Origin of the sequence: Candidatus Acidulodesulfobacterium acidiphilum, from assembly GCA_008534395.1 — a bacterium.
GTDB classification, from domain to species: domain Bacteria; phylum SZUA-79; class SZUA-79; order Acidulodesulfobacterales; family Acidulodesulfobacteraceae; genus Acidulodesulfobacterium_A; species Acidulodesulfobacterium_A acidiphilum.
The window spans coordinates 1-46675 of sequence record SHMQ01000017.1 but is presented as its reverse complement, the minus strand read 5'-3'; the positions used below and the strand labels follow the sequence as shown (position 1 = coordinate 46675).

Sequence of the window (46675 nt, the reverse complement as noted above, 5' to 3'; positions counted from 1 at the left end):
TGGTGGAAAGCGGTAATAGGCAACGCCGAAATGCATCTTGGACTGGATCTCCAGGGAGGCGTTTATCTAGTAGAAAAAGTAGAAACCGGAAAAGCCGTGAAAGAAAAATTATACAAAGATTATGCCGACATAAAATCTTTCGTCGAAGCAAAAAAGATTGAAAAAACATCCGATTTAACTTTCAAAAATAATTATATAGTATTAAGCGGCAGTATTCTTAAGAATAAATCCGGCTTATCCGCTCTTAAAAGATATATTAAAAATCACCATGTTTCGTTAAATTTATCTAACGATATAATCAGTTTTAAACCGTCGGCGCTTTCTTTGTATAAAAAAGAAGCGGTTAGCGGAGCCGTGGAAGTAATGAGAAACAGGATCGACCAGTTCGGACTCGTCGCTCCTAAAATAGCAAGGCAGGGAAAAAATTTAATAGTCGTGGAACTGCCCGGAGTTAAAAACGTCAAACAGGCTATTAAATTAATAGGAAAAACGGCAAGGCTTACTTTTAAATTAGTCGACGACAAACACAATATAGTAAAAGCATTGAACGGTAAAATACCCAAAGGCGACGAAATCTTATATCATATAAAATATAATAAGTACAGCCACAAAACTACAAAAATACCTTATCTTTTAAAGAAAACGGTACTTATGGACGGTTCAGCTATTTCAAGCGCAAACGTCCAGATGAATCAGTATAACCAGCCAGAAGTGGGAGTTTCTTTAAATTCTGCGGGAACGCAGCTTTTCGCCAAAATTACTACAAAATATACGGGAAAAAGGCTTGCGATTATATTAGACCGTAACGTTATTTCGGCACCGGTAATAGAAGAACCTATACTTGGAGGCAATGCTTCCATTTCGGGGCATTTTACTATAGCGCAGGCGGATAATCTTGCAATAGCTTTACGTTCCGGCGCACTTCCCGCTCCTGTAAAAATAATACAAAATAATACCGTCGGACCTACTCTTGGAGCAGACTCTATTCACGACGGAATACTTGCGGCTATAGTCGGTACCATACTTGTTATTCTGTTTATGGTATTTTATTATAAATTTTCAGGCTTAATTGCCGATTTCGCATTATTGGAAAACGTTCTTTTTCTTATGGCTGCCCTTTCGCTTTTCGGGGCGACGCTTACCCTGCCGGGTATTGCGGGTATTATACTTACCATCGGTATGTCTGTCGATTCAAACGTTCTTATATTCGAAAGAATAAGGGAAGAATTAAGAGAAGGTAAACCGGTCGTAATAGCTATAGAAAACGGATATAACAAAGCTTTTTTTACCATATTGGATTCTCACGTCACCGCTCTTATTACCGCCGCTGTTCTTTTCTATTTCGGTTCCGGTCCTGTAAAAGGTTTTGCGGTAACGCTTTCTTTGGGCATACTCATAAATCTTTTCACTTCATTAGTTGGTACGAAGGTTATATTCGATATAATTTCTAACAAAAAAGAACTTAAGAAATTAAGTATCTAACGATTATAAATAAAAACGGAAAGGAGTAAAAATTGGAATTTATAAAAAATACGCATTACAATTTTATAGGCAAAAGAAAATATTCTTTTGTTCTTTCGTCCATTCTGGTGATATTCGGCATTATTGAGATAATAAGCATGATAGCCGGCACCGCAAGGATAGGAATAGATTTCACCGGCGGTTTATCTATGCAGCTCGCATTTAAACATAAAATATCAATTTCGTCCGTGAGAAAAGTCTTGATTCCCGCAGGTTTTAAAGACGTTAAAATCGTTAAAATCAAAGGAAAGAATGATATTATAATACAGACTAAAGCTATGGCAAAAGATTTGAATGCATATACCGCAAAAATTAAAAAAGTGATAAAAAAATCTTTCAAGGAAAATCCTCCAAAAGTGGTCAGCAGCGAAATGATAGGTCCTTCCGTCGGTAAAAAACTTGCTAAAGACGCCGTTATTGCCGTTGTCATAGCTATTATTGCCATAATATTATATATAACTTGGCGTTTTGAATTCAGATTCGGTTTGGCTGCGGCTATAGGTCTTGCACACGACGTACTTGCTTTACTGGGAGTTATTTTTATCTTTCAGAAAGAGATAACTCTTCTCGTCATAACTGCGGTGCTTACGGTTGCAGGATATTCCCTTACCGACAAAGTGGTCGTATTCGACAGAATTAGGGAAAATCTAAAAATAGAAACCGAAAAGGCAAAACATATAGATTTAAAAGGTCTGGTTAATATAAGTATAAATCAAGTTTTGACCAGAACGGTGGTTACTTCTCTTACCGTGGTATTGGTCGTATTGTCCCTTTTTTTCCTCGGAGGCATAGTTCTTCACGATTTTGCCTTCACTTTGCTTCTTGGGGTTTTAATAGGAACTTATTCGTCGATATTTATAGCAAGCCCTATTATGGTTATTTTAAACGAGAAACATTATAAATAAAAGCGGCCGTATATAAAAATCATTAAATTAAAATATGGAAAAAGAATATGTATATAAATATTTAAAAGAACATTTGCCTTTATACTTGAGCAGTACCGCATCCTCGCTTATATCTAAAAGAATAATTTCCCAGTTAAATTCCGACCCGTTTTATAAAGTAGAAAACCTTGAAAACGTGGATTCCGGCGATATCTTAAAAATCAGTTTATCCTGCTTTATAGATAATTATCTTAACCCTTCTTTGAAATATCTTAACGACCCTTTTCTTATATCCGATATGGATAAAGCCGTTAAGCGCATTATAAAAGCGCTTTTGGAAGACGAATCGATTTGCATATACGGCGATTACGACGTGGACGGAATAACGGCTACTTCTTTTCTGGTTTCTTTTCTAAGGGAATTAAAAAAAATATTAAAAAAAAATGCGGATACCGATAATCGTTCTGTTTTTTATAAACTTCCGGACAGAATTAAAGACGGCTACGGTCTCGGTATAGACCCGATAGACGAAATATATTCCGAGATAAACGATAAGGGCGGCAAACCGCTGTCGCTGATTATAGCGGTCGACCTTGGAATAACGGGCGTTAAAGAGGTTGCGTATGCAAATTCCAAGAATATCGACGTAATAATATGCGACCACCATGAAGTGCCTTTAAACGGAGAAGAAGAAATCCTTCCGCCTGCATTCGCCGTATTAAACCCAAAACGAAAAGGAGATAAGTTTCCTTTTAAATTTTTACCGGGCGTCGGCATAGCCTTTAACCTTGGAATCGCAATAAGAAAAATTTTAGTAAAAGAAGAATTATTAGACAGTTATCCCAACCTCAAAGATTATCTAGATATAGTCTGCCTCGGCATAGTAGCGGATATAGTTCCTATGTATGGCGATAATAGAATTCTTACCCGTTACGGACTGCAGATATTAAATGAAAATCCCAGGTCCGGTATAAAAGAATTGAGACGTATATGCGGTCTGCATTTTGATAACGTAAACGAATCCGACATAGCATGGAAAATCGCGCCGAAAATTAATGCGGCAGGCAGAGTAGGCGACCCTGCCGTAGCAGTAGAACTTTTAACGCAAAACGACCAAAAAACCGCTTTTAATCTTGCACAGGAACTTGAATCTTTTAACAGAAAAAGGCAGCAGCTTGAAGACGCTTGCTTTACGGAAGCTATGAATTTAATAGAAGAAAAATCCAAAGTATCGGAAAAATCGCTTCCCATAATTATGCTAAAAGGCGAATCGTGGCACCCCGGAGTAATAGGTATTGTTTCATCCAAGATTTCCGATTATTTCAAAAAACCGGTTTTACTGCTCACAGGTTACAAAGAAAAAGTATATATAGGTTCCGCCAGGTCATGCGGAGATATAGATATATACGCTTTTTTAAAACAATACGAATCTTTTTTTATAAAATTCGGCGGACATAAAATGGCTTGCGGACTGACTTTGAAAAAAGGCTCCGATATCGAAAATTTTATAGACGCCGTAGTAAATAACGCTTCCGAATATAATAAGACGGCAAACGGCGATCTCAAAGCGGAAAAAACCGCATCGTCTTACTGCTATGACGAAGAAATTAATATAGAACTGCTTTCCGGCAGGGAACTGCCGGAAATAATAAAAATAATTTCCCCCTGCGGACCGTTAAACGAACAGCCTAAATTTTTATTGAGAGATATTAATTTATTAGATATTAACAGACGTGAATTCAAAAATAAAAATTCAAAAAACAAGGGTTATTTAAACTGCTATTTTACGCTTAATATTTCTGGAAATTCTCTCGATAAGGAAAAAGATGCGGCGAAACATAAGGCTATGGTATTCAACAGGCAAAAATCTATAAGGGATATTTTAAACAACTGCATAAACTGTACGGAGAATGCGATAAAGGTGGACGGCATAATATTTGAACTATTTAACGGCTATATAAAAATACTCGATTTTATCTAACAATATACAGGCGTTAGATTTTAGGCGGTTAAACCGTCCCGCTTTTTAAATCTCCATATAAAAGAAGATATAAGAATGCTGATTTCGTACATAGAGTAAAGAGGCACGGCTATAAAAAACATAGTTACTATATCGGCATGAAATGCCGCTATTATAAGACTTATAAGAAGCGCATATTTGCGGTATTTTTTTAAAAAATTAGGCTTCAATATGCCTGCAAGGGAAAACAGAGCGGAAATAAGCGGCAGTTCAAATATTAAACCGAATATAAGACCAAGCCTCAGAGCAAAATTAATATAATGGGTCAGGTTTATTAAGGGCGAAAGATTCGGACTCTGGTAACTTAACGAAAAATTAATAACTGCGGGCCATATATAAAAAACCATAAAAATTACGCCGGAAATAAAAAAAAGCGTACCGAAAAATAAAAAAGGTAAAAGATACATTCTTTCTTTTTTTAAAAGCCCCGGCTTTATAAACTGCCAGAACTCAAACAGAATAAAAGGAAATGCAATCATAAGCCCCAGAATAAGAGAAACCTTAACCTGCATAAAAAACGGCTCAAGCGGTTTTGAATAGTGCAGAATATGTTTTTGAAATTTTTTAGGAGTCTTATTTAATCCGAACGAATAATAAACGAAAGGTATTTTTTTCTTTATAATTTTTTTTGCATATCCGGCAAAATATGTTATATATGTCGGCTTTTCCAAAGGAGTTTCTATAATATTTATAGCCTTATAAGATAAATGCCATGAAAAACCCGTGCAGATTATTATCGCTATAAATACATAAATAATCCTCTTTCTTAGTTCGGAAAAATGTTCGACGAATGACATTCTTCCTGCTTCGTTAAGTTTGGAAGGTTCTTTATTTTTATTGTTTTTATTCGGCATCTATCTTCTATAACTATAACGTTTAGCAAAAAAAGCAAGTTTTAAAATAAGAGAAATAACAGGATAATCAATATTGTGACGGTACCGGAATTGAATTCCGGTACCATATTAAAAAGCGGATTGCAAAACCGCCTATAGGTATAAATCGTAAATTAAACTTTGATTTATATGCTCGGACTCCCAATTACGCTTTTAAATTGAAGCAATGCTTTATTAAAAGGCCGCTTTTTGGGGCTTAAAACGCATACTTAAGATTTCTGGACGTAAAATTTAAATTTTCCGCCTTCTTCCGAAGATTCCAACAGCTTATTTCCTGTCCTGTTGCACCAAGCCGCCATGTCGTTTTTTGAACCGGGATCGGTCGATATTACCTCAAGGACCTGTCCTGAAGACATGGTGTCGATTTCTTTTTTTGTTTTGACGATGGGAAGAGGGCATGATAACCCGCTTGCATCAAGTGTTTTGTTTGACGATACTGCCATAATGTAACCTCCTTAATAAATAATAATATTAAAATTATACATCTCTTGAATAAACAAATGCAACTGTATAATTCTTAGATTCTTTTAGCTTATTACTTAACGATAAAAAAGTCAATAAAGATTTTTATATCAATTTTTTTAAAACTCTGGTATAATTTACATATTATGAATTTCAGTATATTAATATTTATAGCCGTATTTTCCGTTGCAATAGTGGAACTTAGCGAAGTGTCGGCTATAGTTTTTATAGTGGGTGAAGACATAGGGCTTTCCAGCGCGTTAGCCGGCGCCCTGATAGGATTCGTCGGAACGCTGTTTATTCTTTTCTTAGGCGGAGTAACTATAATTAAAACGGTACCTATAACTACAGTCAAATTAATAATAGGCGGGATACTTTTAGCGGTCGGTTTATATTTTTCTTATAAACTGATAAGTTTTGTATTCTATTTAACTCCTTTTTCAAAAAAAATAGGAGAAAAACCGCTTTTTAAAAAAGCTGAAAGCGCTATGGTAAAACATCAAAAATGCTCTTTCAAATCCTTCATCGTTGCGCTAAATGCCGTAATAATAGAAGCATTCGAAGTAGCGGTTGTGGCAGTCCCTTTTGCCGTTACGGACAAACAGTGGCTTTCGGTAATATCGGCTCTTGCCTTAAGTTCAATCATAGTTATACTGCTTTCGGTTTATTATTTAAGAAAATATTTTAAGAAAATACCGTCTCACTGGATGAAAGGATTGGCATCCGTTCTGCTATTGAGTTTTGGAATTTACTGGGGTTTACAGGGATTTAATATAAATATAGAGGATGACTATCTTGCGCTTATTATATCGGCAATCGGAATAATATTACTGATGCTTTCTTTTATATTCGATAAAATAGGTTATGCCTCTAAAAGCAGGAAAAAGATATAATATTTCGGTCTTCTGCTACTTTTTCTTTTTAGGCGGGAAAAACAAAGTTACGACCTGCCCTTCTTTGCCGGGCTTTCCGATATCTTTGCCGTTATAATTCAATATAATACCGCCTGCGTTTCCTATTTTAATCCTTAATCTCTTATCTGCTTTCCAAGTCTTAGACTCTTCGGGATAAAGCATGGACGTTTTTGTATGCCTTTCGTCTATTTTGACCGCTACCCACGTTTTTTTTACTATTTTTCCTTTGAGCAGTATGCCGTATTTCTTAAGTTTTTTTTTAACAGGATTCACGGCGGCCGGAGAATTAAGCGGCATAGAGACTTTATGCGCCTCTGAGGCTCTTAATGTTTTTATGTAACCGTATAATTTTAACGAAACATAAGACAAAATAATAATTAAAATTCCGCCGAATAATATGAATAAAAATTTTCTACGGAAACTCTGTGATCTCTTTATTTCTTCTTTAAATTTTTCTCCGACTATATCTTCGACCGCTTTGCCGGTAAAATTGCTTTTTAATTCCGATTCAAATAAAGAAACGGCCTTTTTTTCATCGGCATTTACGGTTTTTGCAAGAAGTTTTATATATCCTTTTAATAGCTGAGGTGAAGAAAACAAAGAAAAATCGTCGTTTTCTATTGCTTCTATATAAGACGCATTTATTTTGGTTATATTTGAAACTTCCGCTATTCCAAGCCTTGAAGACTTCCTGCTCGTACTTAGATATTCTCCGACAGTTTCATAATAGGAATCTTCATTTTCCATAAATATGCACCCGCTTTATTTTAACAAGATAAGGATTTTCTTAATATATTTTAAAGATTCTACGCCGTATTTATCCGCTTTATCAGCACCATACACCGAATAAAATATATATTTTGCTTTATTATATCTTTTTTGTTTAAAATATATCAAGCCTTCGTAATATTTGGCAGGCATAAAAAACATATTTGCATCTAATGTTTTTTTAAAATAATACAGCCCTGCCGGCAGATTGTTTTCTAAAAGCATACATTTTCCAAGATAATAATAAGTTAAAAAATAATTTTTGTCGAGAAGCATGGACACGGTCAATATTTTTTTCGCTTTTTTAATTTTGTTTTCGGCTATATAAATTTTTGCAAGCTGCGTATAACTTTCGTAAGGTTTGTTATAAAAAGGGTTTTTTAATGCTTTTTTCAGATATATTTTTGCCTGCCTGTAATTTTTCTTTTTTATGTATATTAAACCTAAATTATAATATGCATCCGAAAATTGAGGATTTATTTTTACGGCTTTTTTAAAGTTTTTTACGGCTCTGTTCTCGCGGGCGGTTTTCATATATATTATACCTATGGCGTTATAATTTTTAGCGGAATACGAATAAAACATTTTAGCCCTTATAAATTCCTGCATTGCTTTTATATAATTGCCGTTATGATAAAAACCTACGCCGAGCCTATAATAAAGATTCGATTTAAGTTTGTTTTTTTTGGAAACCGCCGACATGCCGCAACCGGACAGCAAAGGAAAAATTACCGCAGCAATTAATAATAAGACTGCAAACTTTAAAAAGCTTTTTTTACCAATGTATTCCATAATAAATAAGATAAATAATAGAATATTATTAAAGGGTTAATTAAATAAAACTATAAATGCAAGAGGATTTATACGTTAAGCTCCTCAAAATAAGTCATTTCCCTGAATTTTTTAAATCTTTCTTTAATTTCGTCCATCCGTATAGTCAAAAATCTGCTTACGGAAAAACCTTCTACGGCAAACGAAGCCATAATATTTCCGAACACGAGCGCTTTTTTAAGATTTTCAAACGACATATCTCCAGTATTATCCATATAGCCGAGAAAACCGCCCGCAAAAGAATCGCCTGCTCCCGTGGGATCTACGACGTTTTCCAAAGGATACGCCGGAACCATAAAAAATTTATTTTCAAAAAACATCGTGGCGCCGTATGCTCCTCTTTTTAAAATCAATATCTTTGCGCCGTATTTAAAAATAGTTTCGGCGCAGTCGAAAATTGAAGATTTACCCGTTAAAAGCCTTGCCTCGGATTCGTTGATTATAAATATATCGGTTAATTTAAGAACATTTATAAGTTTTTCTTTTTTACCGTCTATCCAAAAATTCATAGTATCTAGAGCCGAAAGTTTAGGAGAACTCATCTGTTTAAGCGCATCAAACTGTATTTCCGGATCTATATTTGCAAGAAATATCATATCGTCTTTAGAATCATGAGGAACAACCGGTTTAAATGAAGAAAATACGCCGAGTTCAGTCATTATAGTTTCGGGGTCGGACATATCGTAGCCGTATCTGCCCTTCCACCTGAAAGTTTTGCCGTCCTCTGTCTTGATATTTTTAATATTTATAGATCTGTCTTTAAAAACGTTTAAATGTTTTTTGTCGAAATCTTTGCCGACCGTTCCTATAATTTTTACGTCGGTTAAAAACGATGCCGCCATAGAAAAATATGTCGCCGAACCCCCTAGAATATCTCCTGTTTTTTCGAAAGGAGTTTCAATTTCGTCTATTGCTATAGAACCTATAACTGTAATTGCCATAAAATTACTCCATTAAATTAATTAATAATATTAATAACGGGCGGCGGCGTACTTAATTTGATTAAGGCAATAATTGCAGTAAAAAACCGCCCCGTTAAATTTGCTTTTGTTACTTTTTTGTAACGGGAGACTGTACGCCGTACCCCTGCTTTGCCGCTAAATATCCGGTGGTCCCGGCAAGTCCGCCTACCACCAAAAGCGCGCATCCGCTTAAAAAATTTATCGCGACTAAAAGTATAAATGCAAGAAGCGCAATTTTTATTTTTTTCATTAAATATCTTCCTCCCGCTCTCAATAAAATTATTATTTATATTGAAATAAATAATTAAAATTAGTAGAATATAATAAATTTTTTCATATATTCTACTATATATAATATTTTAAAATCAAATTAATTTAAAAAAAGGTATTAAATTATTATGCAAAAAACTAAGTATGCCCTTATTTCCGTTTACGATAAGACACAAATAACGGAGCTGGCGACGCATTTGGAAATTGCCGGCTATACGGTAATAGCAACCGGAAATACTTATAAATTTTTAAAATCGGCCGGAATTAATAAATTAAAAAAAATTGAAGAAATAACCGGCTTTCCGGAAATTTTGGACGGAAGGGTTAAAACTCTGCATCCTGCAGTTTTCGGCGGCATACTATCAATAAGAAACAACGAAAATCACAGAGACGATATGATAAAAAACGGAATAACCCCCATAGATTTCGTAATAGTAAATCTTTATCCTTTTAAAGAAATGAAAGACAAAGATATAACTTTCGACGAAAAACTTGAATTTATAGACATAGGCGGCGTTTCCCTGTTAAGAGCGGCGGCAAAAAATTTTAAAGACGTGACGGTCGTAATTAATCCTTCATTTTACGAAGATATAATTACTTTCCTTAAAAATAAAGAAAAAATTCCGCTGGAACTCAGAAAGCTCTACGCATATGAAACATTTAAACTAACTTCGGAATACGATTCGGCTATAGCCGGTTTTTTAAATCAGGATGCAGAATCCCGATTTTCCTCCGTCAATGCAGATTTTTACAAAGAAAATACGGAAGAAATTAATATAAACATAAAAAAAAATTTCAATCTAAGATACGGCGAAAATCCTCATCAAAAAGCGGCTTTTTATTCAAAAGACCGTTCGATGCCTTTTGAAAAACTTTCCGGCAAAGAAATATCTTACAATAATTTGCTAGACATAGATTCGGCGCTCGGAATTATTAAAGATTTTGAAGGAAATAAGAAAAAAGAATTTTTTTCCGCTATCATTAAGCATACCAATCCATGCGGAGCCGCTTTAAGTTCCGTCTCCCAAAAAGACGCCTTTTTAAAAGCAAGACAAACCGACGAAGTTTCTTCTTACGGCGGCATAATAGTATTCAATAAAAAATTAGATAAAGATACCGCTCTCGAAATTAAACCTTTTTTCGTAGAAATAATACTGGCTCCGGATTACGACAAGGAAGCATTAAATATACTTGAAACAAAAAAAAATACTATAATAATACGTTACGACAAGAAAATTACGGAAAGTTTTAAAGGTTATCCGTCTCTGAGAACGGCTTCGGGAGGAATATTAATACAGGAAACGGACGATGCATCCGACGATACGTCTAATTTCAAAACGGTAACCGGCGTTAAAATGCCGGAATCGGTATTAAATGACCTTTTATTTGCCTGGAAAATTGCAAAACACGTTAAATCTAACGCGATAGTGTATGCGAAAAACGGCGCTACCGCCGGCATAGGCGCGGGACAGATGTCCAGAATCGACAGCGCGGTATTTGCTCATGAAAAAATGAAAAACGCATACGGCGAAATAAAAGGTTTCGTCATGGCATCGGACGGCTTTTTCCCGTTTAAAGATTCAGTCGAATATGCCGCAGAAATCGGCGTAAACGGGATAATACAACCGGGAGGCTCTATCAGGGACGAAGAAGTTATAGATGCGGCAAATAAATTTAATATACCAATGATTTTTACCGGCATACGGCATTTTAAGCATTAAATAAATCTGCTCTCTTTTTGAAAATGGAAAATAATAAAATGAAAATATTAATAATCGGTTCCGGCGGCAGGGAAAATGCCATAGCCTATGCCGTTAAAAAATCAAAAATAGAAACAGAAATTTACTGCGCACCCGGAAACGGCGGGACCGAAACCGTTGCGGTTAACGTTCCTATTAAACAGGACGATATAAAAGGGCTTCTTGATTTTGCTTTAAAAAATACAATAGACTTAACCGTAGTAGGTCCAGAAATACCTTTGTCTATGGGTATAGCCGATGAATTTACTTCTGCAGGGCTTAAAATATTCGGACCCGACAAAAAAGCCGCGCTTTTAGAGTCGTCTAAAAAATTTTCTAAAGATTTTCTTAAAAAATATAATATAAAAACGGCAGGATACAAATCTTTCGACGATTTAAGCGAAGCCGAAAATTACGTCAAAAATAAGCCGCATCCTTTAGTTATAAAAGCAAGCGGGCTTGCGGCAGGAAAAGGCGTTTTCATTTCAAAAAATGCCGGGGAATCCGATAAAATACTGAAATCCATATTTGTCGACAAAATATTCGGCAAAAGCGGAGAGACGGTCGTTATAGAAGATTATTTAGACGGGTTTGAACTTTCTTATATGATAGTTACTGACGGAATATCATATAAGCCGTTAATTACCAGCATGGATTACAAAAAAATCGGAGACGGAGATACAGGAGAAAATACCGGCGGCATGGGCGCCGTTACGCCGAACCCGTATGTTTCCGAAGACTTAATTAACAAAATAAACAAAAACGTCATAGAACCTACGCTGGAAGGATTAAAAAAAGAAGGAATAAAATATAAAGGAATACTGTACGCAGGACTAATTATAAAGGGCGAAGATATCTACGTCCTCGAATTTAACGTAAGATTCGGAGATCCTGAGACTCAGGCCATACTCATAAGGCTTGAATCCGATATAATAGAACTGTTTTTAAGCGTAATAAACGAAAATTTAAAAGATTATAACCTTGTTTTCGACGGTAACGAGTCCTTATGTCTCGTTATTGCTTCCGGCGGTTACCCTAAAGATTATAAAACGGGTTACGAAATAATTTTTGATAAAAATTTTAATAATAATGGACTTACCGATAAAAACGGCATAGAATACTATATTTTTCATGCAGGAACAAAAAAAAACGGCGGAAAATACTCAACCGACGGCGGCAGAGTTTTAAACATCTGCGCAAAAGGGAAAGGAAAAGATATAATAAAAGCTGTTTACGATATTGCTGAAAAGATAGATTTTAAAGATAAATATTACAGGAAAGATATAGGTAAAGCTTTAAATTAATTTTTTAAGCAACAACTAAGCGATATAATTTATGCATTTAATTAAATTCAAACCTCAGGTACTACTTAATATTTTAATAAGTATTTTAACCGGCGTTTTTGCGCAGTTATCTATGAAATACGGAATGATAAATATTAAAAACGCTGCCGGAAGTTTAAGCGGTAAAAGCCCGGCTTCGTCATTATCCGCGCAACCGTTAAAATACAAAAAATATGTTTTAATAATAAAAACCGTAAAAATACTGACTGTTATTTTTATGAATAAGTTTGTTATAGCGGGAATAATCCTGTATTTGATATCTATGTTTTTTTGGATAAAAACGCTTTCTAAAATCGACCTTTCGGTCGCATATCCTTTTGTCAGTATCGGCATCTTGTTGACTGTGATACTTGCCGCCATTACGCTTGACGAGCCGGTTCCTTTAATGAGATGGGTCGGGATTTTTATCACTCTTTGCGGCGTTTACGTCATAGTTTCGTCCCATGAAGACGTCGAAAACCATAAAAACGAAGAAAAATAATTAGAAACAAATAGAGATATAAATTTTTAAATAAAGCATATATTATAAAGAATAAAGTATGGTAAAAATTTATGAATTCAACGCATTGACTGATGAAGAATATGTTTTAATCAAAGAGCATCTTCGGAATTCCGGCATAATAATATATCCGACGGAAACATCTTACGCAATAGGCGGAAACGCTTTGAACGACAACGCGGTAAAAAAAATATACGCTTTTAAAGGCAGAGATTTTAAAAAACCGCTTCCGATATTGGTTAAAGATTTAAAAATGCTTGTAGATATTGCGGAATTAAAGAGGCCTGAAGAAGATTTAATATCTAAATTTTGGCCTGGACCTCTCACGATTATCTTTAAATTAAAAAAAAAGATACTTTTAAATAATTACTTATTTACCGGCGGTTTAGACTCTTGCGCCGCAAGAATTTCTCCTCATCCGTTTGCAGAAAAAATTTTTGATATGATTGATTTTCCTCTAATTTCTACGAGCGCAAATTCATCCGGTAAAGAAAGTTTTTCGGATTTTAACGAACTGAATAAAATGTTTTTATCCGGTATACCCGAAAAAGATTGCGCAAATGTTATAGCGATAAATGCCGGAGAGCTTACAGGCGGTTCTTCTACTATAATAAGATTACTTAAAAACGGTAAAAATATAGAAGTCGTCAGAGAAGGAGAAAACAATATCAAAAAAAGGCTTATGTGTTCTATTAAAAATAATTGATTTTTTTTTGATGAAAATAAACAAACCAAATAACAAAATGAAAGAGGTAAAAATATGAAAAACGTAGAAAATTCGGAAAACAAAACGGATATTCTTGGAATAATAGGCGGAAGCGGATTATATCAAATGGAAGGGCTGACTAACGTAAGGGAAGAATCGGTAGATACTCCTTTCGGAAGCCCGTCGGACAAGCTGGTATTCGGTGAAATAAAAGGTAAAAAATTAGTTTTTTTGCCGAGACACGGAAAAGGACATAGAATTTTGCCGTCAGAAATAAATTACGCCGCTAATATATATGCGTTAAAAGTTTCCGGAGTAAAAAAAGTTATTTCGGTCAGCGCCGTAGGCAGCCTTAAAAAAGAGATAAAACCGGGAGATATGGTTATAGTAGATCAATTTTTCGATTTTACCAAAAATAGAAAAAGTACTTTTTTCGGCGGGGGCATAGTAGCGCATGTTTCGATGGCGGAACCCGTCTGCCCTTATCTGCGCAAAATATTAATAGAATCCTGTAAGAATCTTAACGTCGCCTGCCATGAAGGAGGCACATATATATGCATTGAAGGACCTCAATTTTCCACGAAAGCGGAGTCTTATTTTTATAAAAATAACGGTTTTGACGTCATAGGCATGACTAACGCCACTGAAGCCAAGTTCGCCAAAGAAGCCGAATTATGTTACGCGACGATAGCTATGGCTACGGATTACGACTGCTGGCACGAAGAAGAAGAGAACGTTACCGCCGATATGATTATTAAAATTCTCCTCGAAAACGCTGAAAAAGCTAAGAAAATTATTAAAGAATCCGCCTCTAAAATAGACTTTACGAAAAGCGGCTTATGCTCCTGCAATTCGTCGTTGCGCCAAGCCGTAGTAACGGCAAAAAAAGACGTCCCCGACGAAACTTTAAAAAAATTGTCTATATTTAATTTATACGATTAATAATTAAAAACAAAAATAAAAGGGGGATTGACTTTATGGATGTTTTGATATTGACCGGTTCTAAAAACGATTTAGGCGATGTAGAAAACGCCGCGCAGACGCTTAAAAAATTCGGAATTTCTTACGAACTGCATGTATCGTCGGCGCACAGAACTTTAAAAAGAACGGTGGAATTAGTCGAATCTGCCGAAAAAAAGGGCGCAAAGGTCATAATAGCCGCGGCAGGAATGAGCGCACACCTCCCCGGCGTCGTCGCCGCAATGACTATCCTGCCGGTAATAGGCGTTCCGCTTAACGCCTCCGCCCTCAACGGATTAGACAGCCTGATGTCCATAGTCCAAATGCCGGGCGGTATACCCGTAGCGACCACCGCCATAGGCAAAAGCGGCTGCGTCAACGCCGCCCTTTTAGCAGTATCGATTCTTGCCTTATCGGATAACGCCCTGTCGGAAAAATTAAAACAGTACAGAAAAGATATGGCGGACTCGGTAATTAAAGCCGACGAAGAGATTAATAAATAAAACTAACAAAATAGCAGAAACAATGAATTATTTCTAAATTTTAAATTTATATTTGCCTTTAAATAGATTATAATATACAAATATAATATAATTTGTAAATTAAATGTAAAATTATCTAAATATGGCAAAAATTAAAGACCGGCCTAAATCCGACCGTCCAAGAGAAAAGTTCATAAAAAAAGGACCGGAAGCACTTTCTAAAGCCGACCTTTTAGCAATAATACTCGGAAATGGCATAAAAGGAAAAAATGTTCAGGAATTGGCATCGCAAATTATTAAAAAATACGGCAATAAATTCCTCAACGTTACAATAAACGAACTAAAAACAATCAGTGGAATCGGCCAGGCAAAAGCTTTGCAGATTGTTTCGGCAATTTCGTTATTTAAAAGGTTTTATGAAGAAGATGCGCAGAAAGAAATTATTATCCATGATTATAAAGACATTTTATCTCTGACTTACGATTTAAGAGATAAAAAAAAGGAATATTTAGTTTGTTTCTATCTTAACGCAAAAAATATACTGATAAAAAAAGAAATTATAAGCATAGGCACCATCGATAAGAGTTTAATACACCCAAGAGAGGTTTTTAATCCTGCGATTCAATTAAATTCAGCCGGCATAATTATAGCGCATAATCATCCGACCGGAAACCCTTTGCCAAGCATAGAAGACGAAGAAGTAATGGAAAGAATTATTAAAGCCGGCGAATTAGTAGGGATACCGATACTCGATTTTATTATAATAGGAGATAAGGATTACTATAGTTTTCATAAAAAAATAAGAAACAGCGTAAGAAACAAGTTATATGACGGTTATGTTGCTGAAGGAGCCCAGCTGACTTTATTTGATTTATTCGAAAGCGAAAAGACTAATTCTTTAAATAATTTTAGCAGTATAGAAAAAAATGATATCGACGTTAAGAATGAGGCTGCAGGAATTCATTTTACAAATACTCTGACGAAACCCAATAATCTTTCCGGTTATTTCCGATTACATAATAGAAGATATCTTGGAAACAAATACAAATTGCTTGGTTTTATAGAAGATATAGTCTCAGAAAAATGCGGTGCAATAGAATCATTTTGCGATATTTTTGCAGGCACAGGCGTTGTAGGAGAAAGATTCAATAATCATGGGATCAAAATAATTTCTAACGATATACTTTCCAGTAATTATGTATGTCTTAAAACTTTTTTAGAAATTAACACAATTAAAACTGATATTTCTGAAAAAATAGACTATTTAAATAGTTTAAAAGCAAATGAGGATAATTATTTTTCTAATAATTTCGGCAATACTTATTTTTCATTAGAAAACGCAAAAAAAATAGGGGCTATTCGTGAAGAAATAGATAAAATAGCCTTAAATGAAGACGAAAAAAATATACTTATATGCTCTCTAATATATGCGGCTGACAAAGTCGCTAATACGGTTGGGCATTACGACGCATTTCGTAAAAATATGGATATGTTGCAACCTTTGAAACTTTTAACGCCTTATATAAACTATTTGAATAACGAAAATAATGAAGTATATAAAAATAATGCAAATATTTTAATTAGAAAAATCTCCTGCGATGTGCTTTATATTGACCCTCCATACAATTCCCGCCAATATTCGGATGCTTATCATCTTTTGGAAAATTTAGCCGAATGGAAAAAACCAAAAGTTGAAGGCATAGCGAAAAAAATGGACAGGTCGCACATAAAAAGCCTATACTGTCTAAAAAATGCAGGACTTGCTTTTGAAGATCTTATTATTAACGCAGATTGCAAACATATACTGATATCATACAATAATACCAAAGAATCGAAAGACGGACGTTCTAACGCAAGAATAAATGACGATAAAATTATACAAACATTAGAAAATAAAGGCAGTGTAGAAATTTTTGAACGAAAATTCAAAGCGTTTAGTACGGGTAAAAGCTTCGATACAGGAAACATTGAAAGAATTTTTTACTGCAAAGTAAAATAAAAAATCAATAAATTTATGAAAAAACCTTGGTCTATTACTACAACCCTAAGAAACCCTGAAAGATTAAGAGACTTTTTAAAAGTCTTAAACCAGCTTGAAAATCATGAATGGAACATCGAAAATCAAAAAAAATACCAGATTCTTCTTATCAAAGAAAGATTATACGGTTACAGAAGCAATCAATTTTACAAAGGAATATCTCAAAATAACATCGACTTAATAGACAATCCTCAAAAAAATATTTCTTTCGATAAGGCAGAAGAAATATTCGAATCTAAAAAATATAAAGACTCTCCGATGAGAGGCAGGCAATCCATAAACCCGCTAAAAAAATTCGGGTTCGCTATAATAAAAGACGGAAAAATCGTCATCACCGATTTAGGAAAGCTTTTTTTAAATGAACAATTCGACATCGGAGAAATATTTTTTAAAAGTTTTTTAAAATGGCAAATACCTAATCCCGACAGCGATGACTACAGTTATAAAGAAGGATACGATATAAAACCTTTCATAGGAGTTTTACATCTTATCCGCCGTGTTAATGAGAAATATGCGGCGATAGGAAAAAGCGAAAAAGGTATCGGCAGGAGTGAATTCTCTTTATTATGCCCCGCCCTTATTAATTACAAAGATATAGACCTATATGCGGAAAAAATTATTGCTCTTAGAAAAAAACTTGAGGGTAAAAGTAATCAGCAAAAAATAGATATTTTTAATAAATACCGAAGTGAATTTGCAGCTGAATTCCTAGGAACTTCGAGTAATAAAGAAATAAACAAATTATTAAATAATCTTAAAGATTACGGAGACAACGCAATAAGATATTTTCGTCTTACGCGTTATATTTATATCAGAGGCGGAGGCTATTATATCGATTTGGAACCTAGAAGATCCATCGAAATAAACAAATTATTAAATTTGGATAACGCTAAATCTCAAATTTTTGAATCCAAAGAATATTACCATGGCTATATCTCCGATAATTCTAAACCGGAATTGCCATGGGAAAACATAAAAGAACTTTACGAAATATCGAATAAATTGTTAGAAGAAATAATACCGCTTGAAAAAAGATTAAAACTGCCTCGAAAATCATTTCCCGATTTAAAAAAATTGAACAAAGAAAGTATTAAAAAAATTATCGACGATTTAAGAGTTTATCGAAGACAACTTCAAGAAAAAGAAAATTATCTAAAATCACAGGAAATCGAACAAATTAAAAAATATATTGAAGAATTAAAAAACATAAACAAGTCCGATAATAAGTCTATTTTACTTGAAAAACTTATTTCACTCGGACTCAACGCTTTAAATGATGCTATAGAAATAAAACCTAATTATCCGGTAGGAGACGATAACGAGCCGACCTTTACCGCACCCGGAAATATGCCGGATATTGAATGTTTTTACGGACAACACAACGCAATCTGCGAGGTTACGATGTTAACCGGACGCAATCAATGGTATTACGAAGGACAGCCTGTGATGAGGCATCTGCGGGATTTTGAAAATAAACATAATGATAAAAATACTTTTTGTTTATTTATTGCCCCAAAAATACATCGTGATACGATAAACACTTTCTGGATGGCAATAAAATATGAATATGAAGGTAAAAAACAAAAAATTATCCCTCTATCCATAGATAATTTTATAGAACTTTTAAAAATACTAATCGAGATTAAGCAAAACGGAAATTTTTTGAAACACGATGAACTCTTTCGTTTATATAACAATGTCTTGGAAAAATCAGAAACTATGCCTAATTCAGATCAATGGCTGAAATATATTCCGAAAATCCTTACTTCTTGGAAAAAAAGCCTTAATTTAACTTAGACTTTTATGAAACTTAATATAATTTACAACGGCGACTGTATAGAGATTTTAAACAACGCTATAGAAGAAAATTCAATAGACCTTATTTTTGCAGACCCCCCTTATAATCTGTCCGGTAACGCTCTAAAATGGGTTGGCAATAAAACAGGCGGGGACTGGAATATGGTCAATGAAAATTGGGATAAGATTCCCGATATGGAATATTTAAGATTTACAGAAAATTGGATTAAAGGCTGTTACAAGGTTTTAAAGAAGTCCGGCTCGATTTACGTTGCTTCAAGTTATCACAATTTAGCAGAAATTATAATTACTTTAAAGCGACTTAAGTTTAAGATTAACAATATCATTACTTGGTATAAAACCAACGCAATGCCGAATATGACGAAAAGGGTATTTACGCATTCAACCGAATTTGTTGTCTGGGCGGTTAAAGGTTCAGGTTGGACTTTTAATTATGAGACGGCAAAAGAAATAAATCCTGAAAAACAAAAAGACGGAAAGGTAAAACAAATGCGGGATTTATGGGAGATGCCGCTTGTTCAGGGGAAGGAACGCATTAGGAGTATAGATGGAAAGGCTTTGCATCCTACCCAGAAACCCGAAGAAATGCTGAAAAGAATTATTCTTACTTGCTCCAAAGAAGGAGATATAGTTTTAGACCCTTTTTTGGGAAGCGGAACTACCGCATTTATTGCACAAAGATTCGGCCGAAAGTGGATTGGAATAGAAAAAGAAAAAAAATACGTCGAAATTGCCGAAAAGCGGCTATGTATTAAAAAATAAGTTGAAAAGGGGTCATTAAATGAAAAATACGATTGAAAAAAGATTTGCGGAAGCAATAGCGTTATTAGAACTTACTTCTAATAATGAAGAGATTTTAAGTACAGTTGAAAATATATCAAAAACCATTATTTCAGCTTACGATAAGGGCGGAAAGGTTTTTATCGCCGGAAACGGCGGGTCGGCGGCGGATGCCCAGCATATCGCGGCAGAGCTTGTTTCGAGGTTTTACAAAGAAAGAAAGGCTCTTGCTGCGGAAAGCCTTACGGTTAATACGTCAAATCTCACGGCTATAGCAAACGATTACGATTTTTCGGTTGTTTTTTCGCGCCAGCTCGAAGCAAACGCACGCAAAGGCGACGTCTTCTGGGGAATATCGACTTCCGGCAACTCCAAAAATATTCTATCGGCAATTAATACGGCAAAAAATATCGGCATGAAAATAATTGGTTTTACCGGCGGAGACGGCGGAAAAATGGCGGAACCCGGAATGTGCGACCTGCTTATTAAAATTCCGTCTAAAGACACTCCAAGAATTCAGGAAAACCACATTTTAATTGCCCATATTATATGCGAATTAGTAGAAAACAGTCTTTTTTAAAAAATTAAAACAACAAAATTAGGCATGCTGGCTGTCCGCAAAACTTCTTGCATCGAATAGCGACGAATAAAGCTTCATCGCATACATATCGGTCATGCCGCTTATGTAATCGGCGCACATTATTTGGAAAGCGGGATTGCCGTTTTTATCTTTTCCGAAAGAATCGTAAAATCCAAACTCGTAAAGTTCCTGAAAGTCGTCGGGATAAAGTTTAATATTATTAATATCGGAAAAAACTGCATAAAGCTTTTTTATTATGTTTTCGGCTTTATATCTGTTTAGAAGAATTTCCCTGTTTTCCATAACGAGACTGTAGGAAATCTGCTTGAGGGCGTTTATTTCCAAATCAACGCCGTTTTTCCAAATTAACGAATATTTGTAAGAATCGTCGTTATAGTTTAAGGGCATATCGAGTAAAAAATTATCCGATTTAGATTTTAATTTTTTAACTCCTCCTTTTCTTTCTTCTAAATCTATATTTAAAATAAACTTTGAAATATAGTTAGAAAAAAACTCCTTAAGATCGGTCTTGACTTTTATGTGATGCATAGTCCGGTCTTTTGCTTCTTGTTTATCGGCTGTTTCGCTATGTTTAATTCCCTTAATATTTTCGGAGCAATACGTCCCTTTTTCAAATTTTTTGTTTTCCGGAATATTAAAAATATTTCTTAATTTAAAAAAGAAATTATCGACCCGTTCGGTCATGGTATTAATTGTTTCGGTAGAATCTTTCAAAAAGCGGTCGCTTTCTCTAAGATATTTGTTTACTTTGAAATGCCCGCCTATATTTATGAGCTTAGATTCTACCCCGTCTTCTATGTCGTGCGTGGCATAAGCGATATCGTCGGCGGCGTTTAATATCTGACATTCAATGCATCTTGAAAATTCAAAAAATTTATCTTTGGCGGTTTTATTTTTTTTATCGTTAAAAAAACGGGAATATTTACTCAGATAATTTACAAAATCTTTTCCGTGGAGTTTTTCGAGTATAAATATATCGTCGTCGTAAATAAAATGCTTGTTTTTATCGGACAGGGAATATGGCATCTTATATTTTAAAATTCCGTCTATGGTCTTAAGAGAAGGATTAATTCCGTATATTTTATTGTTTTTTGAATCGTAAAACTTTTTTTCGAGAAAATTAAGTATCCTGATATTTTGGGCATTAGCTTCGAATCCTAGTTTCCAGTCCGTAGCTTTCTTTAACTCTTCGTTTATAATATATTCGCCGAGATGCCCGAAAGGCGGGTGTCCAATATCGTGGGCCAGCGAAACGGCTTCTATAAGGTCTAAATCTATACTTAAACCGTATTTTTTATTCAAAATAGACGTTAATGCTCTTGCTATTTGCGATACTTCCAGAGAATGCGTAAGTCTCGTCCTGTAATAATCCAGCGTAAAAACTCCGAAAACCTGGGTTTTATTCCTCATCCTTCTGAACGCGCTGGAATGTATTATCCTGTCCCTGTCGATTTGAAAAGGAGACCTTATCCCTTTTTCCTTTTTTTCCTTATCGGCATATCCGTAATCGAATACTCTTTCTTCTAACATCAAGCGCCGCCCCCGCTAAAAATTAAAAAGGTGTCAGCAACCGTGTTATTGTCAAGTAAAATATTTTACGGAAAAAGGTGTCAGATTTTATTTTACGCATACAAAAAGAAACAATGAAATATAAAAGATGTGCGTAAAATTAATCTGACACCTTTTTCCAAATTAATCCGACACCTTTTTATTAAATATTTTTTTAGTCATTATAGCATATTAGGGAATGTTTTTGTTGTTCTATTGCAGTATTAAAGTTTTAATCTTGCATTTATATTTAATTAAATATATACTATTCACACATTTTTGACAAATAATATCGGAGGAATCGTTTATGAAAAATACGGATAAAGAAAATAAAGACGAACACTCATTTTCAAAAGCAGAAATAGAATCGGCAAAAAAAGTACTAATAAAAATGAAAAAAGATATTTTTAAGGAAATAGATGCCGGCATAAAGGAAGGTTCTTCAAAAGACTCGACGGAATACCGCGGCGATAATTACGACATCGCTTCCAGCGAAAGGGACCGGGAGCTTATGTATATGCTTGGGGACAGAGAAAGGAAAAAAGTCAGGGAAATAGACAATGCGCTTTTGAAAATTAAAGAAGGAACATACGGCATATGCGACGAATGCGGCGAACCTATTTCAAAGAAAAGATTAAAAATAATACCTTATTCCAACTTATGCATAAACTGTCAGTCTAAAGCGGAAGAAGAAGAAAAGAAGCAGTTAAACGAAGATTATATCGACCACCTGAATACGCTTTCTTTAATAAACGACGACGACACATTTAAAGATTCCGACGAGTAGAGGATAAAAAAGACATAGATTCAAGAAGCGATTTAGAATAAGGATGCGACGGATTTTTAAAAAAATCGTCCGTTCCTGCAATCTCCATTATTTTTCCGCCGTACATAACGCATACTCTGTCTGCAAGGTGCCTGACCAATTTTAAATCGTGGGTAATAAATATATAGCTCATACCGGTTTCGTTTTTTAAATCCATCAGCAGATTTAAAATCTGGGCGGAAACGGAAACATCCAAAGCAGACACCGGCTCGTCGAGTATAAGCAGTTCCGGACGAACCGACAGGCATCTTGCTATTCCTACTCTTTGCCTCTGTCCGCCGGAAAGCATATGCGGATAGCTTAAAGCTATTGTTTCAGGTAATCCGACGATTCTAAGCTGTTCTGCGGCAAATTCCATCCTGTCTTTCTTTTTGTTCTTTATAATGCCGTTTCTGACAGCAGGATAAGATATTATTTTATATATCTTCTTTTTAGGATTTAATGACGAATAAGGATCTTGAAAAAGTATCTGTATCTTTTTCCTGAAATCTTTTTTTTTATTTTTATAATCCAGAATTTCGCCTTTAAAATATATCTTGCCGGAAGTTTTTTCGGTCAGCCCTAAAATCAACTTGGAAAGAGTCGATTTTCCGCATCCGGTTTCCCCGACTACTGCAAATATTTCATTTTTATAAACATCGAACGAAACGCCGTCAACCGCTTTTATAACGTTCTTTTTTATATCGAATAGCGTTTTATAATACTTATAATGTTTGGAAATGTCGGAAACCGATAAAATTACGTTGTTTTCCATATTTGATTTCATTTTGCGCCGCCGGCATTAAATTTAATACATCTTATGCCGCGCCCATATTTTACTCCATTTTCGGAATCCATAAAATTTCTAAAAGCTATGTCGTTTAAACATTCGTCGTCTCTTTTAAAACATCTTGAATAAAATCTGCACTTCCCTTTTTTAAAATCGTCTTTGGTCAAATAACCGCTTATATTAAAAAGCTTCTGCTTCGGAACGTAATCCGGAGAAAGAGAAGGAATACTTTTTATTAAAGAAATTGTGTATGGATGGGCGGGGTTATTTATTATATTTTCGGTGTTGCCGGATTCCATTATCTGCCCTGCATAAAATACGTAAGTCCTGTCGGAAATGCTTCTTGCGACGGTAAGGTCGTGCGTTATAAAAATAATACCGACGTTGGATTTTTCTTTTATTTCTTTAATTAATTTTAAAACCTGAAGCGACGTAGTAACGTCTAAAGCAGTCGTAGGCTCGTCGGCTATCAAAAAACACGGATTAAGCACCATAGCCATAGCTATCATAACTCTCTGGCGCATGCCGCCGGAAAGCTCGTATGGATAAGAATTAAATCTTGCAAGCCCGTCTATATTCATATAATTTAAATATTTAACGGCAATGTCTTTTGCCTCTTTTTTTGACATTTTTTTATGGACTAAAATTGCTTCGGTTATCTGCTCCCCTATTTTCATTACGGGATTTAAAGACGTATTGGGATCCTGAAATATCATCGATATAATTTTACCGCGCACATCCGTTAACTCGTCGGGCTTAAGCTTTAAAATATCCTTCTCGCTATCCTGAGATTTACACTTTATTTTAATTTCTCCTGAAACTATTTTTGAAACGCCCTGCGGATTAAGTTTTAAAATAGATAAGCCCAAAAAAGATTTACCGCTGCCGGATTCGCCTACTATAGATACTACTTCGCCTTCATCGACCGATAAAAATATAGAATCGACCACGTTGATGCACTCGTTTTCGTCTTTACCCGCGCATAATTCGACTGTTAAGTTATTTATCTCTAAGCCCATATAAAAAAACCATCGGAAAAAGGTGTCAGATTAATTTTACGCAAAATATTTTACCTTTAATTGTTTCTTTTTTTATATGCGTAAAATAAAATCTGACACCTTTTTCTTGACACCTTTTTCTATTATTTTGTTTGACACTTTTTTTAAAATTACATTTTTTCTAAAACCGGAATACACAACAGATTCAAGACGGAAACTAAAACCGTTTTAACAGAGGACAACATTGCAATCCTAGGCTTTAAATAATTATAATCTCTGCCTATAAGCCTGTAATTTTGATAATATTTGTTAAAATGCGAAGCAAGGTCTAAAGCAAAAGAGCTTAATACCGACGGCTCGTTTTGCTCGACCGCCGAATGAAGAGCCGTCTTAAATCCATAAATTTGTTTGGCTATCAAAAAAATATCGTCAAAATCTGCATCGCTTTTTGAAAACGAAAAACTTTGAGCGTCGTTTTTTAAATTCGTTTCATTTCCGCTAAGTCTGTTTAAAAGACTGTTTATTCTTGAAACGGTATATTGAAGATAAGGTCCTGTCTGACCTTCGAAAGACAAAACGTTATCCCAGTTAAAATTTACGTCGGTAGTCCGTCTTGTTTTTAAATCGTTAAAAATAACCGCCCCTATGCCTACTTTTAAAGACGTTAAATATATCTGCTTCTTTTCGGTTTCGGTTCGCTCTTTTTTTCGTTCATTAATTAAACCTTGTTTTTCACCGTTTTCCGTCGCCGCTCTTATTCCTTCCATTCCTTCAGTCAGTTTTTTGGTTGCATCGTTAATTTCGGCGGAAAGATTATCTTCTAAAATTTTCAGTCTTTCTTCAAGTTTTTCTTGAGCTTTAAGGCGCGCTTCTTCTATATAGTCTTCCAGAAAAACTAAATTGCCTTTTCTTGTCGACATGCCGATAATTCTGCCGAACTTTACATGAACCAACCTGCCGTCTATCATAGAAGCAAAATATTTAAAGTTTTTACCGTCTTTTATTTTCTCGGCGTCTTCTTTCAATATGCCGAATATGCCGAATAGCTGGCTGAAATGAAGGGCCTGTTCGGAGCCTACGACGTAAATCATCTTATCGAAATTATATTTTGCCATTCTAGAAACCGCCGTAACTATATCCCTCGAAAGGTAAAGGGACGTTCCGTCGCTTTTAGCAATCAGGGCGGGCGCTTTAACGCCTTTTACATTCACTATTACTGCACCTTCGCTTATTTCGGCTATGCCGCTTTCCAGTAAAATTTCTTTAATATCTTTTGAAAATTCCGCGCTTTCGGCTTCTCCTTCATACGAGTCGAACTCTATTCCTATAGATTGATAAATTCTTTTAAATTCTTCTATGCTTAGTTTTCTAAAAATTTTCCATAAATTATACTGCCCCTCCGCGGTCCCGCAAAAAAAATTTTTATTTTCTTCGGAAAGCATTATGTTTTCTGACGCATTGGATGTATCGGCTTCTGCGGACGAACCTTTATTAATATTTTTCGACATTGTACCGTCTAAACCGTTTATTGCACCGATATATTCTTCAAAACTGCGTTTATTTACCGACATAAAATCTTCAAGCGTTTTAAACCTGTTTTTAGCCTCTTCTTCGACGGTTAAATCGGTTTGTTCGTCTTTGTGTATTCTGACGTAAAGCTCGTATAAAACTTTTACGGGGTCTTTTTCAAATTCGGAAAAATTTATCTCGCCGTAACGACAAAACGCCGTAATAAGTTTCCCGAACTGGGTTCCGAAATCTCCAAGATAATTTATCTTTATAACTTTATGCCCGTAAAATTCATAAATTTTCGACAAACTCATCCCTATTACCGTAGAACGCAAGTGTCCTACTCCAAATGGTTTTGCTATGTTAGGCGACGAAAAATCTATGACGACGGTCAGAGGTTTTTCCGTAACGCCGCCGCCGTAATCGGAACCAAAATCAATGACTTCCTTAACGACTTCGGAAACGAATTTTTCTCTTTTTACAAAAAAATTAACGTAAGCTCCCTTTATTTCTATCCTGTCGAAAAAACCTGCTATTTCACTAAAACGACGGGTACATAAATTATATAAATCGGCGGCGGCCGTTTCCGGTTTGCCTTTAAATCCGTAATTTTGCAAATAATAAGCGGCAAAACAATAATCGCCGAAAGAATCGTCGGGCGGATTTTTGATTAATTTTTCGGCTTGCGGTTTTGAAACTTCTATTTTTTTTTCGGCTTCAATAACGTTTATAATTAAAGTTTTCAGCGTTTCCTTAAATATATCCATTTTTTGTTCCTTATTATATTATAAATAATTTTAATTTATATTAATATTGTTAAGATTGAATTATTAAGAATTATTTTGCTTATACCAATTATACCAATTAAAAGACTTTAAAAAAATAATTAATTTGATATAATTAAAAAGAAGCGGATTTATTTCTTTAGGATTTGGATATTGACTAATTATGGACAATGAAAATAAAGACAAATATATATGCGAAGCATGTCCTTATATTTACGACCCCAAAAAAGGCGATCCGGAAAGCGGAATACCTCCGGGAACGCCTTTCGAAGATATACCCGAAGATTGGGTCTGTCCCATATGCTTAGTAGATAAAACTCATTTTAAAAAAATAGACAAAGTAAAAAATAAATAAAATAATTTAATTAATTAAGGTTTAAAATAGGAGATTTTTAATGGCTTTAAATGAAGAAATTGCTTTACCAAAGTATCAGTGCGATGTTTGCGGATATATATATGATCCAGAAGTAGGCGACTCTATAGGAGGCATTGAGTCGGGAACTCCTTTCGAAAAACTGCCGGATGATTGGGTCTGCCCCATATGCGGAGCAGACAAAACTCATTTTCATAATTTTAACGCTTAAATTTTATTTACAAAATTGCATAGCGATATTGACATTATTAATAAATATGATAAAATTAGGTTATGCGTTTAATTAAACTAATTTTTTTAACGGTTTTCGTCTTTGCGATAGTTGCTTTTTCGGCGCAAAATTATGCCGAGGCGATGTCATACCGGAATTTTGTCAAAAAAGTAAACGCCGCAAGGGAGATAGGAAATCCTAATGCCGCGGTAACTATTATTGCGTACACTGATTTTCAGTGTTACTGGTGCAGAAAGTTTGAAGAATACGACTTTCCCTACATATTAAAACATTATATTAATAACGGCAAAATTTACTTGGAATTTAGGGATTTCCCTCTAACCCTTATACACAAATACGCCTTTAAAGGAGCGGAATATGCAGACTGTGCAGCTCTTCAAGGAAAGTATATGCCCATAAGGAGTCTTCTTTATAAAGACCAAGACTTTTGGAGCAGTATAGGAGATATTTATTATTTTCTTAAAATACATGCAGGAAAAATAATCAATATGTCTGAAGAAGAGTCCTGCGTTAAAAGCGGACTGCCGAAAAGGCTTATTAAAAGCAATATAAATTCCGGTATGAGCGCAAAAGTAACCGGAACGCCGACTTTTTATATATACAGAGGACTAATTCTTTATAAAAAAGTAGTGGGATATAAGCCTCTGCCGTTAATGATTAAAATTCTTAACGGAGCATTGCAATAATAATAAAGAAAAAGGTGTCAGATTAATTTTACGCAAAATCTTTTATCGTTGATTGTTCTTTTTCGAATGCGTAAAATTAATCTGACACCTTTTTCTTTTCTATATATTCCCCGTAATATAATTTATTTTTTCCTGCGAGTTATCCTGAATTTTTTTAATATCTTTTAAAATTTTAGAAATAAATTTTTCCGTTTCGGCGACGGCGGATTCCATTTTTATTCCTAAAGCAAGATATGACGCCATACAGCCTGAAAAAGCGCATCCGGTTCCATGCACCTGTTTTCCGATATTTATTCTTTTGCTTTCGTATATATAAAATTCGTTTTTTGAGTTTAAAAGTAAATTTTTTATAACATTTTCTCCCGATTCTTCGTTAATATGCGAACCTTTAATTAAAATATTTTTAATTTCAGGAAATTTTTTTCTTATAATTTTTGCCGCATTTTTCATTTCTTCCAAGTTTTTAATTTCCGTTCCTGAAATAAGTTCGGCTTCTTTAACGTTGGGCGTGATTACGGATGCATGTTTAAACAAAGGTATTAAAAAATCGGGATAGCGGTTTTTATTCACTATTATAGAGTTGGAAGTGGAAACATATACGGGATCGACCACTAAAATTTTTACGCCGTATTTATCTATGAAACCGGACAGCATAGAACTCTGTCTATCGTCGTAAATTAAACCGGTTTTTACCGCATCTACTTTAAAATATTCAAATACGGCTTCCAGCTCCGCCGAAAAAAAAACGTCGGAAACCCGTTCTATTTTATATATTTTATCGGGATTCTGGGCAGTCATAGCCGTAACGGCGGATAAACCGAAAATTCCAAGCTTAGAAAAAATCTTAGCATCGGAAGTTATACCGGCTCCGCCGGAACCGTCAAAACCTGCAACGGATAAAATTTTTAACGTCAAAATATTTTCGCCTTCTTTTTTTTAAAATCCCTTATGCTCGTTAAAATATCGTAAACTTCCGAAGCGCTCCCCGTATTTAAAATATCCGATTTTTTTGCCCAGCCTTTTCTGGCTATACCGATTCCGTAGTTAACGAAGCGTATTCCTTCTGTTTTGTGTGCGTCCGGATTAATTGAAAGCATAACGTTTTTCGATAAAGCCGATTTTATATGCCTCCAGTCGATATCCAGCCTTTTCGGATTAGCGTTGAGTTCTATAACGGTTTTAAACTCGGAAGCGAAGTCTAAAATCCGCCCTATATTTAAAGGATATTCTTTTCTTTCTAAAAGGAGTCTGCCGGTAAGATGTCCTATCATAGTCGTGTAAGGATTTTTAATTGCTTTAACTATTCTTTCCGTCATAAGAGATTCCGTCATATTAAAATTAGAATGCACGGATGCTATGACGAAATCGAGTTTGGACAGGGTTTTTTCATCGTAGTCCAAATTGCCGTCAGGTAAAATGTCCGATTCTACGCCCTTAAAAATTTTAATTTTATCCGCATATTTTTTATTAAGCCTGTCGATATATTCGATTTGAGATTCAAGTTCGTCTGCGGAAAGCCCGTTGGCATAATGGGCGGATACCGAATGATCGGAGATGCCGGCGTATTCGTATCCGAGTCTTATACATTCTTCTACCATAGCTTCCATACTTTCTTTTCCGTCGGTATAAGTAGTATGAATATGAAAAACTCCGCGCAGGTCTTTTTCTTCTATAAGAGCCGGTATTCCGCCGTTTAACGCCGCATCGAGTTCCCCCGCTCCTTCCCTTAATTCCGGCGGAATATACTGCATCCCGAAAACTCCGTAAAATTCCCTTTCGTCGTTTACTTCTATTTTATTTGTTTTGCTTTCGGAAATATCCGCGCCGGAGTCTTCGTTTTTATTCCTTTTAAATATGCCGTATTCGTTTATCTTGTAGCCGTTAGCTTTTTCTAACAACCTCAACTCTTCGTTATGCATTTTGGAGCCGGTAAAATGATGAAAGGCATAAACGAAATCTTCGCGGGGTACTATCCTAAAATCGACGCGTATGCCGCTCCTTAAAATTATGCTTGTTTTAGTTTCTCCGGAAGATTCCGTTCTTAAAATTTCCGGATATTTAAACAGCCTCTCGAAAAACAGCTGTTCTTTCCCTGTGGCGACGGAAAGCACTATGTCTATATCTCCGACGGTTTCCATTTTTCTTCTTAAGGAACCAGCCGTCTGAATATCCAATATAATTTTCTGCGGCGTATTTTTAAGATAATATTCAAGCATTAGCGCTTGATTTAAAGCGTCCGGATATAAGAATCTGGTTTTAAAAATATTAAATTCTTCCACAGATTTTTTTAAATTTTCTATAGACTTTTCTCCGAAACCATGGATATCTTTTAATTTGCCTAATTTTAAAGCATTTTCCAAATCGGCCGCGCTTTTAATATTAAAATTTTCATATAAAAGCATTGCCTTTTTAGGCCCTAATCCCCTTATTTTTAAAAGCTCGAATAAGCCGTCCGGCACCGATTTTAGAAGTTCGTCGTAATAAGCAAGGTTTCCCGTTTCTACAAGCTCTTTTATTTTAAGATGCAGGTCTTTCCCGATACCCGGGATATTTAAATTTTTTCCCTCTATAATAATATCGGATAAATTTTCTCCCAGCCTGCTTATTGCTGCCGAAGCATTTAAATATGCCCTTATTTTAAAAGGATTTTCGCCTTTAATTTCCAGTATTTCGGCTATATGTTCGAAAATTTCGGCAATTTCCGCATTAGTCATAACTTTTTATTTATATATAATTTGTATATGCTCATTCAATTATGTTATATTATATATTAAATTTAATTAAACTAAAACTAAAACTATGGATATATTGCTGCTTAAATTTTTAACCGACGTTATAGATGTCGCGAAAGATATTCTTTATATATATATGTGGGTAATCATTATTAAAGCCCTGCTTTCGTGGGTAAATCCCGACCCTTATAACCCCATAGTCCGCTTCATTAACGATATTACCGAACCGGTACTTAATAAAGTAAGGCTAATACTTCCCGTAGGCTCTTCTTTTGCTTTCGATTTATCTCCTTTAATAGTCATACTAATAATAATAGCCTTAACTCAGCTGCTAAATTTTATAGAATACAGATATATTATGCAAAATATACCGTTTATAATTTTGAGGCGCTGACTTTTACCTTTTTATATTTATATATTTATATATAATTAATCGATTTTAACGCAGGAGTTAAAATTATGGAACTTTCTCCAATAGAAATAAGATCGCAAAAGTTTTCAAAAAAAATTAAAGGATACGACGTAACCGAAGTCGAAAATTTTCTTGAAATAATAGCAAAGGATTTAGAAAAACTTTACGGAGAATACTACGGACTGAAAGAAGAACTCGTCAAAAAAAATCAGGAGATTGCGGATTACAAAGAAAAAGACAAGTCTATAAGCGAAGCAATACTTATGGTGCAGTCGGTTTCAAACGACATCAAGAAAGCGGCTATTATGGAAGCGGAATCTATAAAAAACAGGGCGGTTTCGGAATCCGAAAACATAATAAAAGACGCAAACAAAAAATATGCCGAGATTGCCAAAAATATCGAGGAACTGTTAAACAAGCGGATAATTATAGTAAATTCTTTAAAAAATCTACTGCAGACTAATATTGATATAGTAAACAGGGAATCGGAAAAAAAACTCGAGATTTCTTTACCGGAAGAACCGATAAAAATAGACGCTTCCTCCTATATTAAGGGCAGTGCGGAACTTAAAGAGGACTCTTCCGGTAATACCGCCGAAGTAAAAAAAACCGGCGAAAATTACGACCTTGCAGATTTTCTAAAAAATAGCGGAATAGAAAAAAAAGACGGTGAAGAGGAAAAAGAGGAAAGTTCGAAAACGGAAACCGGCGAAAAAAGTATGGAAGAAATGCTGGGCGATATTAATAAATTTTCTTTCTAAGACTTATATTTATTTATATTATGTGATATACTTACATTATATAATATATGCCGATGGATATTAATTGCACGGATATGCGCCGCATTAAATTTTTTATTTATCGTTAATTTTAATTAACATTAATCATCTAGATGTAGAGGTAAAAAGTATGAAAATATTGCTTATTCAGCCGAATAATACAAGCACTATAGGATTAAATAACGTATCTATAATAGAACCTACCGGATTAGAAGCCATAGGAGGAAGCCTTCTCAGAGACGAGCACACAGTTAAAATAGCAGACTTAAGAGCCGTAGATTACGACCCCGACAAATACTTAGAAGATAAAATAAAAAGTTTTAAACCGGATGCGGTCGGTTTTTCATGTTCGTTTACTCCTGACGTGTACAGGACTATAGAACTTGCAAAACGGGTGAAAAACGAATTCGGAATCCGCTACGTTTTCGTCGGCGGACATCACGTTTCGGTATATCCTTACGATTTTAACGTTAAAGAAATAGACGCTATAGTAATAGGGGAAGGCGAATATACCGTTAGGGATCTCGTCGGAGCATTTTCTTCGAATACGCCTCTTTCAAACGTTAAAGGCATAATATACAACGAAAACGGCAATCAGATAAAAACGCAGGAAAGACCGCTTCTTAAAAACATAGACGACCTTCCTTTCTTTGCAAGGCATCTTACGGAGGAATTCAGAAAAAAATACTATCTGGGCATCAGGACTTCGCTGGCATGCTTAGAAACGGCAAGGGGATGTCCCTTTAAATGCGATTTTTGCAGCGTTTGGAATTTTTACGGCGGCTCTTACAGATCTAAATCGCCTGAGCGGGTAGTATCCGAATTAAAAGAAATTAAGGAAGATTACATACTTGTCACCGACGATAACTTCTTCAGCGACGTTAAACGGGCAAAAAAAATAGCCGAACTTTTAAAAAAAGAAAAAATATATAAACTATATACTATACAGGCAAGGAGCGATACGATAGTCAAGCATCCCGAACTTATATCGCAGTGGAAAGAAATGGGGCTGTCAAATATTTTTATCGGGTTCGAAAGCATAGACGACGATAAACTTAGCAGTATAAATAAAAGCAACTCTTCGCTAAACAATGAAAAAGCATACTATATTGCAAAAAAACAGAATGTCGCCGTAACCGCTTCTTTCATAGTTTCTCCGGATTTCACTAAGATGGATTTTAATAAATTGATGGGCTTCGTTAAAAGGCTCAAGATAAGCGTGCCTGTATTCTCCGTACTTACGCCTCTTCCTGGAACAAAACTTTATAACGAATTAAAGGATAAATTAACCGTTAAAAACTATTCTTATTATGATCTGTTCCATCCTGTTTTAGAAACCGTCTTATCAAGGAACGATTTTTTTAAAGAATTTTCAAATCTGTATAAAACTTCGTATAAAAGTTTAAACTTAAGGGCAAACGATATTTTTTTCATTATCAAATACATACTTTCCGGAAAAATGCCGATTACGCATATGTTTAAACTGAAAAAATCTATGAAAAATATTTCGACCCCTATGACTTATATAAATTCATTGCTTCTGGAAAACAAAAATTAATTATTGCAATTTTTATTTTAAAATATTATAATTTTTATTTTAAATAATAAAAGGACTTTTAAGGAGGGTTTTATAATTGGCTAAGAAAAATTTTTTAAAAGAGATCGTTCACGAATTTTCAAAAAAATACGAAACCTTAATTATTTTAAATCCGGATACCGACGAATCGGGTTTAAATAAATTGATCGATAAAATAAAAGACGTTATGTCTAAAAACGGCGCCGAATTTATAAATTTTGAAGACTGGGGCGCCAGAAAACTTTCATACGACATTAAAAAGTTAAACAGAGGCAAGTTCGTACTTATCCACTTCAACGCAAAAGGTTCGTTTATAAAAGAACTCGAAAGAAACTTAAGGATTTGGGACGAATGCATAAGATTTCAAACCGTAGTATTTACTAAAGATATAGAAACAAAAAAAGAAAACGCGGAAATAATGGAGGAAGCCGTTAATGAATAATTTCCAAAATAAAAAAAGTTCTAAACCGGCAGGAGCAGGTTTTGCCCGCAGAACATATACCAGGAAGAAAATATGCAGATTCTGCGCCGACGAAAGTTTAAAAATAGACTACAAAGATTCAAGGCTCATGAGAAATTTCGTCTCGGAAAGAGGAAAAATTATGCCTAGAAGAATTACCGGAAATTGCGCGTATCACCAGAGAAGAGTTTCCAAGGCTATAAAAATGTCTAGAACCGTTTCGATAATGCCCTACACTTCCGTTAATATTTAATGTTAACGTCAAAAAAAATTATTTTAACAGTACTCCTTTCGATTTTATTGTTTTTATTTACATTAAATTCAATAAACGAAGGAGTATACTCTTTTATAAATCCTTTTTTTTACTTGTATTACGGAATTACCGTAATACTTTTATTTTCGACGGCAGGCTTGCTTTCTTCAGCCGCAATTTTTTTTTCATTCGCGGCGGGAATGATTTTTTTAATATATTCGGGGGCGGACGTTTTTCACGGCTATTTGAATCACGCATTATTCGGCAATTTTTTTATATCGACGGTACTTATTCAATTTTTAGTATTTTTAGCAATTCCGTTTTTCTTTTCTTTTTTGATTTTAAAAGGCTATAAAATTGCAAAATCTATTTATATACCGGTTTTAGCGATATTTATTGTTTTTTATTTGATAGCGGCGATTTATATTTATAATCACGGCATAAACATAATTGAATCCGTTAATTTTTTTTCCGTCCTTATGACTAAAAAACTTATGTACACATATGCGAAAATGGGAATGAAATATTTTACGACGGCAAAAATGCAGGCATTAATTTCAAAAACGTTAAAAATTATACTATTCCTCCTACCGTCTATATTAATTATTTTTTCATGGATGAGCATATGGATTTGTTTTGTTTTTTTAAAAAAAATCTCAAAAAAAACAAATTTATTTTTTTACGGTTTAAAAGAAAATTTACTGCTTTGGAGGTCTTCGGACTATTTTTTGCTTGTTCCTATAACAGGAATAATAATTTCTATTTTTTCTGTTGGAATATTTAAATTTATAGGATATAATATAATTTTATTAGCTTCTTCGGTTTATTTAATTCAAGGATTAACTATTATTTCTTATTTTTTCGGAAAATTTAATATTAATGTTTTTTTAAGAATACTAGGATATGCAGTAATTTTTATCTTCAGCAATCCGCTTATTATATTTATTATACTAACCGGAATTTTCGATATGTGGTTTAACTTTAGAAAAATAGACACTAACAAGAAGGAGGTTTAGCGTTTAACATGAAAGTAATACTTAAAGAAGATGTTCATAATTTAGGATTTATGGGGGAAACCGTTAATGTTGCGGACGGCTACGCAAGAAATTTTTTAATGCCTAAAAATCTCGCAATACCTGCAACAAACGCAAATATTAAAACGGTGGAACACGAGAAAAAAATAATAGAAAAAAAGAAAATCAAAATAGCCGCCGAACTTACCGAAATTAAAAATAATTTAGAGAAAGCGGATATTACCATTCCCGTTAAAGTAGGAGAAAACGAAAAAATTTTCGGCAGTATTACTTCTATGGACATTGAAAATAAACTGAAAGAAGCCGGTTTTAATATAGACAGAAAAATAATCGCTCTCGAAAACCCCATCAAAGAGCTTGGCGTTCAAACGGTTAAAATAAAATTATCTAAAGATATTGCGGCAGACGTAAAAGTTAACGTCGTGCCGGAAGTTTAAGATTATTGCCATTATAACGTTCATTTAGTTTTCGCCGATTTTATTATATTATGCAGAACAATGAAAGAAAAAAAAGGTTAAAACAAAGTGAACAAATAACTTCTATGAATAGCGGCATTTCTAAAGACGGTATTTTAAACATAGTGCCGCCGAATTCCATAGATGCCGAAAAAGCTTTGCTTTCCGCAATACTCATCGATAATTCTCAGGCAAATTCAGTTTTAGGAATTATAAATCCGGAAGATTTTTACGACAGCGTTAATGCAAAAATATTCCGGATTATATCTAAATTAAGCGAAAAAAACGAGCCTATCGATATTATCACTATTCTCCATAGTTTAGAGAAAGAACAGGACTCGCCGGACAACTCTTCGGACTTTAATTACGGAAATTACCTGACGTCTCTTTTTGAGCTGCCCGCTGGACTTTTTAATATCGAGCAGTATTCAAAAATAGTAAAAGAAAAATCTACGTTAAGAAATCTTATTAACGCTTCTAATAAAATCAGGCAGAAATGCTATGAGCAGAACGAAGATATCGAAAATATTATAGATTTTACGGAAAAAACAATTTTTGACGCTACGCAAAAAGATGCGCCTAAAAACTATGCGGAAGTTTATCCGCTGATAATCGATTACTTCAAAAAACTTACTTCAAAAAAAAGCGACAACGACGTAATTACCGGTATTCACAGCGGTTTAAACTATTTAGACGAATACACCAACGGATTTCAGCCGTCCGATCTGATTATAATAGCGGGAAGACCTTCTATGGGGAAAACTGCTCTTTCTCTTTGCATAGCAAAAAATATAGCAGTAAAAAAAATACCGGTGGCGTTTTTCTCTTTGGAAATGTCTAAGGAACAGCTTGCAACGCGTCTTTTGGCAATGACCGCAAAAATAGATTCTTCTTTTCTTCGCAGAGGCAAAATACATAACCCCGACATTGAAAATATTCATAAAGCGCTTGAGATTCTTGAAGACATACCGATATACATAGACGACAGCGCAGGAATAACCGTTACAGAACTTAGGGCTAAAACGCGCAGGTTAAAAAGAGAAAAAAACATTGAATTAGTTATAATCGATTATCTTCAGCTTATGCGGGCTTCACACAATATAGAATCGAGAGAGCAGGCTATAGCCGAAATATCGCGCTCGTTAAAAGGCCTTGCAAAAGAGCTTAATATTCCGGTAATTGCTCTTTCGCAGTTAAACAGAATGGTGGAGTCAAGGCAGGACAGAAAACCCCAGCTTGCGGATTTAAGGGAATCCGGAGCGATAGAACAGGATGCGGATTTAATTATGTTCGTTTACAGGGAGGAAGTTTACAAAAAAGATACGGAAAATAAAGGCGTTGCAGAATTAATAATAGGAAAACAGAGAAACGGTCCTACCGGCATAGTTAAACTTTCTTATATAGACAAATATACGTCTTTTGAAAATCTTGCATATGAAGATAGAGAGGCTTATATCTAACCGTCTCTTATTTGATACAATGAAAATATCCTAAACGGATGAAGATAATGCGGCGGCGCCGATAATTCCGGCATATTCTCCTAAGGAGGATCTTAATATCTTAAGGTTCGACGAAGATGCTTTAAGAGACCTTTTAAGCGTTTCGGCTCTTACTATGTCGAATAGTTCCGGAATTCCGTCTAAAACTCCCCCTCCTAGTATTACGGCGCAAGGACTTAATAAATTTACTGCGCTTGCCACGCCGTCGGAAAGATATTCCCCTGTTTCCTTAATTAAACGGACTGCTTCCTTAGAACCTGCCTTATATGCTTTTGCTATAGATTTTGCGGTTATAGATTCTATAACGCCCCCGCTTTCGTTTATGACGTCTTGAAAAGCAGGGCGGTCTGCATAGGCTCTTTCTATGGCTATCGACGCAATGCCGTGTCCGCCGGCATATGCCTCCAAACAGCCATAATTGCCGCAGGTACACTTTCTGCCGCCGGAAACTATCCTTGTATGCCCTATCTCTCCTGCCGAATTAAAACATCCTGTATATAGACCGCCGTTTATAATTATACCGGAACCAATACCTGTCCCAACAAAAATACATATCAGATTATTAAAGCCTTTTCCCGCTCCGTATTTCCATTCCCCGTAAGTAATAGCGGCTAAATCGTTTGCAACTAATATATTATTTAATCCAAGTTCTTCTTCAAGCCCCTTTTTAAGGGGAACATTATGCCAGTTTAAATTAGGAGAAAAAATTATGTTTCCGGATTCGGCGTCTATCTGACCTGCTATGCCGATACCAAGCGTTTTTACGTTATATTTTTTGTTATCGTATAAAAATTTCTTAATATTACGTATTATAAAATCGACGTCCGCTGCTTCCGGCATTAATATGCGTACGTCAGACTCCGGCTTGCCGCCGCCGCCGAAAATTCCTAATCTTAAATTAGTGCCGCCTATATCTACTCCTGCAGTATAAATTGAATTATTGCTCATCTTCGGTTATCTCGAATTTTTTGCCGCCGTGCTCGCCGATAATTCTGTTTCTTCCGCTATTTTTGGCTTCGTATAGAAAGTCGTCGGCTATTTTTAAAATATCGTCAACCGTATTAATATTATCGTCGGGAAGAGAAGCTATTCCTATTGAGACGGTAACTTCTCCTTGAATCTGGGTAAAATTTTGTTTTCTTATTAAATTTTTTATTTTCTTTGCTGAAATAACGGCTCCGTTAAAATCCGTCTGAGGTAAAATAATAACGAATTCTTCGCCGCCGTATCTGACGGCAGTGTCTATAGTTCTTATGTTGCGGTTTAAAATACCGCCTATTTTAGACAGGACGGTATCTCCGGTTTTATGTCCGTAAAAATCGTTAATACGCTTAAAATGGTCGATGTCTAAAATCATAACGGACAAGCTGTTTCCGTATCTTTTTGCTTTATTAAATTCAAGTTCTATAACTTCGCCCATCTTTCGTCTATTATAAAGTCCTGTAAGTTCGTCGGTTATAGAAAGTTCGTTAATTTTACGGTGAATCCTCGCATTATCCAAAGATACGGAAAGTTCTTTGACGGCATGCTCTAAAAACGCTATATCTTCTTTTTTAAAACCGTAAATAGAAGATACCATCAGTACGCCCACGTTTACGCCGCCTATATAAAGCGGAAGCCAAACTATATCTTTCGGAAACACTTCACAGAAACCGTAATCTATAGCCATGCCTTCGCCTCCTCTTTCCATAAGCTTTTCCTTAAAAATCATAGCGTTTTCCGGAATATCGTGAAACCATATCGTTTTTCTGTCTTTAAGGCAGTGTCCCGCCATTCCTTCGTAAGCGTTTATTTTATTTGCGATAAATTTTCTTATCCCGTAAAATTGATAGGGTATTAAATAGCCTTCTTCGGCGCTTTCCAAAGTTAAATCGTCGTCCGTACTGCTGCTATCGCCGCTATTTAAATCCGATTTTTCATTATCGCCTTCATGATTGCCTGATTCAGAATTACCTGCTTTAAATTTTCCGCTTTTACTGTATATATAAATTATTCCCGAAGAAATATTCAGCAACTCTTCTAAAATATTTAAAGTGGAAGATATTATCTTGTCGAAATCCAAAGACCCGACTAAAAAGTCCGAAAACAAATTATATTTCTCCATTCTTTCTTCTCTGTCTTTAACGGTAGCGGCCATTTCCGTAAAACCTTTTCCTATCGATTCAAACTCGTCTTTGGTATCGATTATAAGCTTTGTGTTTAAATCGCCCGAAGTAAATTCTTTAATTGCCGTTCTTAAAGCGGAAATAGGATTTAAAGTGTCTTTTGAGGCAAAGTAAGATATAACGAAAGATATTAAAAGTCCTATAAATATTATAAATATAGCATATTCAGCCGTTTTTCTGAACAGCGTTTCATAGCGCCTGTTAGAAATAAATACCGCGATAGAACCTATAGTCTTTCCTTTTATATTTTTTATGGGATGAAAAGCGGCAAAAACGGTTTCTCCATTGTAATTCAACTCTTTTATAAAATCCTTGCCGGACATAATCTTCTCGTGAATATATTCGGGAAGTCTTGAACCTATGCCGAAAATATTCCCCGGTATTTTCAGGGTGCTTAAACATACCTGCCTGTTAAAAAGAGAGGCAAATACGGCGGTTTTTAAATGATACTCGTTATAAATAGTTTCGGGAAGATACGCATTGTTGTTTAAGCTTATCAATCCGAATATGGAACCGACCGTACGTCCGTCGTGTATAAAAGGTACAACGGTTACCAGAAACATATTGGAAGTGCCATTAGACAGTTTAATGCCCATATCGATAAGCGTAGATTTTCTAATAATAGCGGTCTTCACGATAGGAAAACCAGTCCTGAACGCTTTAAATATTATGCCGTCTAAAGACGGCTTAAGACCTTTTCCGTCTCCGGTAACAGACGACGTTATATGGCCTTCGCCGTCTGTTATTCCTATATAGTCGGCGAAACTAAAAGCTTTTTTGTAAGATTTAATTAAAGAATTTTGAAAAAATATATTTTTATCAATAACCGCTTTTATCAGATAAGGGTTGTTAGAACTTATCAAAAAAGCATTCTTTAGACGGTTTGCCTGAGAATAGTAAATCCTTTGCGCTCCGCTTAACGTTATACGCACTTTGTTTAAATTTTCTTTTTTTGTCTGATTTTTAAAAATATAAGTGTTTGCAACGGATAAAAGTATAAGAGGTATTAAAATGGATAACGAAAAAGACAGAATAAGCTTTGTCCTTATGGACATCTTAGGCCTGTATTTAACGGAATATTTTATTTCAGACATGTTGTTTTTTAATATGTTTCTTTCATATTAATTTAACTTATAATATATTTAAAGATTTTATAACTTTTATAAAAATTTGCAAGCAATTTTTTTTTAATCTTTTATCAAGTTAATTACAAACTGTTTTGCCGTCCTCCCCGATCTGGAACCCTTAATTAAAGCAAAATTAAGAGCATTTTTTCTGATTTCGTCCATATCGAGAGAAGATATTTTTATACCGTATTTCTTTATATAAAGTTCGACTATTTTTAAAAACGTATCCTGGCTGAAACTGTAAAGCCCATATGACAGACCGAATCTGTCGCTTAAAGAAAGCCCTTCTTCCGCTTCTTCTTCCGGATGAATAAATTCAGTGGAATTTAAATTTTCTTTTTTAAATTTTTCGGCGGTAAGATGGCGTTTATTGGAAGTCGCATAAATTATAATATTTTCGGGAAGTTCGTCAAGCCCGCCGTCAAGCATAGATTTAAGCTTTTTATAGAACATAGAATCGGCATCGTAAGCAATATCGTCAAAAATCAATATAAATCGTGATGATTTCGCCTTTAAAATTGTAATTAATTCGTATATCATTTCCGCCGTATCTTCGACTACTTCTATAAATTTAATTTTATCGATATAAGGAGGTTCGCCGAAAGATTTTGCTATAGCCCTGATTAACGAGGACTTGCCCGTTCCTCTGTCGCCCCACAAAAGAACGTTATTGGCGGGTTTGCCGGAAGCAAATTTCATAGTATTCCTGAAAACCTCTTTTATTATTTGGTCGATTCCGATAAAATCCGAAAGGGAGAGTGAATATCCGGAAGGCGGATGTTCAAGATTGGCTTCAGATAAAGGCTTAAGCATGTAACTGCCGTTAACCTTAAAAAACTTAAACGAACCTGATTTATCTAACAGCGTATCGTCGTAACGTATAATACTGCGTTCGCTAATCGTATCCGCATCGTTACCGCCGTTATATTTATCTTTAAGTTTTAAATAAACTTCCGATATAATAGCGTTAATATTGCGCACTTCTTCAAGGAGTTCATCCATAATAATATATTAATATTTTTTTATTTTGTTTTTAGATGAATTTAAAATAAACGACGAAATTATTTAAACTCGCTTAAATATAAACGACGAATTTTATTTAATAAACGAAGAATTTAATTTTATAGAGCAGTATGAAGAACACATAGAACACACTTTATCGTCTTTAAGGGGCAGGGAGGCTCTCATTTCTCTGGCTCTTTCGGGATCTAAAGCACATTCGTACTGTTTTTCCCAGTTCATAGCCCGCCTATTTTTGCTCATCTCTAAATCAAAATTTGCTGCGCCCTTTATTCCTTTGGCTATATCGCCTGCATGGGCGGCAATCTTTGCGGCTATAACGCCTTCTTTAACGTCCGATACCGAAGGAAGCCTTAAATGTTCGGCGGGGGTGACGTAGCACAGAAAATCGGCTCCCGCTCCGGCGGCTATCGCGCCGCCTATGGCGCTGGTAATATGGTCGTAGCCGGGGGCAATATCCGTAACTAACGGACCTAAAACATAAAAAGGAGCGCCGTTGCATAAACTTTTTTCTAATTTTATATTTTCTTCTACCTGATTTAAAGGAACGTGCCCCGGCCCTTCTATCATTACCTGAACGCCTTCTTCGAGCGCTTTTTTCTGCAGTTCTCCAAGCGTAATTAATTCGGTAATCTGGGCTCTATCGGTAGCGTCATGCAGGCATCCCGGTCTTAATCCGTCGCCGAGGCTTAAAACTACGTCGTTTTTCTTGGCAATTTTAAGCAGTCTTTCATAATTTTCATATAAAGGATTTTCTTTGTTGTTTCTTATCATCCACGACGCAATTAACGAACCGCCCCTTGATACTATACCCATAATCCTGGTCTGCATATTCATCGTACTTATAGCTTTTAAAGTTAAGCCGCAGTGGACGGTAATAAAATCCACGCCTTCTTCGCACTGTCTTTCTATAACGTCGAAAAGGTATTCGGGATCGAATTTGTCAATAAAATCAGGGGAATTAGGGTTAACGATACCTTTTTCGACCGCGGGTTGAAAGGCTTCATAAAGAGGCACCGTACCGATAGGAACGGACGAATTTTTTAATATATACAACCTGAATTCTACTATGTTGCCGCCGGTAGATAAATCCATAACGGCGTCAGCGCCGCTTTTTATTGCCGCATTTAACTTTTCCAACTCTTCTTCGATGTCGTGATTATCGCCGGAAGAACCTATATTGGCATTTACTTTAGTTTTTAAATCTTTGCCTACGGCAAGAGGCTTTATATCTCTTAATCTGTTTTTCGTTATGACGGTAAAACCGTTCATAACGTCTTCGCATATCTTTTCGGGAGCGACTCCTTCTGCCAAAGCGCACGCTTTCATTTCATCGGTAACAATATTTTGTCTTGCGGCAGATATCTGATTTATATATTTCATAATTTTAAATTTACCTTATTTTCCATTAAGAATCTTTATCATTGCTTTTACTTTTTTGCCTATATCTTTTTTATTTAAACTTAACAGCGAAGATTGGATGGCAATAAACCTGCATCCCGATTTTTTAATTTCCGGTATATTAAACTCGTTTATGCCGCCGAGCGCAAAAACCGGAATTTTCATGACATTAACAACTTTTTTTAAAACGTCTGCGCCGTGAAAAAAATCCTGTTTTTTAGTTTTAAAAACGGGACTGAAAGTTATAAAATCGGCTCCGTTTTTTTCAGCATCGACGGCATCTTCTATGGAGTGAGAAGAATAAAAAATTTTTAAGCCTTTAAATTTTTCTTTAACCGATTTAATCGGCGGAGCGTTAATATTTAGATGTACGCCGTCTGCAGAAAGAACTGCTGCGGCATCCGCCCTCTCGTTAACAAAAAACTTAACGTCGGGATATTTTTTAAATATCAAGCCTCTTATCTTATCTCCAATTTTTATAAAATCGCGTACGGAAACATCTTTCTGCCTGAGCTGAAAAGCTTTTAAACCTGCGCCGAAAGCTTCATCGAGAGCGTCAATATACTCTTCGTCGTTATTAAAAAAATTTTTGTCCCCTATTAAGTATATATTAAAATTAAACCAAGAAGCATCCGTATTCGGCATTTTTTAATTATATAATTTTAAGGCTAAAATTGTCAAACGATACGGCAATTAATCTTTTTTTATTCATCCATAAATCTGCCGTGTCCTTTAGACAAAATTCTTAGCATCTTAATATTATAATGGGCAAATTTTATTAACTGCCAAGGGATAAACAATCTAGTAAAAAGCGTGTATTGCGTAGGCGCGATAAAAGATCTGGAATCGCTCGTGTAAGGAACGTATTCCATTAAATCGTCATCTTTTTTATTTTCCATAATAAATATAATCCTCCTATTCATATTGCATTTATATTTCATAATAGATACGGCAATTTATCCTTAAATATAGCTTATTTCTCCAAATATTTTCATTAGTCGGGAATATACTGCCATAAAAATTTTCCTTTCATTTTCCAGATAAATAAATAATGAAGCATATATTTAACCCAGTGTCCGGCAAGACCTATATCTCCGAAAGTGTAATTTAAATTTCTGCCGAATTTATATTTATCGTAATTTGGAATTACCGGATACATAGTCAATAAAGCGGCCGATCCGCCGGTCATCGATTTGCCCATAGAGGTTATACATATTGCCCCGAATTCAGCCATCGATGCGCTATAGGTGGGTTCTGCCGCTCCGTTCTTTATCATATCGATAATGGAAAGGGCGACCGTATGGCCTATGATTCCAGACGCCATGCCGGTTCTGGGAGGACTCGGAGCTATAAGAGTACCGTCCGGCGCTTTAAAAGCCTTGCTTATCGGATGCGGGGGAGCAAAAGCTATTCCTGCCGCAAATATATTTTTATATAAAGAATTATTGTATTTTTTAGGCCAATCCGAATTTTTCCATTCCTCAAAAGGTTTTGCGCCGGAGGTATAATCGGCATCTACTTTCATAAAACCGCTAGGCACGCACATTTGGCTTTTAATATCGCTGCCGTCCTTATCTATGTATGAGATGGAAATACCGGCAAACGGCGGAATCAGCATGGCAAAATCAAAATCGAGCGACCCTTCTTTTCCTTCAATATTAACGTAATCTAAAGAGCCTTCTTTTACGTTTCTAACGTGCGCCCTGTCCACCCATTTAATGCCCTTTTCCCTAAAAGTAGACTCGGCAAAAAGTTTGCCTGATATAAAGTTTCCGTTCCTTCTTACTACCACTCCGCCGACTCCGAAATCGCCCAGCGTAGGTTCGTTGGATATCCAAGTTATGTCCGCCATATTGCGAAGTCCCCGCTTCGCAATTTCAAATTCTAAATTATGTATATATTCAAAAGCGGCCCCTTGGCAGGTGGCGGTTCCATGTCCAGTACCGACGACAAACTTTTGCCTTTTGCCCTTTTTCATCTTTTCTACCGCTTTCAAAAAATTATCCCTTGTTTTAACGGCATGAGGCAAACTACAGACCGAATCAGAATAGCCTTCATCCGGTCCAAGTCCCGGCGTAGCCGCAAAATTGAGCTTAGGACCCGTAGCGTTTATTAAATAATCGTACTTTACCTGTTCCGTTTTGCCGTCGTTGTATTTTACGACTACATATCGGTCGACGTCGTCCGGATGAATCTCTTCCGCCGCTCCGTTTTTAAATTCTATGTCAAACTTTTCATATACCGGCGTAAGATCGAACTGAGTTTTTTCTGGCTTCATAGAACCCACTCCCACCCATATCCATGAAGGGATATAAGAAAAATGTTTTCTCGGCGATATTACTACAACTTCATGTTTACGCCCCAGCGCTTTTTTTAAATTTAATGCCGCAGTGTTGCCGGCAAATCCAGAACCCAAAACTACTATGCGAGCCATATAAATTTATCCCCCCGTTTCTTCATTTTTTACTTATTAATAAATCTTAAAATAAAATTTAAAAAATATTAGATTATTTTATATATATGTTTTATAATATTTATGATAGCAAAAATATAAAAATATTTCTATATAATTATAAATATATATTTGCATTATCATATATTCATATATAACATATTTTTATTATCGTACCGCGCATTGCCGGTTTATTGAATAAATTATAAATTTAATAAAATCAAAATATTGATTAATCTATATTAACGCTATGGAAACCCTTGATAAAATAAAGCTTATTTATTCTTTCGACGCCGGAGACGCGTCAAATTTAACGCAAATAAAAGAGCTGATGAATTCAAATGTAAACGAATTTATTTCCGGCGTTTATTCATTTATATCAAACTTCGACGATTTCAGCAAATTTCTTCCTAACGACGAAATAAGAACAAGACACAGGGAGAAGTTAAAAATCTGGTTCCTCAATCTTTTTTCCGGAAAATACGACAATGAATATTTAAGGCAGTTAAAAAGAATAGGAGAGGTTCATTCTGAAATAAAATTGCCTTCGCATTACGTCAGCGCTACAATGAACTATATAAGAAATTTTATTCATAAAGTTATTATAAAAAACATTCAGTCCTCCGAAAAAAGAAATGAAATAATTGAATCTGTAAATAAAATAATAGATATTAATTTAGATATAATCATAAGTTCATATATAAATGAAGGAAAATTTTACATAGCGTCTACAAAATTTGAAACTAAAATAATAAAATTCAGTTCGAAGTTTTCTTATATGCTTGACCTTGCCCTTGTAATATCTTTAATAATTGCAACTATTATGGTTTTTCTGATGTTCTTATTTGAAATCTACAGATTCGCCTTCGGCGGCGGCGCTTTTGAATCCACCGTAGTCGATATTCTCGGCGCTATGTTAATCGTTTGGGCAATAAGAGAACTGCTTGAAGAAGAAGTTAAAAAGCTGAAGGGGCATAAATTCGCGTTAAGCGCTTTTATAGGTCTTGCGATGGCGGCTCTTTTAAGGAAGATATTAATCTTTTCTCTGGCTTCGGGAAAATCCAAGGAAGTCGCAATATTAGGTTTCCTCGTA

At 35.2% G+C, this 46675-nt stretch carries 45 protein-coding genes; 27 read left to right on the top strand and 18 right to left on the bottom strand.

The genetic code is table 11. The annotated features are described in order from the left end of the window. From secD to recJ, 3 genes are all read left to right on the top strand, one after another. A partial coding sequence (gene secD, locus EVJ48_06925) for a protein translocase subunit SecD (GenBank protein RZV38552.1) occupies positions 1 to 1482 on the top strand: 1482 nt, incomplete at its 5' end. Between the two features lie 137 nt (positions 1483 to 1619). Next, positions 1620 to 2426, top strand: a complete 807-nt coding sequence (secF, locus tag EVJ48_06920; protein RZV38555.1) for a protein translocase subunit SecF — start codon at positions 1620 to 1622, stop codon at positions 2424 to 2426. 34 nt (positions 2427 to 2460) lie between these two features. Next, on the top strand, positions 2461 to 4386 hold the full coding sequence (gene recJ / locus EVJ48_06915; protein RZV38551.1) for a single-stranded-DNA-specific exonuclease RecJ: 1926 nt from the start codon (positions 2461 to 2463) through the stop codon (positions 4384 to 4386). A gap of 20 nt (positions 4387 to 4406) precedes the next feature. Here recJ and tatC read toward each other — a convergent pair whose 3' ends face one another. Both tatC and EVJ48_06905 read right to left on the bottom strand, forming a co-directional pair. Beyond that, positions 4407 to 5279 carry a twin-arginine translocase subunit TatC gene (gene tatC / locus EVJ48_06910; GenBank protein ID RZV38550.1) on the bottom strand — a complete coding sequence of 291 codons (873 nt, stop codon included), beginning with the start codon at positions 5277 to 5279 and terminating at the stop codon, positions 4407 to 4409. 248 nt (positions 5280 to 5527) lie between these two features. After that, positions 5528 to 5761, bottom strand: a complete 234-nt coding sequence (locus EVJ48_06905; protein RZV38549.1) for a sulfurtransferase TusA family protein — start codon at positions 5759 to 5761, stop codon at positions 5528 to 5530. A gap of 165 nt (positions 5762 to 5926) precedes the next feature. Here EVJ48_06905 and EVJ48_06900 point away from each other — a divergent pair, with 165 nt between their 5' ends. Further along, positions 5927 to 6673: a hypothetical protein gene (locus EVJ48_06900; protein ID RZV38548.1), complete on the top strand. Its 747-nt coding sequence runs from the start codon at positions 5927 to 5929 to the stop codon at positions 6671 to 6673. A 15-nt stretch (positions 6674 to 6688) separates the two neighbouring features. Here EVJ48_06900 and EVJ48_06895 read toward each other — a convergent pair whose 3' ends face one another. The 3 genes from EVJ48_06895 to EVJ48_06885 all read right to left on the bottom strand — a co-directional run bounded on the left by EVJ48_06895 (position 6689) and on the right by EVJ48_06885 (position 9234). Then, complete coding sequence (locus EVJ48_06895) at positions 6689 to 7441, bottom strand: helix-turn-helix domain-containing protein (protein ID RZV38547.1); 753 nt, start codon at positions 7439 to 7441, stop codon at positions 6689 to 6691. Between the two features lie 15 nt (positions 7442 to 7456). Beyond that, positions 7457 to 8254 carry a tetratricopeptide repeat protein gene (locus tag EVJ48_06890; GenBank protein RZV38546.1) on the bottom strand — a complete coding sequence of 266 codons (798 nt, stop codon included), beginning with the start codon at positions 8252 to 8254 and terminating at the stop codon, positions 7457 to 7459. Between the two features lie 68 nt (positions 8255 to 8322). Further along, on the bottom strand, positions 8323 to 9234 hold the full coding sequence (locus tag EVJ48_06885; GenBank protein RZV38545.1) for a sugar kinase: 912 nt from the start codon (positions 9232 to 9234) through the stop codon (positions 8323 to 8325). A 419-nt stretch (positions 9235 to 9653) separates the two neighbouring features. Between EVJ48_06885 and purH the strand changes: the two genes are divergently transcribed. From purH to EVJ48_06835, 10 genes are all read left to right on the top strand, one after another. Beyond that, entirely contained in the window at positions 9654 to 11246 is a 1593-nt protein-coding gene (gene purH / locus EVJ48_06880; GenBank protein RZV38544.1) for a bifunctional phosphoribosylaminoimidazolecarboxamide formyltransferase/IMP cyclohydrolase, read from the top strand. Between the two features lie 38 nt (positions 11247 to 11284). Continuing rightward, the gene (purD, locus tag EVJ48_06875) at positions 11285 to 12568 is read left to right on the top strand and encodes a phosphoribosylamine--glycine ligase (GenBank protein RZV38543.1); all 1284 of its coding nucleotides are present in this window, start codon (positions 11285 to 11287) and stop codon (positions 12566 to 12568) included. 31 nt (positions 12569 to 12599) lie between these two features. Continuing rightward, positions 12600 to 13088 carry a hypothetical protein gene (locus EVJ48_06870; GenBank protein RZV38542.1) on the top strand — a complete coding sequence of 163 codons (489 nt, stop codon included), beginning with the start codon at positions 12600 to 12602 and terminating at the stop codon, positions 13086 to 13088. A gap of 58 nt (positions 13089 to 13146) precedes the next feature. Next, positions 13147 to 13812, top strand: coding sequence for a threonylcarbamoyl-AMP synthase (locus EVJ48_06865; protein RZV38541.1), 666 nt, complete (start codon positions 13147 to 13149; stop codon positions 13810 to 13812). A gap of 54 nt (positions 13813 to 13866) precedes the next feature. Next, positions 13867 to 14754: an S-methyl-5'-thioadenosine phosphorylase gene (gene mtnP, locus EVJ48_06860; protein RZV38540.1), complete on the top strand. Its 888-nt coding sequence runs from the start codon at positions 13867 to 13869 to the stop codon at positions 14752 to 14754. A 35-nt stretch (positions 14755 to 14789) separates the two neighbouring features. Continuing rightward, complete coding sequence (gene purE / locus EVJ48_06855) at positions 14790 to 15275, top strand: 5-(carboxyamino)imidazole ribonucleotide mutase (GenBank protein ID RZV38539.1); 486 nt, start codon at positions 14790 to 14792, stop codon at positions 15273 to 15275. Between the two features lie 682 nt (positions 15276 to 15957). Beyond that, on the top strand, positions 15958 to 17253 hold the full coding sequence (locus tag EVJ48_06850) for a DNA methyltransferase (protein ID RZV38554.1): 1296 nt from the start codon (positions 15958 to 15960) through the stop codon (positions 17251 to 17253). A 15-nt stretch (positions 17254 to 17268) separates the two neighbouring features. Further along, positions 17269 to 19089, top strand: a complete 1821-nt coding sequence (locus EVJ48_06845) for an AlwI family type II restriction endonuclease (protein ID RZV38538.1) — start codon at positions 17269 to 17271, stop codon at positions 19087 to 19089. A 6-nt stretch (positions 19090 to 19095) separates the two neighbouring features. Further along, positions 19096 to 19872 carry a site-specific DNA-methyltransferase gene (locus EVJ48_06840; GenBank protein ID RZV38537.1) on the top strand — a complete coding sequence of 259 codons (777 nt, stop codon included), beginning with the start codon at positions 19096 to 19098 and terminating at the stop codon, positions 19870 to 19872. A gap of 19 nt (positions 19873 to 19891) precedes the next feature. Continuing rightward, complete coding sequence (locus EVJ48_06835; GenBank protein ID RZV38536.1) at positions 19892 to 20470, top strand: SIS domain-containing protein; 579 nt, start codon at positions 19892 to 19894, stop codon at positions 20468 to 20470. Positions 20471 to 20488: 18 nt separating this feature from the next. Here the strand turns inward: EVJ48_06835 and dgt are convergent, their stop codons facing one another. Further along, entirely contained in the window at positions 20489 to 22021 is a 1533-nt protein-coding gene (dgt, locus tag EVJ48_06830; GenBank protein ID RZV38535.1) for a dNTP triphosphohydrolase, read from the bottom strand. Positions 22022 to 22346: 325 nt separating this feature from the next. Between dgt and EVJ48_06825 the strand changes: the two genes are divergently transcribed. Then, positions 22347 to 22826, top strand: coding sequence for a TraR/DksA family transcriptional regulator (locus EVJ48_06825; protein ID RZV38534.1), 480 nt, complete (start codon positions 22347 to 22349; stop codon positions 22824 to 22826). Here the strand turns inward: EVJ48_06825 and EVJ48_06820 are convergent. The 3 genes from EVJ48_06820 to argS all read right to left on the bottom strand — a co-directional run bounded on the left by EVJ48_06820 (position 22807) and on the right by argS (position 26908). After that, positions 22807 to 23631 (bottom strand): ABC transporter ATP-binding protein, encoded by an 825-nt coding sequence (locus EVJ48_06820; protein RZV38533.1) that lies wholly within the window; start codon positions 23629 to 23631, stop codon positions 22807 to 22809. The genes EVJ48_06825 and EVJ48_06820 overlap by 20 nt on opposite strands. Beyond that, a complete protein-coding gene (locus tag EVJ48_06815; protein ID RZV38532.1) occupies positions 23628 to 24653 on the bottom strand; it encodes an ABC transporter ATP-binding protein in 1026 nt (341 codons plus the stop codon). The genes EVJ48_06820 and EVJ48_06815 overlap by 4 nt, the downstream gene beginning before the upstream one ends. 149 nt (positions 24654 to 24802) lie before the next feature. Further along, positions 24803 to 26908 carry an arginine--tRNA ligase gene (gene argS / locus EVJ48_06810; GenBank protein RZV38531.1) on the bottom strand — a complete coding sequence of 702 codons (2106 nt, stop codon included), beginning with the start codon at positions 26906 to 26908 and terminating at the stop codon, positions 24803 to 24805. Positions 26909 to 27089: 181 nt separating this feature from the next. Here argS and EVJ48_06805 point away from each other — a divergent pair, with 181 nt between their 5' ends. The 3 genes from EVJ48_06805 (at position 27090) to EVJ48_06795 (ending at position 28217) form a co-directional block, all read left to right on the top strand. Beyond that, entirely contained in the window at positions 27090 to 27281 is a 192-nt protein-coding gene (locus EVJ48_06805; GenBank protein RZV38530.1) for a rubredoxin, read from the top strand. A gap of 40 nt (positions 27282 to 27321) precedes the next feature. Then, positions 27322 to 27510 (top strand): rubredoxin, encoded by a 189-nt coding sequence (locus EVJ48_06800; protein RZV38529.1) that lies wholly within the window; start codon positions 27322 to 27324, stop codon positions 27508 to 27510. Positions 27511 to 27572: 62 nt separating this feature from the next. Then, a complete protein-coding gene (locus tag EVJ48_06795; protein ID RZV38528.1) occupies positions 27573 to 28217 on the top strand; it encodes a hypothetical protein in 645 nt (214 codons plus the stop codon). Positions 28218 to 28316: 99 nt separating this feature from the next. Here EVJ48_06795 and thiD read toward each other — a convergent pair whose 3' ends face one another. Continuing rightward, on the bottom strand, positions 28317 to 29135 hold the full coding sequence (gene thiD, locus EVJ48_06790) for a bifunctional hydroxymethylpyrimidine kinase/phosphomethylpyrimidine kinase (GenBank protein ID RZV38527.1): 819 nt from the start codon (positions 29133 to 29135) through the stop codon (positions 28317 to 28319). After that, a complete protein-coding gene (gene polX / locus EVJ48_06785; protein RZV38526.1) occupies positions 29129 to 30931 on the bottom strand; it encodes a DNA polymerase/3'-5' exonuclease PolX in 1803 nt (600 codons plus the stop codon). Before polX ends, thiD begins: the two co-directional genes overlap by 7 nt. Before the next feature lie 85 nt (positions 30932 to 31016). Between polX and EVJ48_06780 the strand changes: the two genes are divergently transcribed. The 8 genes from EVJ48_06780 (at position 31017) to dnaB (ending at position 37378) form a co-directional block, all read left to right on the top strand. After that, positions 31017 to 31343: a YggT family protein gene (locus EVJ48_06780; protein ID RZV38525.1), complete on the top strand. Its 327-nt coding sequence runs from the start codon at positions 31017 to 31019 to the stop codon at positions 31341 to 31343. Between the two features lie 65 nt (positions 31344 to 31408). After that, positions 31409 to 32122, top strand: a complete 714-nt coding sequence (locus tag EVJ48_06775) for a DivIVA domain-containing protein (protein ID RZV38524.1) — start codon at positions 31409 to 31411, stop codon at positions 32120 to 32122. Positions 32123 to 32270: 148 nt separating this feature from the next. Then, complete coding sequence (locus EVJ48_06770) at positions 32271 to 33698, top strand: radical SAM protein (protein ID RZV38523.1); 1428 nt, start codon at positions 32271 to 32273, stop codon at positions 33696 to 33698. Positions 33699 to 33774: 76 nt separating this feature from the next. Next, positions 33775 to 34158, top strand: coding sequence for a 30S ribosomal protein S6 (gene rpsF / locus EVJ48_06765; GenBank protein RZV38522.1), 384 nt, complete (start codon positions 33775 to 33777; stop codon positions 34156 to 34158). After that, positions 34151 to 34429 carry a 30S ribosomal protein S18 gene (gene rpsR / locus EVJ48_06760; protein RZV38521.1) on the top strand — a complete coding sequence of 93 codons (279 nt, stop codon included), beginning with the start codon at positions 34151 to 34153 and terminating at the stop codon, positions 34427 to 34429. Before rpsF ends, rpsR begins: the two co-directional genes overlap by 8 nt. Beyond that, positions 34429 to 35445, top strand: coding sequence for a DUF2232 domain-containing protein (locus EVJ48_06755; protein RZV38520.1), 1017 nt, complete (start codon positions 34429 to 34431; stop codon positions 35443 to 35445). The genes rpsR and EVJ48_06755 overlap by 1 nt, the downstream gene beginning before the upstream one ends. An 8-nt stretch (positions 35446 to 35453) precedes the next feature. Beyond that, complete coding sequence (locus EVJ48_06750) at positions 35454 to 35900, top strand: 50S ribosomal protein L9 (GenBank protein ID RZV38519.1); 447 nt, start codon at positions 35454 to 35456, stop codon at positions 35898 to 35900. A 104-nt stretch (positions 35901 to 36004) separates the two neighbouring features. Further along, positions 36005 to 37378 (top strand): replicative DNA helicase, encoded by a 1374-nt coding sequence (dnaB, locus tag EVJ48_06745; GenBank protein RZV38553.1) that lies wholly within the window; start codon positions 36005 to 36007, stop codon positions 37376 to 37378. Positions 37379 to 37408: 30 nt separating this feature from the next. On the opposite strand, the gene EVJ48_06740 is transcribed toward dnaB, so the two are convergent. The 7 genes from EVJ48_06740 to EVJ48_06710 form a co-directional block, all read right to left on the bottom strand. After that, on the bottom strand, positions 37409 to 38365 hold the full coding sequence (locus EVJ48_06740) for an ROK family protein (protein RZV38518.1): 957 nt from the start codon (positions 38363 to 38365) through the stop codon (positions 37409 to 37411). Next, positions 38355 to 40676 (bottom strand): diguanylate cyclase, encoded by a 2322-nt coding sequence (locus tag EVJ48_06735; GenBank protein RZV38517.1) that lies wholly within the window; start codon positions 40674 to 40676, stop codon positions 38355 to 38357. The genes EVJ48_06740 and EVJ48_06735 overlap by 11 nt, the downstream gene beginning before the upstream one ends. 93 nt (positions 40677 to 40769) lie before the next feature. Then, positions 40770 to 41711 (bottom strand): DUF815 domain-containing protein, encoded by a 942-nt coding sequence (locus tag EVJ48_06730; GenBank protein ID RZV38516.1) that lies wholly within the window; start codon positions 41709 to 41711, stop codon positions 40770 to 40772. A 93-nt stretch (positions 41712 to 41804) separates the two neighbouring features. Further along, positions 41805 to 43112 (bottom strand): phosphomethylpyrimidine synthase ThiC, encoded by a 1308-nt coding sequence (thiC, locus tag EVJ48_06725; GenBank protein RZV38515.1) that lies wholly within the window; start codon positions 43110 to 43112, stop codon positions 41805 to 41807. Between the two features lie 15 nt (positions 43113 to 43127). Continuing rightward, positions 43128 to 43775 carry a thiamine phosphate synthase gene (locus EVJ48_06720; GenBank protein ID RZV38514.1) on the bottom strand — a complete coding sequence of 216 codons (648 nt, stop codon included), beginning with the start codon at positions 43773 to 43775 and terminating at the stop codon, positions 43128 to 43130. Positions 43776 to 43834: 59 nt separating this feature from the next. Then, positions 43835 to 44029, bottom strand: a complete 195-nt coding sequence (locus EVJ48_06715; protein RZV38513.1) for a hypothetical protein — start codon at positions 44027 to 44029, stop codon at positions 43835 to 43837. A gap of 95 nt (positions 44030 to 44124) precedes the next feature. Next, entirely contained in the window at positions 44125 to 45564 is a 1440-nt protein-coding gene (locus EVJ48_06710) for an NAD(P)/FAD-dependent oxidoreductase (protein ID RZV38512.1), read from the bottom strand. A 268-nt stretch (positions 45565 to 45832) separates the two neighbouring features. On the opposite strand from EVJ48_06710, the gene EVJ48_06705 reads away from it, so the two are divergent. Continuing rightward, positions 45833 to 46675: hypothetical protein (locus EVJ48_06705; GenBank protein ID RZV38511.1), on the top strand; the 843-nt coding region annotated here is incomplete at its 3' end.

Coding starts and splice junctions, on each gene's coding strand:
- EVJ48_06840 (RZV38537.1), top strand. CDS start 19,096: ATGAAACTTAATATAATTTACAACGGCGACTGTATAGAGATTTTAAAC.
- purD (RZV38543.1), top strand. CDS start 11,285: ATGAAAATATTAATAATCGGTTCCGGCGGCAGGGAAAATGCCATAGCC.
- EVJ48_06770 (RZV38523.1), top strand. CDS start 32,271: ATGAAAATATTGCTTATTCAGCCGAATAATACAAGCACTATAGGATTA.
- thiC (RZV38515.1), bottom strand. CDS start 43,112: ATGAAATATATAAATCAGATATCTGCCGCAAGACAAAATATTGTTACC.
- mtnP (RZV38540.1), top strand. CDS start 13,867: ATGAAAAACGTAGAAAATTCGGAAAACAAAACGGATATTCTTGGAATA.
- EVJ48_06805 (RZV38530.1), top strand. CDS start 27,090: ATGGACAATGAAAATAAAGACAAATATATATGCGAAGCATGTCCTTAT.
- EVJ48_06845 (RZV38538.1), top strand. CDS start 17,269: ATGAAAAAACCTTGGTCTATTACTACAACCCTAAGAAACCCTGAAAGA.
- secF (RZV38555.1), top strand. CDS start 1,620: ATGATAGCCGGCACCGCAAGGATAGGAATAGATTTCACCGGCGGTTTA.
- EVJ48_06825 (RZV38534.1), top strand. CDS start 22,347: ATGAAAAATACGGATAAAGAAAATAAAGACGAACACTCATTTTCAAAA.
- dgt (RZV38535.1), bottom strand. CDS start 22,021: ATGTTAGAAGAAAGAGTATTCGATTACGGATATGCCGATAAGGAAAAA.
- polX (RZV38526.1), bottom strand. CDS start 30,931: ATGACTAATGCGGAAATTGCCGAAATTTTCGAACATATAGCCGAAATA.
- EVJ48_06730 (RZV38516.1), bottom strand. CDS start 41,711: ATGGATGAACTCCTTGAAGAAGTGCGCAATATTAACGCTATTATATCG.
- EVJ48_06890 (RZV38546.1), bottom strand. CDS start 8,254: ATGGAATACATTGGTAAAAAAAGCTTTTTAAAGTTTGCAGTCTTATTA.
- EVJ48_06780 (RZV38525.1), top strand. CDS start 31,017: ATGGATATATTGCTGCTTAAATTTTTAACCGACGTTATAGATGTCGCG.
- dnaB (RZV38553.1), top strand. CDS start 36,005: ATGAATAGCGGCATTTCTAAAGACGGTATTTTAAACATAGTGCCGCCG.
- EVJ48_06850 (RZV38554.1), top strand. CDS start 15,958: ATGGAAAGAATTATTAAAGCCGGCGAATTAGTAGGGATACCGATACTC.
- EVJ48_06835 (RZV38536.1), top strand. CDS start 19,892: ATGAAAAATACGATTGAAAAAAGATTTGCGGAAGCAATAGCGTTATTA.
- EVJ48_06710 (RZV38512.1), bottom strand. CDS start 45,564: ATGGCTCGCATAGTAGTTTTGGGTTCTGGATTTGCCGGCAACACTGCG.
- EVJ48_06755 (RZV38520.1), top strand. CDS start 34,429: ATGTTAACGTCAAAAAAAATTATTTTAACAGTACTCCTTTCGATTTTA.
- EVJ48_06720 (RZV38514.1), bottom strand. CDS start 43,775: ATGCCGAATACGGATGCTTCTTGGTTTAATTTTAATATATACTTAATA.
- EVJ48_06715 (RZV38513.1), bottom strand. CDS start 44,029: ATGGAAAATAAAAAAGATGACGATTTAATGGAATACGTTCCTTACACG.
- EVJ48_06905 (RZV38549.1), bottom strand. CDS start 5,761: ATGGCAGTATCGTCAAACAAAACACTTGATGCAAGCGGGTTATCATGC.
- rpsR (RZV38521.1), top strand. CDS start 34,151: ATGAATAATTTCCAAAATAAAAAAAGTTCTAAACCGGCAGGAGCAGGT.
- purE (RZV38539.1), top strand. CDS start 14,790: ATGGATGTTTTGATATTGACCGGTTCTAAAAACGATTTAGGCGATGTA.
- EVJ48_06800 (RZV38529.1), top strand. CDS start 27,322: ATGGCTTTAAATGAAGAAATTGCTTTACCAAAGTATCAGTGCGATGTT.
- EVJ48_06900 (RZV38548.1), top strand. CDS start 5,927: ATGAATTTCAGTATATTAATATTTATAGCCGTATTTTCCGTTGCAATA.
- argS (RZV38531.1), bottom strand. CDS start 26,908: ATGGATATATTTAAGGAAACGCTGAAAACTTTAATTATAAACGTTATT.
- EVJ48_06820 (RZV38533.1), bottom strand. CDS start 23,631: ATGAAATCAAATATGGAAAACAACGTAATTTTATCGGTTTCCGACATT.
- EVJ48_06735 (RZV38517.1), bottom strand. CDS start 40,676: ATGTCTGAAATAAAATATTCCGTTAAATACAGGCCTAAGATGTCCATA.
- recJ (RZV38551.1), top strand. CDS start 2,461: ATGGAAAAAGAATATGTATATAAATATTTAAAAGAACATTTGCCTTTA.
- EVJ48_06815 (RZV38532.1), bottom strand. CDS start 24,653: ATGGGCTTAGAGATAAATAACTTAACAGTCGAATTATGCGCGGGTAAA.
- EVJ48_06870 (RZV38542.1), top strand. CDS start 12,600: ATGCATTTAATTAAATTCAAACCTCAGGTACTACTTAATATTTTAATA.
- EVJ48_06750 (RZV38519.1), top strand. CDS start 35,454: ATGAAAGTAATACTTAAAGAAGATGTTCATAATTTAGGATTTATGGGG.
- EVJ48_06775 (RZV38524.1), top strand. CDS start 31,409: ATGGAACTTTCTCCAATAGAAATAAGATCGCAAAAGTTTTCAAAAAAA.
- EVJ48_06795 (RZV38528.1), top strand. CDS start 27,573: ATGCGTTTAATTAAACTAATTTTTTTAACGGTTTTCGTCTTTGCGATA.
- EVJ48_06885 (RZV38545.1), bottom strand. CDS start 9,234: ATGGCAATTACAGTTATAGGTTCTATAGCAATAGACGAAATTGAAACT.
- EVJ48_06740 (RZV38518.1), bottom strand. CDS start 38,365: ATGAGCAATAATTCAATTTATACTGCAGGAGTAGATATAGGCGGCACT.
- EVJ48_06895 (RZV38547.1), bottom strand. CDS start 7,441: ATGGAAAATGAAGATTCCTATTATGAAACTGTCGGAGAATATCTAAGT.
- tatC (RZV38550.1), bottom strand. CDS start 5,279: ATGCCGAATAAAAACAATAAAAATAAAGAACCTTCCAAACTTAACGAA.
- purH (RZV38544.1), top strand. CDS start 9,654: ATGCAAAAAACTAAGTATGCCCTTATTTCCGTTTACGATAAGACACAA.
- EVJ48_06865 (RZV38541.1), top strand. CDS start 13,147: ATGGTAAAAATTTATGAATTCAACGCATTGACTGATGAAGAATATGTT.